A 57671-nucleotide genomic window follows, 5' to 3' on the forward strand; every position below is an offset into this window, starting at 1 on the left:
TCTCTTGGAATTGTTGCGTTTGCATTGTTGAAGTTCCAGCAGAGGAACCCGCTGTAGGAGTTCCAACAGGCGCATTAAGGGAAGATCCTGCAACGCCAGGGGCTGCTGTTTTTGGAGATTGTGCTCCTTGCCCTTCTTGTTGATTGATCACCGCGGGATCTGTGATCAAAGTGATCGCATCGATCTCCACCGTTCTACCGTTCACTCTTACGAAAGATTTACCTTCTCCATCGAAAAATAATGCACCTGCGGTCCCTACTACGTTCTCACCTGTCACAAAATCAGGACCGGAAACGATCTTACCCACAAGGGAGAAACTTTGACGATTGGTCATCTTTCCGATCCCTTGTGAGATATTATTCATCTGCTCTAAGGAAGAGAATTGCGCCATCTGTGCGATAAAGTCCTGATCCTTAACCGGATTGGTAGGATCTTGGGAAGAAAGCTGAGTGATGAGAAGTTTTAGAAAATCATCTTTTCCTAATGCTTTCGCGGTGGAACGTATCTCGATCCCTTGGAGACCGCTTTTTTCTTCCTTCTCCAATTTATCAAAATGCTTCCTTAAATCGTAACTTCTGTCTCCTTCGAGATAACGGCTACGTGTAGCTTCGTTAGAAACCGCGTTTGCTTCAGGCATGATCCTCTCCTTAAACCAGAATGTTTAAGCGTTTATCAGTATTCTTTTCGGCAAATTCTAGATTTTCGATAGAGTCCATTTCGGAAACTTCTTCCAAATCGGAAGAATTCGAAAAACCGGAAGACTCGAATCCAAACCCCTCTTGGTCGAAAAATCTGGAAGAATCTTGTCCATCCCAACTCATGCGTAAAGAATCCTCTGATTCCACGATCAAAGACTGAAGATCCAATCCTTGCTCTTTAAAATCTTTTCGAAGTTGTTCCAGATCGCCTGCGAATAATTTTCTCACCTGATCAGACTCTACCAAAATTTTGCCTTGGACCTTATCGTCTTCTACAGTGATACGTAAGGAAACTCTTCCTAGTTCTCTCGGGTTCAATCTAAGAGTCGCTTCCGATCTTCCATTCTCTACAATATTCAATTTTGCTGATTGGACCAATCTTTGGAAATTTTCCTTCATCTGAGTACGATCCATTGAAGATCCGGGATTCGCCTTAGAAGTCTTGTTCTGTCCGGAAACTTCTTGGTTCTTTTCTACAACTCCAAGACCAGCCTTTAACAGGGTAAATGTTGTTTCGTTCCCGTTTCTTTGGGAGAATTCTTGGTTCTGGGAACCTTTACCGGAAGTATCCGACTTAGAAGCTTCTTCCACTTGAGCCGCCTTTGCTGCTTGGTTTTTGGAATCCATAGAAAGAGTTTCTTGTCTTTTCTCCCTGGTGATCTTCCAGTTCTCCGACTCCGGAATGAAATTTTCTTTATGAGAATCTTTTAATACAGTTAGAATTTTTTCTTCGTTTGCAGGTTTGGAGAATTTGCGTGCCTCCTCCAAACTTTTCATACCTTCATCCAGACTTTCTTTTTCCGGAGTTTTTTTGGCTTCTTTGATAGAACGTTTTTCTTCCGGCTGATTCGATTTTAGAACGGAGACATTTCCAGATTCTTCTTTTTGTTCGGCCTTAGTAGTAGATTCTTCTTTGGAATGTTTTTGGATCTTTTTGGTCGATACGGATTCTTCTTGGTTTGCGGCGCTTGCGATTTCTTTTTCTTTTTTAGCTTCGAGCCCGGCCAAGAACACACTCATCTGAGTGATAAAAGGAGAATCTAATTCTTCCGATCCGAATTCGGGATCGATCTCTTCTTCTAGCTCCGGATCCGTTTCAACCGAATCCGTCTTTTGCATTTTTTTCTCGGAAAGACGAACTAGTTTTTCGCTGTCTTCTTCTTCCGAGTCAGTCTCTTCTACTTTTTCTTCTTCGGATCTTACAAATAATTCAGGTTCTTTGGACTCTTCCGCTTCCGGGGTCTTTTCTTCTTTGATCTCGGACCTTTGTCCTTCTTCCAAAACCTTTTGGGAGCGAAGCTGGATGGACTTCATAAGGTCCATAAAACTTACGGAAGGAGCGGAATTTTTCTCGGGAACGTTAGATACCTTTGGTTCCGTCGATAGTGAATATCCTTCTTCTCTGCCTGGTCCTTCCGTTCTGATCTGCATAGCTCGCCCCTTGCAGTATAAGGATCGAAAGATCTGTAAATTCCTTGATAAATTTATAAGATTATCTTCTTCCTTTATCGGATTATGTCGTATTGGATTGACCTCAGGTAGGAACTACTACCCTCAATTATAACCTGCGAGTTCTTCCATGATCCAGGCATGTGCATCCTGGACGGTCTTATGTAGGTCCTCCAACTTATGAAGATCCATTTTCAAGGAGCCGTTCTCAAAGTGTAGATGCACATGTCCACAATTGGCACATAGATCCACTATAAAGTAATTTCTCTCGGAAATCCGGATTGGGCGGCAGTATTCTTCCATTATTGTTCTCCTTTCCTAGAAGCTTGCTTTTCGGTTGGATATTGTCAATTTGATTTTGAGTCTTATTATCAATAAATATCATAAGCTAGGCTAAAACTATTGAATAAGGAAAGAATTTAAGCGGCCCTTAGCAACATATCTCTGTGTGCTCCGTGATCTCTGTGCGAAACTTTCTTTTTTTGGTTCGCACGGAGGACATAGGGATCGCTAAGCGACAGCGATCGCAGCGGAAATCCGGCGATGCACCATCATAATGTTAAAGTTTGTATATTAAGAAAATATTATGGTGCTTCGCTGATTGAGCGAAGAGCGCGGTTCTCGCAAAGCGAGAAGTCGCCCCCAAAATAAGATTTTATTTGCTACTATGGATCTCTTGCAGAGAACGGATCGTGAATCCTTTGTCAATCATCTCGATCATTCCTTTAATTAGAGCCTTGGCAGCACTTGCAGTAGTCAAACATGGGATCTTATAGCGGATCGCAGCTTGGCGGATCGCAAAACTATCGTCTCTGGTCACTCTACTAAGCGGTGTGTTCAGTATAAGATGGATCTTGTTCTCTCGAATATAATCTAACGCAGTTGGGAACTGATTATCGTATACCTTATTGATCTTAGAAGATAATATCCCATTTTCGGACAAGAATTTATGAGTTCCTTCCGTCGCGATCAGATTGAACCCTAATCCCGAAAGATCTTTGATATATTTTAATAATTCTTTTTTATCCTTATCGTTTACGGAAACAAACACTGTCCCCTGAGAAGGAAGTTCTTCTCCCGCCATATACTGGGATTTTAAGAAAGCTTCTCCCGCTGTGTCGGCAATTCCCATCACCTCACCTGTAGATCTCATTTCAGGTCCGAGGATCGTGTCTACTCCAGGAAATTTATTAAAAGGTAATACTGCTTCCTTCACATTTACGGTCGGGAATACCATTTCTTTTGGAAGAGGAAGTTGTTTTAATGTCTCCCCCATCATGATGCGAGTAGCGTATTTTACGACAGGGTGCCCAAGAGCTTTGGATACGAATGGAACAGTCCTGGAAGCGCGAGGATTTACCTCGATCACGTAAACTACTTCTTCTTTAACAGCGTATTGGATATTGATAAGACCTTTGACTTGTAATTCCAACGCAAGCGCTCTTGTTGCGCTTCTGATATCATCCAATACTTTTTTGGATAAGGATTGAGGAGGAAGAACACATGCGGAGTCTCCGGAGTGGATCCCTGCCTCTTCGATATGCTCCATGATACCTGCAATAAATACGTCCTTGCCGTCGCAAAGTGCATCCACGTCCACTTCTACTGCGTCCTCTAAGAAGGAATCGATGAGAAGGGGCCTGTCTTCCGAAATTTCCTCCGCCTTTTCCATATACTTATCCAGCTCTTTTTCTTCGCTGATGATAAGCATCGCTCTTCCACCCAATACGTAGCTTGGACGAACAAGGACAGGATAAGTGATATGATTTGCGATCTTTCTAGCTTCTTCGGCCGAGGTAGCGATCCCGTTATTAGGAGAGATCAATTTCAGCTTTTCTAATACTTCTGCGAAACGTTTTCTGTCTTCCGCTCTGTCTATGGAATCAGGGCTTGTTCCTAGAATAGGAACCCCTCTACTTTCCAGATCTTTTGCAAGTTTTAAAGGTGTCTGTCCGCCGAATTGGATGATAACTCCGTCCGGTTTTTCCTTTTTGTAGATCTGCATTACATCCTCTAAAGTTAGAGGCTCGAAATACAATCTGTCGGAAGTGTCGTAGTCGGTAGAAACCGTTTCCGGGTTGGAATTCACCATAATGGATTCCACTCCCAGATCCTGTAACGCAAAAGAAGCATGGCAGCAGCAATAGTCGAACTCTATTCCTTGTCCGATCCTATTTGGTCCACCGCCAAGAATGATGACCGACTTTTTAGAGGTTACGTTTGTTTCGTCCTCTTCGTCGTAAGAAGAGTAAAAATAAGGAGTATATGCCTCGAACTCTCCGGCACAAGTATCGATCCTCTTATAGATAGGTTCTATTTTAGAAGATTCTAATACTTCTTCCAGGTTCTTTTCCTGTCTTTTTAGAATAGAACCTATCTCCGCCTTTTTCTTGTCTGGAGTTTGGGAAGTGGAGAGGATTTTTTCTATCTCTCCTTTTTTAGAAAGATACGCCAACTGCCTATTGGAGAATCCCGCTTTTTTGAGTTTTCCTAAGACGGAATTCCCTTTTTGTATAAATTCTTTTTCTAAATTTTGCAGATCTTCGAATTGGTACAAGAACCAAGGATCTATCTTACAGAGTTCGTGGATCTTCTCTACGCTATAGCCCTCTTCCAGCGCCTTTTTAACGTAGAAGATCCTTTTGTCGTTCGGCCTACGCAAGAATGAATCGATCCTTTCCTTTTTCTGTGGAACAGACAGGCTATGGAACTCTACTAACTCGGCGAAATTTCCGTCGGAACCGAAACCGAATCGATCGATTTCTAAGGAGCGCATCGCTTTTTGGAAACTTTCTTTAAAAGTCCTTCCGATAGCCATGGCCTCTCCTACAGCCTTCATCTGGACTCCAAGCGTATCGTCGGTGCCGGGGAACTTCTCGAAAGCGAACCTTGGGATCTTAGTGACCACATAGTCTATTGACGGCTCGAAAGAAGCAGGAGTAACTCTTGTAATATCGTTTTTGATCTCGTCCAAAGAGTATCCAATGGAGAGTAACGCAGCGATCTTTGCGATAGGGAACCCAGTCGCCTTAGAAGCAAGCGCTGAAGATCTGGAAACGCGAGGGTTCATTTCGATCACGATCACATCGCCGTCTTCTGGATTCACTGCAAATTGGATATTGGATCCGCCAGTTTCGACTCCGATCTCTCGGATGATCTTGATGGACATATCCCTTAAATTTTGGTATTCCTTATCGGATAAGGTCTGCTGAGGAGCTACAGTGATGGAGTCTCCTGTATGAACTCCCATAGGATCTATATTTTCTATAGAACAAATGATTACTACGTTGTCGGCGAGGTCTCTCATGACCTCCAACTCGAATTCTTTCCATCCTAAAACGGATTGTTCCAACAATACCTGGCTGATAGGAGACGCCTTTAGGCCTTTTCCAACCACTTCGTCGAAAGTTTCTTCGTCGTAGGCGATCCCTCCTCCGGTCCCACCCAGAGTGAATGCAGGTCTTACGATCAGAGGAAGTCCGATCTGAGCTTTGATCTCTGCAGCTTCCTTTAGATTATTTGCGAGCCCGGAACGAGGGACTTTTACCCCGATCTTCTCCATTGCTCTTTTGAAAAGTTCCCTGTCTTCGGCTTTCTTGATGGCGTCTATTTTGGCGCCGATAAGTTCCACATTATACTTTTCTAATATTCCGGCATTATGACAGGCCAATGCAAGATTTAATGCGGTTTGACCTCCTACAGTAGGTAGGATTGCATCCGGCTTTTCTTTTTCCAAAATTTTTTGGACGACTGAAACGGTCAGAGGTTCCACATAAGTGGCATCAGCCAGATCCGGATCGGTCATGATGGTAGCAGGATTGGAATTGAGAAGAATAACTCGAATTCCTTTTTCTCTAAGAGCTTTGGCGGCCTGGGTGCCGGAATAGTCGAATTCGCAGGCTTGGCCGATAACGATCGGCCCGGATCCCAGGATCAGAACGGAGCGGAGATCTTCCCTTTTGGGCATATTATTTCCAGGATTTTTATTCTGGCCTGTACTTCAAGTCTTTCCGGACAAGAAAGAAAAAAGCATTTGGATCAAAGTTCTGATTTTGGCAGGAAATATTCTCCCGCCTTCTTCCATTTCCCGGAACCAAGCAGTAGGAGCTCCAACTTACGCTGCAAATCTCCGCAATTAGAGGCAGGAAGAGGATTTGTATTCCATGGATCGGAAATCCGATCATAACAGGTATACAAAACTCCATTGGGGCTCGGAACATAGATCAGCTTTTTGGTTCCGGTTTGGAGCATTCTATGTTTAGAAAATAAAACCGTCTCTTTCGCGTAAGGGTCGGAAACAGTCACACTATTTCCGTCATTTGGATCGATCGTATGCAGCTCCAGAATATTCGGATAACGGATCCTATCCTTTTGGAAAAAATGATCTCCTCGATCCGAAAACCAGATCCCAGTCTCAGAATAGACAAAACGATCCTCTGCCCAATGATCTTCTTTTGGAAGTTTGGTCAGATCCTTACCTCTAAGAGAAAGATCCTGGTTTGTAGGAATTCCGACAATCGACAAGATAGTAGGAAATACATCAATAGAACTTGTGATCCCCTTAAAATTGCGGACTTCTTTCCTTTCAAAAGATTTGGGCACCTTGATGATAAGAGGGATCTTGGTAACGCCCTCCCCTCTCAAATGTTCTCCATGACCATGACTATGATCCTCTTCAAACAAGGACTCTCCGTGATCCGAGGTAAGAATAATGAGAGTATCGTCGTATAAGTTCTTTCTTTTCAGTTCCTCTAAAATTTTTCCTACCGCAAAGTCGAAAGCGGTCAACGACGCGGAATAAATAGATCGGATCTGTTCCTGTTCTTTTTTATCAGGCTTCTCAGAATTACTTGGGTCCACAAAACGAAAATATTTAGAAGGCCCATAATAGTCTGGATCCGTATTCTTATAAAAAGGATAAGGAGGACTATAGGGGAAATGAGTTACGGAAGAAAAATACAAAGCAAAAAAAGGACGATCCTTTTTATCGAACACCGAGAATAGATCCGGAAGAATACGCGAATCGTCCCCCAAGCTAGGAAGTGATCGGATAGAAGAAAGATATTCCCCTCCTCCAAAAAAAGTCCCTGTCAAAACGGGAAGAAAGAAAACCTGGGATTCGATCGTTCTTTGTTGGGTCAATGTCTCCGCGCTAAAATTCGGAGCATAAACATTTTGGAAACCCCAGTTCGCTCTCGGAAAAATATCGCCGGCAAAAGATGATACTACGTAGGTTCTATAAGATTTTCCTAAAATACCTGGAAGTGTCGGAATAGAATTCCCCAATTTAGAACGATCTTCTTTATCCGGGAACATATCCTGGATACCATGTTCAAAAGAATATTTTCCGCTCAGGAAATCCGCCCAAGAAGGAAATGTCCTAGGGATCGTAGAATGATGATCCATAAACACTAGAGACTCGGCGGCCAGTTTATCTATATTCGGAGTTTTATCCTTCTCTCCTTTTACAAATCCTAATTGATCCTGGCGTATACTATCCGCTGAAATAATCAGTATATTCGTGCCGGAAGGATTTACTAAGGCCACTTTAGATACTTCATTCTCCCTCCGGGGAGTCGTAAAAAAGGAAAATCCAAAACCTAATAGTGAGATTGCGACAAAGATCAGATCTTTTTTAGAGCGGGAAAATCGAATATCGAAGGAATAAAAAGCGGAAGCGCACAAAACACCCCAGGCAGACCCTGAAAAATGGAAGGAAAAGAATAATATTATAAAAACAGCATATCTAACCAGGTATCCATAAGATCTAGATTTCCAAAAATTATATCCCGTCCGGATTATTTGAGTCGATAAAAATAAAAATAGGACAAATTTAAAGAAAAAGGGAGAAAAATGGTCCGTGATAAAATACAGGAATCCGACGGCCCAAGAATGTCTGTAATAAAAAAACTCTCCGTAAACCTGAGGATATTCGGAAACGGATCCACAAAACAAAAGAAACAGAACGAAAAATAAAATTAAATAAATCTTATATATCTCGATCTTCTTCCCATTCTTCCATTCAGAAAAATCGATACCTAAAAACAGGATCGCGATCCCCACAAAAAAAACATAAGAAGAAGCGAATACTCCGCTCAAGTCTCTTAATAATAAAGGAATAAGCCCGTAAAAAAGAGAAATAAACTCACTGATGTCCACTCCCATAACATGCAAAGATGTATTAGTGAGTAGACAAAGAAGAGTCAGAACGAATACAAAGACCCCGGAATGGACCCAAGGATTTCCGGAGTGAAATTCGGATCGAACGAGGTTTTTAAGCTTAGACCAGAACTCGGACATTTAAAGTATTCCTGCCGAAGGAACGAGGAGTAAAATTTTCCCAATCCAAAGGGACCGGAGACTGAACGATGATCACGGCCACACCCGGTTCGTTTTGAGCAATCTCTTCTACTACCTTTTTCAATTTTTCGGTCTTTTTGTCCCAGAAAGAATATGGAGGATCCATAAAATACACTTTGGTCTTTTCAGGAATATCGAAACCGGAATAAAATCGGAAAGCGTCTTTACGTAAAACTAAATGAGGTTTTCCTAATTTATCCAAAACGCCCTTTAGACTTTCGAATCTATCCCATGCAAGTTCCAAAAACACCGCCCTTGCAAAACCTCTACTCAATGATTCTATCCCCATCTGGCCGGAACCGGCAAATAGATCTATAAATGCGGTATCTTCCAAGTTCAAGCGGCCCTGGAGCTGCAGAGACTCGATGATATCGAATAATGATTTTTTAATGATAGCAGGAGTAAAATTACTCTTACCCTCAGGACTAACTGGAGATGGGATCAATCTACCCTTTAATTCCCCGGTTTGGATCCGAAGACCTTTTGTTTTTTTTCCCGGTTTCATTTTTCCTCTTTTCTCTTTTCCAGACCTATTTCTAAGATCCGGATCCTTTTCCCCAATTTGGAATCAGCAGGAACCGATTTAAGTTTTGCCAAAACTGAACTCGCGGCCTCGTATTCCTGAGAAGAATACAATATACAAGCATATGTGTAAACACCTTCGGAGTACCGAACGGAAGACTCTCCCTTAGCTAGGAAAATTTTTCCCCAACGAGTCCCGGATTCATAGGATTCCAAAACTAATGCACGTTCTAAGAATAAAAAAACAGAATTATAAAAGATGGAGGGTTGTTCCTTGGATCTGGAGTAAATGCTTAGAAGAGTTTTATCTATCTCCTCTAAACTTGATTCGGAAGCAACATACAACAAAAGGATCTTATAATCCAACTCTCCGGATCTAAGTCCGGATCTGGAAACCTTCACTAAAGTATCATAGTTTCCTTTTTTATAATATTCATACACTTGATCGAAATCAACCGAATGAACGGAGCTCGAAAATAAAAAGATTACGGTAATTATTAGCAAAGCGGCCCGAAATGATGCTTTTGAAAAAAAGCCGGACCGCAAAAAGATCAGAGTTCGATTACGTTTGAAGAGCCGCACATGGAGCAGATATGATTTTCTGGGCCGTCAAAAGATCCTTCGGCGTCATCTTCCCAACGATGATCACAATCCTCGCATACAAAAGTTACGGCGTCCTCGTCGAGATAATCCTCGTCGCCCTCTGTTTCGTAATCCTCGTCAAAATCATAATTATAAGGCATATTTACACGGAATCCAGGAGGGGTCCGAGAGTCAAGCTAGAGTAGGAATTCCAACCCCAAAAAATAAGTGAAAGGTCCGGGCTTTTTTTAGAATCTGACTTTATACATGCTCTACCAAGCCAACCACAGAAGTTACAGAAAAAAAGCGAATTACAAACCGTTAGTGTTCTTTTTGATCCTGCTAGGTTTGGCAGGGATCGCATTTTTTTTCAGGCAAGATATCAAGAATCTATTCGCTGGAGATAGACGTTTACTTCTCGAAAAAGAAAGAAAACTACTCCAAGAAGGGATCGTTAAAGGGGAGCCGAAAGAAGGAGAGATTAAAGAATTCAAATCTACTGCTAAGGATTTTGTAACTTCTAACCCAAAAGAAGGGATCTCTTACCATTATGCGGCCCTTTCGGGATATTATGAATTCTTACTATTAGGTTTTAGATTCGATTCGGTCACTCTTTCTAAAATTGCATACACAGGCTTCCAAGAATTTTTAGAACAAGATAGCTCTTATCTTCCTCTTGTTGAGGATTCGTATAGACAAGCGTTGAGGGCTCAAGCGATAGATCCCGAATTTTTAGAATCCACCGACAATCGTTATTTGATCGCGTTCGGCGAATCCATCCGACAAAAACTGAGCCGATCCGCGTTGAACAAACTTCTGATCTCCATTGAGCCTGAAAAATTAAGCCCTGAATTAAAATCGGGTTATGCTTGGACCTGTTTGGTAGGAAGCGCACTTTCCGGAAATACGGAGTTCTTGAAGAAGATACTTTCCAGGCAGGATGTTTCAGGTTCCCTTTTACTTTCTGCAAGAGAATCCGATTTTCTAATCGCATTGTCCGAATTCAGAGCGGGACAATATGTTTCTTCCTTAAATTATTTAAGAAGGGTCAAAAATACAAACGAAGACTTTCTAACCGGAAGTTCTAAAATTTTAGAAGCAAGGATCTTTTATTACCAAAATCTTTCGCCAAAAGCGATCGTATTATTAGAAGAATACTATCCGAATTCGGGGGACAGAAAGGAAGAAGTTTTGGATCTCGCAAGAGAGATACTTTCCAAAAATCAAACCTTGAAAACGAAACTTCCGGTAGAGGATTAAAAAAATGAAATATTCTATCTCCCTATTTCTTTTAGCCTTTTTAGGCTGCGGAGTAAAACCGGTCCCTCCCCCTGCGGGTAAATTCTGCGAGCCGATGCTCAAAAACACACAATGCGTGTATCTGGACTTCAGAAATGCAAAGGCGATCTTGGAAGATAAAGAATATCCGATGAAATCCACAAGCACCTTGAATTTTTCCTACAAAGTAGATGATGTCTATTACGAAGTGGAAGTCCTGAATGAGAATCGAGTCAAGATCACAGGTACCAACGGATTCCAAAAAACATTATTAAAATTGAAAGATAAAGACGAGAGGAAAAAAGAATACGCCAAACTTTGGAAGGCGATCAAGGATCTTTTTTAAATTTATACTCACTTCGCTCGTGAAGCTCACATCGTGATGAGCTATAGTCGCTTCGCTCCTGAAGCCCGCGTAGTGGCTATAGTCGCTTCGCTCCTGAAGTCAAATATCTAATACTTAGAAATTTGACTATAAAGAGATTACCTTTAGGTTTCCCTTTTTACCGTATTTTATAATTTCCTTATCTTTGGTGACTAACTCCGCGTTTAAGACTCTTGCAGTGGCTACAATGATCCGATCCGCCGGATCCCCGTGAAATGAGTCTGGCAAATTCACACTTTCTACAATTACTTCAGGACTTAAATTATAAGGTTGGATGCCGGGAGCATTATACGCATCTTGCAACCATCGATTTAATGTTCCTGAGATCTGTATCCTTTTTTTGGCTACAAGCATCCCAACTTCCCATCCGGATATTTCGGAGATAAAGATCCCTCTATGAGGAATATGCCTGTATAATTTCCTCAGAATGGGTTCTTTTTCCATTCTAGGATCTCCTTCCATTAGCCAGATCCAGGCATGAGTATCTAGAACGATCATTTATTTGGAGTCCGCATCCCAACGTAAGCCTAGGCTCGGAACAATATCTTCGTTCTCTTGGATACGTCCTTTTAGATAACCGAATAAGCGAGCCGCAGTACTATCTTTGATAGTTACGAGTTTGGCCACAGGTTTCCCGTGTTTGGTGATGATCACTTCTTCCTGGGTTTCTTGGACTCTGTCCATTAGGCTCAGGCATTTGGATTTGAATTCGGCGGCAGATAATTGCATACACCTCAAATTATAATATGACCAGTCATCAATGTCCAGTTTTTTTATCTTGAATCCTCGTTCCGAGAAAATTTTCGAGAAACGATCTTAGAAAAGCAATTTGATCGCGACTACTCGAACGAGTGATGTAGGTATCCTCTTATGAAATAATTCGAGAAGAATCGACCGGATCATAAAAAATGCTCGCTGGAACTGGTTTTCTCCACCTTATTGATCTACGCATATGAGTGATCCAGGCAGTACGATTCGTTTTTTTATTTTAGGAATTCTTATTTGTTTTTTATCCTTCTCTTCCTGCTCCGAAGCAAAAGGTAAAGAACGCCCCAAGGCGGAGAATGGAACATTAGATTTAAGCAATTGGGATTTTGAAAAAGACGGAACAGTAGAACTGAACGGAGACTGGAGATATTATTGGAAGGAACTCATTCCTCCAAAAAATTTCCAAGACGATCTTGTTTCAGATCCGAGCGGGTTCATTCCTGTTCCAGGGGTATGGAACGGTCATCTTTTAAAAGGAGAACCTTTACCTGCGATAGGTTACATCACTTATCATTTAAGATTGTATCTTCCGGAACACACTCCTGATCTTGCGGTACGAATCGACGACGGGCAAGGTTCTGCATACTCTTTATATTGGAACGGCAAACTTGTAGCTTATAACGGAAGGCCGGGAGCGTCTCCGGAAGAAGAACGCCCGGAATATTTGGCTCAAACCAGTTCCGTTCCTCATTCCAAACAAGTGGATTTAGTGATGCATATTTCAAATCACTACCACCGGAACGGCGGCTTTCAAATGCCGATCTTACTTGGAGATTCTTCTCAAATTTTTGCGGCAAGGGACCGGAACAGGATGACAAGCGCATTTTTGGGAGGCGCGTTACTCATCATGGGCTTGTATCATATGGGCCTATTCTTATTCAGAAAAAAAGAAATGGAGATCCTTTGGTTCTCCCTTACCTGTCTTGCAATCACTTCCAGGGTATTTTTCAGCGGAGATAGATTTATAGGAGAGGCTCTCAGGGAAGCTCCTTGGAATATCATGGTCCGAATAGAATATCTCTCCTTCTATCTAGGCGTCCCTTTTATGGCGATGTTTATGAGAACTTTGTATCCTGCTCAGTTCGGAAAGACTGCCATGATTGTTATTATGGCAGTCTCTATTCCTCCTTGTCTTTCCATTATAGTGCTTCCTCCCGCGCTCTTCAGTTATACCCTCCCTTATTACCAAGCGCTGATCGTATTCTCAGGAATTTATGGTATGATCATGTTGACTATAGCGATATTCAAAGGTTTACAAGGTGCAAAACTGATGTTACTCGGCTTAGGGATCTTCTTTGCATCCGTATTGAATGATTTTATTTTTTATCAATTCCATATAGGACCGGGATATCTTACTCCCGCAGGTCTATTCCTGTTGACGTTTGCGGACGCGGCTACATTGGGTAGAAGGATCGCAACCGCGTTCAATACAAGCGAAGAGCTATCCGTCAATCTGGAGAAGAAGGTAGTAGAAAGAACAAAAGAACTCGCAGAAGAAAGAGACCGCACGGATTTGCTATTACTGAACATTCTTCCTAAACCAGTCGCAGAAGAATTAAAGTCCAAAGGATCAGTCACTCCAGTATATTACGAGTCCGCGAGTATACTATTTACCGACTTTGTGGGATTCACTAAAATTGCTGCGGAGATGTTGCCCAAAGATCTGGTAGAGGACCTGCATAATTGTTTTTCAGAATTCGATTCAATAGTCTCCCGTTTGGGTTTGGAAAAACTAAAGACGATCGGTGATTCTTATATGTGCGCCGGAGGGATTCCTAATACGAACTTCACTCATGCTGTGGATAATTGTTTGGCCGGCCTGGAATTTCTAAAATTTATGAATAAAATTGCAGAGTCAAAATCGCAATTGGGACTTCCATTCTGGGAATTAAGAGTGGGTGTTCATACTGGACCGGTGACATCCGGAGTAATAGGATCCAACAAATTCGCGTACGATGTTTGGGGAGACGCGGTCAATCTTGCTAGCAGGATGGAATCCTCAGGCAAACCGGGACATCTAAATATCTCAGGCTCCACTTACGAACACGTAAAAGATTTTTTTGTATGCGAATATAGAGGAAAGATCCAAGCAAAAGGAAAGGGAGAAGTGGATATGTATTTTGTAAGTTCCATTCGCCCGGAACTTTCCGTGGATGCAAAAGGAATTTCTCCGAACGAAAAATTCGAAACTTTGAGAAAAGAATTAAATCTGAAACTAAGTGCGGTCTGATTCGAGGTTTCGGGAGAAATATTAAAAATTTCTTATCTTCTATAAATGCGAGGAAAGATAAAAGTGATCCCATAGATCATACCTTGCGCTTTTACATCTTCCGGGACTTTTCCGAAATTTTGTCCCCTAAGAGCATCCACGCAGGATTGGTCTACAAGAGATTGTCCTTGGGAAGAGATAAGTTTGGTATCTATTACTTGGCCGGCATCGTTTAATAAAAATTGGACTTTCGCTTCTCCGGGTTCGATCGCTTCTCGGATAACAGTTCCTGCACCGTCACGATATCCGAAATTCCCTCCACCGGGAGGAGAAAAACTTTGTTCGATCTGGCGGAGCATTCTTTTAAAATATTCGTAACCTACTAACTTCTTAGTAGGAACGCTCATAGAAGAACTTCCGTCCCAACGAAATAACATATCTTGTTGAAAACGATAATTGAACGGAATCTTTGTGAGTCTTCCAGTGGCTGGAGTTTGCTCCGGAGTTTGTTCATTCGGATTGGTAAATTCCACAGGATCCTGTTTTAGGATAGCGACTTCGTATACTTTTTCTTCTTCTGTTTTCTTTTGGGAGTTTTGAGGAGTTGCCTTGGAAGGATTTCTGAAAATATTTCCCATTACGAATTCACGGAACGGAGAAAGTGTATGAAATCCTTTCTCTTTGGTGATCCCACCGGAACCTGCGGACTCTACGTTAGATAACGCTTTGTATTCGTCCTTGATCCTTTTGTCTACGAACTCCTGTTCCAGTAATACTTCGTAAATTTTTTCTCGTTCGGCTCTTTCTTTTACCTGAACGATCGGGTCTTCTCCCAAGATCTTAAATAGAATATTACGCGTGAATAAGTGGGCTACTAAGAAAGATGCGAATGCAAATACGAAAAAAGCGGCGAATAGTAGACGACGATCGTCTTCTCCTAAATCTCCTGTATTATCTATTTCGCTTTTAAAAAAGGCCGGGAGCCGCATCTTCTTCTATTCTTTTGCCGAAAGCCGGAGGGATCTTGTCCATCAGCTTGTAAGCCTTCTCCGTGGCTACTCTACCGGAAGAGGTTCTATTGATCAAGCCAACTCTTACCATATAGGATTCATAATGGTCTTCCAGAGTCCTTTCTTCCTCTCCGATTACTGCGGCAATCGGCTTTAGACCGACTGGGCCTCCTTTGTACCGATCGATCATACATTCCAGGATCTGCCGGTCCATTCTATCCAAACCCAGTTCGTCTATTCCCAGGCGAGAAAATGCCTCTTCACAAGCGGGAATACGGATTTTTTTTTCTCCTTTGACTTCTGCAAAGTCCCTTACTCTTTTGAGAAGATGGTTCGCGATCCTTGGGGTTTTTCTGGACCTTCTTCCTATCTCGAAGGCAGCGTTCTCTTCTATCTCATAACCCAGGATCTTGGAAGATCTAAGAACGATATCTTTCATTTCGGCATCGTCATAATATTCCAAACGGAAATGGATACCGAATCTACTCTTGAGCGGGTCCGAGATGAGTCCGCTTCGAGTTGTTGCTCCGATCAAAGTGAACGGTTTTAATTTGATCTGGATTGTCTGAGCTGTGATCCCTTCTCCTACGAGAAGATCGATCATGAAATTTTCCATCGCAGGATAAAGGATCTCCTCTACCTTGCGGCCTAAAGAATGGATTTCATCTATAAATAATATATCTCTCTCTTCTAGATCAGTGAGTAATTTTGCAAGGTCCGCTCCCCGTGTCAAAACGGGAGCGGAAGTAACAACAATACGAGTGCCAAGCTCTTGGGAAATGATACCAGCAAGTGTGGTCTTACCCAGACCGGGAGGTCCGGATAACAGCACATGGTCCAAGGCCTGGCCTCTTTTTTTGGCGGCTCCTACGAAAACGCCTAGATTGGACAGGATCTCCTTTTGCCCAATAAACTCGGAGAATAAGGAGGGGCGAAGAGTGATCTCATCGTCGAATTTATCCTCCGGATTTAAGGTATGTCCCGCCAAAAGTTTTTTTCACTCCGCCAGCTTAACCGAAATTTTTAAGATCTGGCCTTTTCTGAATACTACGATGGAAACACGTTGTCCCACTTTAGAAGCCCTGATCTTAGAGACCACGTCATTCGCGTTCTTGATTTTTGTGCCGTCTATTTCCAGGATCACGTCTTCTACGTCGATACCTGCTTCTGCGGCGGCGCTACCGTTCTGCACTTGACGAACAAATGCACCTTCCGGTCCGGAAAGTTTAAGTTCTTTTGCGGTCTCTTCGGTCAGATCGTCTAACGCGACTCCCAATCGAGCACGTTTGACTTTTCCACCTGATTTTAATTCTTCTACGATTGCTTTAGCTTCGTTGATAGGGATTGCAAAACCTAAACCGATAGACCCACCGCTTGGGGAAACGATCATACGATTGATCCCCACCACCCTTCCGTTGATGTCTAGAAGTGGGCCACCTGAGTTTCCTTGGTTGATCGCGGCGTCCGTTTGGATATAATGAACTCCGGAATTATCGATCCCGCCTCTTCCCACTTTGGAGATGACTCCCACTGTCATGGATTGTTCCAAACCGAATGGAGCGCCTATCGCAATAGCCCAATCTCCCACTTTCACTGCGGAAGAATCCCCTATTTCGATAGGTTGTAGATCCTGGTTTGCATCCACTTTTAAAAGTGCAACGTCTATCATAGGATCCGTTCCGATCAGCTTAGCGGAAACAGGTTCTTTTACATTCTTAAAAACTACTTTAAATTTATCGAAATTACGAACCACATGATCGTTGGTGAGAATGTATCCTTCTTTATTTAAAATAAAGCCGGAACCTAATCCGCTCACTTTTCTTTTCTGGTTCCTTACTCTGCCTTGCGGTCCGTAAAAAAATTCCTGAAACGGATCGTTGTATTGGGGAACGTTGACTGTTCCTTCGGTAGCAATTAGAACAACGCTTGGAGAAACGTTTTCATATACTTCTTCAAATGCTTTCTGGATAGAGACTGCGGCTTTCGCGGACGCGCTCGGTTCTCTATCCGATTTCGCGTTTAAAAATAAAGCGCTGTCGTTTCCTGTTCCGCAATACAAGATCGGAGAAAGGATCACTCCGGCCATAACGGATATGCCTATCACCAGGAAATTTTTGAATCTGTCGTTTTTTTTCATGGATTCCTGCCCTCGGGAATGGGATTCCGGTAGATGAGCTTTCAGCATTCGAAGCAAAACCACTCATGTCAAGTGGCTTTCCTATCCGAACACATGGCACAAATACCTGGATTTTACGTTTTTGAAGGTTTAGACGGAAGTGGCAAAAGTACCCTTTCTGTCCGAGTCTTAGACCTTCTTGCCTCCAAACATGTTCCAGCAATTTGTTTTGCAGAACCTACTCGCTACGAATCCGGGCTTTACTTACGAAAATTTTTAAGCGGAGAAATTGAACTTTCTCCGGAAAAACAGATCGAAGCATTTTTAGAAGACAGGGAAGTTTCTCTTAATCGGAATATTTTGCCTTCCCTTTCCCAAAAAAAGATCGTGTTACTAGATCGGTACATGTATTCCACGGCAGCCTATCAGTCGGGGGATTTTTTTTCGGCAAAAGAGATCCTGAAAAAGAATTTAGACAGGGGATTTCCGGAACCCGAAAAAGTTTTTTATCTGGAAATTGAACCGGAAGAAGCTTTGGCGAGATTGAAAGGAAGAGATACTACCAAGGATAGATTCGAAACGATCAGCGCTTTGACTAAGATCAAAAAAGCGTATGAAGAAATTCTTCCGGAGAATACCGTCCGTCTGGATGCAAAACTCCCAACGGAAGAATTATTAAAACTAGTAACCGAAAAAATCCGCTATTGAACCAAGGATTGTCTTAAAGTTTTTAAGGTTTCTTCATGGATAGAAGCTTCCTTATCTAACTGAGCTGCTAATTCCACTAACTTCTTCTTGCGAGCTTGGGAAGAATGATGTTTCGGTTCTGAGGAAGCAAGCTCTCTCAGATGGATGGCCTCATTTCTTTTCTTCTTAGAAAGATTGGTCAGGTATTTTTGGAGCGCTTCTTTTTGTTCCTGGGTGGATAAGGTTTCCACCAATGCTTTTTCGATAAGTTTCGTTTCCTCTTCCGCTGAGAAGGAAGAAAGCGCAAAAGGAAACAGGGACAGAATTGAAATTAATCCGACAAACGATTTGATCTTCATCTTGACTCTCTTTGATTGTTCTAAAGCCGATCTATATTTTTGGTCCGGCTGAACTCAAGTGTTTACGGGATACCGATCTTGAACAGCAAATTTCTAAATGCGAAATTTTTAGAAAATCTGGCCTATGTCTATGAATAATTGAGAATCTTCTCTAGACTTTGCATAATCGATAAGTATGACAGTGGCTTGGTTCCAGATAATTCTTAAACCTGTTCCATAAGAAAATTTATATCCTTGGGTACTAATATCATGATACCCGTTCCAAACCCTGCCGAAATCATAAAATGGGACAAGACTCAAGGTAACCAATTGGTCCCAAAATTTGAATGTCCCAAATCTCCAACGGATCTCAAAATTTCCGAAACCGATCATAGGAGCGATAAACCTTTCCTGCCTATAACCTCTCAGAGTTTGTAGGCCGCCCAATCCGTTGATCGGTCCATCGATCGACCACATATAACGATATTCTGAAAAGGGAACTTCTCCTTTAGAATAATGAAGTCCCGCTCTTCCCGCTACCACAAGTTCCTCGAATAATTTCGGGAAAGGCATATAGAAAAATTTACCTTGAGTAAAAAACTTCTCAAATTCGAAATCGGACCCGGCACGTTTGGAAGAAGAAGAGTAATTCATCTCCAATAGGACACCTGAGTCAGGATCCGGTTCGAAGTCCCGAGTATCGTAAGCAAGACCGATATGGATATAATTTACATTTCCACCATGATAACCGTTGATAAGTCCCGCTTGGTAGTCTTTGGTTAACTTAGAAGTTCCGTTAGGATAGGAAGAACCCCAGCCTGTAGCAGGATCTCTTGCTACGGAATAATAATCTCCGTTAGTCGCAATTCTACCATTCGGATAGTCGTAAGTTCGGATCACATTTTGGGAAAACTCAGGAGCAACAATCCAACGAAAAGCTCCCCAGAAAGTTTTATCCACTGAGAATGTTGCAGTCGTGGAGCGAAATTCGTAAGTATTATATAAACGATTGCTTTCATACGGATAAATCGATCCGGGAGAAGAAGGTCTGCGATAGGAGAGTGCATCCTCAAGATCCGAGAAGCTGCCGCCATTCTTCAGTTCGCCTGTAGGTTGGTTCCGATCTCTATATTGAATTTCACGTAACGTTCCAGTTCCGATTCCGAAATACTGGGAGTTCTTATTCGTGCTATAAGAAACGCTCGTCTTCAATCTATAAGCGGTGTCGAAAAGAAAAGGACTATCAAAAGTGAATTCATAATAGTCCGCACCTTTAGTCGTTTTATAAGCCTGGGCGCCGAATCTATATTTGTACGGTTGGAATTCGAAATAAGGATCGGAACGATTTCCGTTCTGGTATAAAAATCCTCTGGCGCCGTAACCCTGCCCCCTTACGGGGTCTTCCGAAAAAACGGGAAGCCCGGTTGCATACCAACCACTTCTTTTTTCCGCGAGTTCGTTCTTGGAGAGACGTTTGGATTCGTTTAGGTCGATTGCAACCTTCTCCCCTTCCGAAAAGATCGAAGCGGGGATCAAGATACAGGCTAGAAAAAAATGCCGAAGAGAAAACAAATGCAACCGCCTATGGGCAAGTTGAATAAGAGGATTAAAATGTAAGCTAAAAACCTCTGAAACTTTCCGAACATTCGGGTAAAATCTTAAGAAGAGGAATCAGATTGACTGCTTGGGCAATTCCCAAAAACTCACCTACATAAGTACCTATAGCTCAACGGATAGAGTACAGGCCTCCGGAGCCTGGGGTCCGGGTTCGAGTCCCGGTAGGTACAAAATTCCAAACATACAGATTCATTAGGACTCGAAGCTTTTGCACGTAAGCATTTGCAGCGATCCTTAGAGAGCGTCGCAAATGTGCCGCGAGCCATGGATGGCGAAGCGAGTGCAAAAGACGCCGTGGAGCCCAATCGAGCAGGATGTGAGATTGCGTAACGGCGAGTCCGGGTGATTTTGGGTCTGCTCATTTAATCTTTGCTTTCTATTTAGATCATCTTCCCCGGTCTTAACTTGAGACTGGTTTTGATCCCATTATTCTCGATATTAATTATTATCGACAGGCCTTCATTGACGGGGAGTCGTATAAATAAACTAATTAAGTAAGTATGAAGAACATAAAGAAAAATAGCCTTTTATACTTTATAATCCTATTGTCTTTAGCAGGCTGTGTGCGTTCCGGCACCGTAGATTATTTATATAATGGAAGGATAACCTCATCCGAACCTCGTTGTCGCCTACCATTTCAAACCTACGAGGCAATCTTTTTAAGTAAAAGCTCTGATCCCGATAGTTCTAGCACAGGAAGACTACCGTATCAAGATCCATTTAATAAAATTGAATTAAAAACTTTCGTTGAGTCAATTTTAGTATCCTTTCCGAAAAACGATACTGTTACTTCCAAAGCCACAATTGAATACATTGAAATTTCAGAATTACCGGGATTTCTTTCAACTATAGTCGCTGATTTTACTTTAGGAATTATTCCTTATAGCAAAGATAGGATCTCCACATTGACATTAACCATTGTAAGCAATAATAAAATTTCATTTCAACAAAGTATTCGTGCAGATTGGACAGTATATGTATGGATATTTGGAACCTTGTTAGGTTTTCCGCTTTTTGCAAAGCCTATCGAAGATCGTCAAAAAGAAATAATAGAAAGCACTCTGCCTGCCTTAATCAACCAATCTAGTGAAAAATTGTATCCCGGTTGTATGATGTAATTTTAAATCCTCTTGCAATTTTAACACTTCTCAATTAGTCTAATAATTCTCTGGGCAACCGGAGTCTTATGGCATCTTAAACAAACCCACCCCAATCGATTTTATTAATCTGCGCGTAACCGCGCAAAGGGTTTGTTATGCAATCAAGTATCGTCGCAAATGACGTCTCTTTTGAATTTTCAGACGGGCGTATCTTATTTCAAAATCTAAATTTTTCCCTTGGACAAGAACGTACTGCTCTAGTAGGTCCAAACGGGATCGGAAAGACCTATCTTGCAAAATTGATCGTAGGAGAAATAGAAACTAGCAAAGGCAAAATTTCCAGAAATTCCGCGATCTCTTATGTATCCCAAAGAAAGAATCCGGAAAGAGTTCCTGTAGAAGAATTTCTACAAAATTACTCTTGGTCTCTTTTGGGAGAAAAACTTCTTACAGGAATTGATCGAAAAAGCTTTTGCGATCAATTGAGCGGAGGGGAATGGATGAGAGTCCGACTCGCAGAAAAGTTGGAAGACCAATTTTTAATCTTGGACGAGCCTACAAACGATCTGGACCAAGAAGCAAAGAAAGTTTTGATCCGATTCCTAAAAGAATATGAATACGGGTATTTACTTATTTCTCACGATAGAGAATGTCTAAAGCTCTGCGAAACTATTTTAGAATTATCTAATTTGGGCCTAAACAAATACGGCGGAGGTTGGAATTCCTACGAGGAAACTAAGGAAAGAGAAAGAAAAAATTCTTTGGCCGCTTTAGAAAAAGCAAGAAGAGATAGAGATGCGGCCCAATCAGAAAGATTAGAAAACATGGAAAGACAGGAAAGAAAAAACCGGAAAGGTGCAAAATCGGCCGCTAAAGGAGGAGCACCTAAAATACTATTAGGAGCCAGAAAAAATAACGCTCAAACCACTTCCGGAAAACTGAACTCTTCTAGTTTAGAAAAAGCAAATGAAAAGATCTTAGAAGTATATGAAGCAATGGATCGTTTAAAAATAGATCCGATCATGTATGCAAATATTTCCGGAAAAGCGATACCTTCACAAAAATTAGTGGCAGAGGCAAAGGATTTCAATATTCGGTTCCAGGATTGGATCTATGAGAAAGATTTAAACTTCTCCTGGAAAGGAAATTTGCGAATCGCGATCAAAGGAATTAATGGATCCGGAAAATCCACTTTATTACAAGCTTTACTAGGCAATAATCTTGAAACAAGGGGATCGCTTACATTAGGTAAATTGAATACTCTATACATAGACCAAAGATGTAACCAACTAAATGATTCCAAATCCATCTTTGAAAATGTAAGAGATGTTTCTATCTTAGAAGAAAGTGAGATCCGAAATGGACTGGCAAAATTCCTATTTTTCAAGGACGCAGTCTTTCAAAAGGTGCATACACTCAGCGGAGGAGAAAGACTTAGAGCCGCATTAGCAAGAGGATTATTAAGTACTGAAAAACCGGAACTTCTAATCTTAGATGAACCCACAAATAATTTGGATTTGGGGAACATTGAATTTTTAGAAAACCTGATCAGAGAATTCAAAGCCGCGGTTTTGATTGTTTCTCACGATGAATCGTTTTTAGAGAAAAGTGGGATCCAAGAAGAATTGGCTATAAAACACATTCTAAATGTGACCAATTAGTCATTTTTTCTTGACATTCTTTTCGACTCCTGTATATCACTCCCTCTAAATATAGAATACGGAGAGAAAGATGTTTCTTCCTAAAGCTCCCCCCTATGACGCCTTGGCCTGGGCGAAAATGTCGTTCGCAGACAGAGCCCGTTTGTCCTGCCAAGCCTGGGCAGTCCAAGGTTACGGCTCCCCTCTTGGAGCATATATCGTTTATGTTTTAAAGATAGCGTTATACATCGCTGGTTGGATCTATTTTTGCTCTTTCTCCCCCGGCCTCGGAGCTTGGGGAACCATCTCATGGTGGTTTGTTCCTGTAGCGTTTCAAAAAGCGATCGTATGGAGTTTGTTATTCGAAGTTTTGGGATTTGGTTGCGGAAGCGGCCCTTTGACCGGAAGATATTTCCCTCCTGTTGGCGGGTTCCTATATTTTTTAAGACCTAAGACTACCAAAATGCCTTTATTCGAAGGAGCTCCTATTATCGGGGGAAGAACCAGAGGAATTCTGGAGATAGTATCTTATGCTGCGGTTTTGGTTTATTCCGTTCTGTGTTTGATTCATCCCGCTCCAGGCTTCGAACAATTTTTGCCGATCATCATCAGCTTGGTTGTCGCAGGCATATTAGATAAAACTGTTTTTCTCGCAGCAAGAGCGGAACATTACTGGGTCACTATCGTAGTATTTGCATTTGCACAGAATTGGATCGCAGGAGCAATGATTGTCCAACTTTCCATCTGGTTATTTGCAGGATTTTCAAAACTAAACGCACATTTTCCAAGTGTGGTTTGTGTGATGGCCAGTAATAGTCCTTTCACTCCTTTCTCCTGGTTCAGAAAGGCGATGTATAAAAATTATCCGGATGATCTTCGCCCTTCTTCCACTGCGATTGCAAAAGCGAATATGGGGATCGTTTTAGAGTTAGGAACTCCTATCGTTCTATTTACCGCGATCATGACAGGTTCTCAAACAGTTCTGTTCTTAGGGCTCGGGATGATGGTCTTCCTACATAGTTATATCACCAGTAATTTTCCAATGGGAGTTCCAATTGAATGGAACTTCTTGGTAGTCTACTCCGGCTTTTTTCTATTCGGAGCAAATCCGACCATCACACCTTTCCAATTGGAATCCGCTCCGGTTGCCGCTTTCTTATTCGTGTTCTCTTTCGCTCTTCCTTTGATCGGAAACATCAGACCGGATTGGATCTCCTTCTTACTAGCAATGCGTTATTATGCTGGTAACTGGGCGGTAAGCGTATGGATGTTCAAAGAAGATAGTTATAAAAAATTAGAGAAGCTCACTAAAACCTCAGGATGGTTGTATGACCAGTTGGATATGTTCTACGAAAGAAAAGTATCCGTAGGCTTAGTAAGCAAAGTGATGGCGTTCAGGTTAATGCACTTACACGGAAAGGCTTTCCAAAAACTAGTCCCAAAGGCGGTTAAAAATTTCGAAAAGTACGAATGGGTAGAAGGAGAACTGATTGCAGGAATGATTGTTGGCTGGAACTTCGGAGAAGGTCACTTGCATAGCGAACAACTTCTTAGATCCGTGCAGGCACAATGCGGGTTCAAGGACGAAGAACTGCGTTGTATCTTTATAGAAGGTCAACCATTAGGAAAATCTACTATTCACTACAGGATACACGATGCAGAAAAAGGTTTGATAGAAGACGGAAAGATAGAAGTTGCCGATTTAAAGGAACTTCAACCTTGGCCGACTAAGTAATGGATTTTACTTCCGAAGAATATGATATTTGTATCATAGGATCCGGCCCGAACGGACTGGCTGCGGCCTCCGTTCTGGCGGGTTCGGGACTTTCGGTTTTAATACTGGAAGCATCGGATACGATAGGCGGCGGTTTACGGACCAAAGAGCTAACCCTACCAGGTTTTCATCATGACGTTTGTTCCGCCGCTCATCCTATGGGAATTTTGTCCCCGTATTTAAAAACCCTTCCTTTGGAAAAACACGGACTCAAATGGATTGAACCGGAAGCTTCCGTAGCCCATCCTCTGGACGGAGAACCTGCAGTACTTTTAAAATTATCTTTGGAAGAGACTGCGGAAAATTTAGGAGCGGATAAAAAATCCTATATAAAATTGATCTCTCCATTTCTAAAAAATCCGGAAGGACTTTTATCGGACGCGTTAGCTCCCCTTGGCATCCCAAATCATCCTTTTTTATTGGCCAGATTCGGTTTATTAGGGATCCGATCCGCAAAATCGATCGTAAATTCTTGGTTTAAAGAAGAAAGAGCGAAAGCATTATTCGCCGGTTGCGCCGGGCACTCCATCTTTCCGCTGGATAAATTATTAAGCGGTGCGCTTGGACTTCTATTCTCTTTGACCGGACATGTTCGTTCTTGGCCAGTAGCGCAAGGCGGATCCGAAATGATCGCAAAATCTATGGAGTCTTATCTAAAAGATCTCGGCGTAAAGATCAAAACGAACTATAAGGTCTCCAATCTATCACAACTTCCGAAAACAAGAGCGATCCTTTTCGACACAAGTCCGGACCAGTTGGGAAATGTTGCCGGAAATACATTATCTTCTTCTTATATTCAAAGGATTTCATCCTATAATTTCGGACCAGGAGTATTCAAAATGGATTGGGCCTTGGATGGACCCATTCCCTGGAATGATCCAAACTGTTTGCAGGCATCTACAGTCCATGTGGGTGGAAAGTTCTCCGAAATCGCAAGTGCTGAATCGGAAGTCTGGTCGGGTAAACATCCCGATCGTCCTTATATGTTGGTAGTCCAACAAAGCCAATTCGATCCGACCAGAGCTCCTAAAGGAAAACATACAGGATATGCGTATTGTCATGTTCCCTCCGGCTCCACAAAAGATATGACTGAAATTTTAGAAAACCAGATCGAAAGATCCGCACCCGGATTCAAGGACAGGATATTAGCCAGACATTCAATGAACACAAAGGATTTTTATTCTTATAATCTAAACTATGTAGGTGGAGCGATCACAGGTGGAGCGGCAAATCTTCCTCAGGCATTCTTTAGGCCTATAGCAAAAATGAACCCATACACCACTCCTGATCCTCATATTTATATATGTTCAGCATCCACACCTCCCGGTGGAGGAGTTCACGGAATGTGTGGATACTACGCGGCCAAAGCAGTATTAAAAAAAATTCATAAACTAAAATCTATTCGTTATACCAAATGAAACTAGCAATATCAGGGTCCAGAAGACAGGACAACAAAACAAAAAATAGGAACGCGATCTTAAATGCGGCCCGCAGAGTTTTTGCGAGCGTAGGATTCGAGGCATGTTCTACCAGGGAAATTATCCGTGAAAGCGGTCTCGCCCAAGGCACATTCTATAATTATTACAAAGATAAGGAATCCGTAATGCAGGACATCGCGGATGAATTAGCGGAAGGTATCCGAAAAGGTATCAGAGAAGCCAGAGCTAAAGCGGATAGCCCTTTGACTTTTTTGAGCGATGCGTACTTTGCAGTCTTCCATGTGATGATGCAGGATAGGATCCATTTGGATCTATTGACCAGGAATAGGGATATCATCCGAGGTTATCTTTTCCAAGGAGGTTCCATGACTTATATCTTGGAAGAACTGGACAGCGACTTGGAAAGAATGGTAGAGTTAGGCGGCTTTCCCGCACATCCGATCCGGATCACTTCAGTCATGATGGTAGCCGCCGGCTTCGAAGCGATGGTGCTTTTGGCAAAGGAAGACGGATATAATCTCAGAAAATTGTCCGACTATTTAGGTCTTCTTTTCCAAGGAGGAATACATAACGTTTCAAAAGTGATCCGGGAAGATAAGGAGTTATTGGGAGGTTAGCGCGTCCACTTGCTATGCTCGAGCCAGGCTCTCGCAGAGCAGCGGAAACGCAAAGTAGACAAGATAACTTTTTTTAATTTCCGCTATTCGAACTTTTACCTATATTCTTATCAAAGAACATATCGTTCGGACTTAAACGACAAGTTCGATTAGTCAGGTAAGTAGTAAAAGAATCATAATCCAATGCGACTCCTAAAAATTGGATCACTTGAGCGCAATTGTCCACATCCTTCTTTTTATAATATTTAGATCCATCTAAATTGAAGACCGCCTCGTCTATAAAGGATGCTAATATTACCTGAGAAAGTACATGAGATTCCAGCTCAGATCCTGTTTCACCTTGGTCTGTAAAGTAGGCATTCGCAGTCAAATAATCCCCTATTTTTGCCGCGGCTAATAACTTTTTCTTTGCTTCGTCTCCTTTATATGTATCAGTGAATCCTAATGTATCCACTGCAACACAGTCTGCAATAGAAAAGATGATCAGCATTGTTATGTAGATTCGTTTCATTGTTTTTCGTTTACCTTTTATAATTAATTGCTTTTAGATGATTAAGGTTCGATCCCTAGATCACAGACAGGCTCTTGCTCTCCGGGACGGTTCTTTTCGATTGTGAATTCGACCTCAAAGCCTTTCCGAATAAGTTCCGGATTTTTAGAACGTTCTCCTATTGGCATGTGAATAGGATCGGATGCCAAAGTGCGCATTAAAGGAACTATTTTCATCCGAACTGAATTCCCTTCCGGAAGATCGAATTCGAGTTCGGCACCCTCTCTCCTGCCGTCTATCTCATCATTTATAAAAATTTTATATTGATTTTTTCCAGGCAAAAGCGGCATCCAATACTCGCAGTCGTAAGCAAAGTAATCCCTACGATCTCCATGCAAAAATTGATTGATTTGGTTACGGGAAAGACCATCATTTTTCCCTCTATAGTAATTCTCGGGGGGATTGATAGAGCGGGGAATTCGATCCTTTTCGGTGTATGGAAAATAAACATCCGGATCTAACCATTTTATAACAAAATAATATTGATTTACCTTGTAGAAAAAACGGTTTGGTTCGTAATTTTTTCTCTCTTTATAATTCTGAATTTTGAATTTCAGAAAATTTTGATGGAACTCTTTTGGAACCCAACCTCCTCTATATTCATTTAAGCCGGATAAATTAATGCATCCGGCCAAAAAACATAGACTCAAAATTGGCGGAAACTTATTCACAAAGTCCCTCCGCATGTCTGGTGAGCGGCATTTCCAGCTTTTAAAACTAATCCGAAGGGAACGCTCTTCTTCACATACAAATATAGACCATACTGTAAAACATCCGGGCCTGCGGATGCCCAATCCTGCTCAATGACACTCTTTGCTGTGGAGGCATAGCCAGCTACGTCGACAATGTCACCAATTACAGGAATTTGTCCTACAACTGCCGTATAACCCGAGAACCCAAAGAATGCACCTACCGCTGCCACCTGTCCTGCAACAGCGTAACATGCTGCAGTTCTCGCATTCTTCTCATCCCAATGTATATTATTGAAACTTGATTTAGAATATCCGCCTGCAACGTAAGCCTGAAGAGTAAAAGGAGAAAGTGTGGTTCCTACAAGCGCCAATCCAACGCCTAATCCGGTGAAGGCGAGAATAGGTATGAGAGCGCTCACAAGTAGAGCGGTTCCCACCGCCACTGCAAGAGCTGTAGTTACTATAGCTGATACCACAGCTAATGCTCCCATACCGACAAGAAGCGCCGCTCCTGCCGCAGATGCGGCCAAGCCTGCGGCGATAGATGCAGCCGCAACACCTGTGGCTGCCGCCACAACTGCGACAGTTGCCCCTATCGTAAACGCAGCAGCGCTCGCTAACGTTGCCGCTCCTAATGCGAGCATCCCAGCTCCGATCGCAAGTCCAAGTCCGGTTGTAATGGTAGCAACCGCCGCCATAGAAGCAACCGCACCTATTCCCAAAGCGGTCCCGATCATTGCAACAGGATTGAGGGCCATGGCAATTCCTGCCCCTGCGTCACTCCAACGTTGAGAACTTACATAAAATGCGTTCCTAAAAAAGGTACTTAAAGAAAGATTAAAGTTTAAAAATCCGAGACCGTTCCTTTCCAGAAAACTACTCAAAATACTGTTCCCACTTGGGTCCGTATATCTGACTGGATTTCCCTCGGTATACATATATAGGTCCATTCCCATCGGCCTTGATGTATCCATGACAGAATCAGCTTGTAAAAATCGCCCAATGAGCGGATCATAATATCTTGCTTTGAAGTAATAAAGACCTGTTTCCCTATCTTCTTCCTGTCCGTTGTATTTGTAACGGAACACATCAGGACCGGAGGAATCATTTCTTTGTATCTCTCCATACGGTTTATAAGAAATATGTGATGCTCCTCCCTGATCTCCGCCCGCAATCCTATTTCCGTTTCCATCCGTTGCCATCGTGATTGAACCTAAATGGTCGGGATGAAGGAATAAGAATCCGCCAACGGGAAGACCTGCTCCGGAACCTGGCCCTCCAGGTTCATAAGGACTACTCACATTCGGAGTATTGGGATCGAATTGAGGCGGAACTAACCAAGGAGGATTTCCGTCACCACCCGGTATCAAAACGGAACAGTTAGAAAAAGAAACGATCAGTATCGGAGAGGTAAACTTTAAGATGGATCTCCAAACTCCTTCTCTAAAGGAAAGTAGCCCGAATCCAAAACCCAATAGGATCGTTATATACAAAAATCCTAAATTAATTCCGGGAACTAAGAATAGATATTTAATCCCTCGGATCGAGTTATCTTTTGCTGCCCATGCTAAATTCTTCCAAGTAGTTTCCATTCCGGAAGTCGCGGAAGAAATACTATCTCCCTGGTAATTTACAAGCACGGCATCAGTTCTGGTCCATTGCGCCACAAGATCTCCTGAGTTTCCTCGGAAATACAAAGTATGCTGTGGAGATTTCCCCGGAGAGATAGAGACTTCATACAATCCACCTAAACTAATTGTCTTACTGGAATCGCTGGATTTTGTTTTTAATATCCTAGTTCCGGAAAAATCGTAATCGAATCTGATACTATCCTGATCTTCCGTTCGGATCTCTTTTAACTTTTGGAAAGGATCGTAACGGAAATTTTCCCCATTCCTGGAGATGATATTTCCGGATCCGTCATAGGAATATTGGTAGGATTGATTTTGTCCTGCTACCTTTGTGACCGCATTCTTATGAGAAGGATTTTCATAAGAATAGGACAAACTACCTTTTTGGAGTAATTTTCCGGAATCGGAATATGTATATTCTTCCGTTCCATATACTCCGGAAGCTGCCACCAACCTGTTGGCAGAATCATACTGAAAGTTTTGGGTCCTAACCGGATTCTTTTTGTCTAAAATTGAGAGGTAATTCCCGAATTGATCGTAATTATACTCTATACTTTGGTAAATTTCAGTATCTTTAATGGAAACGAATCTAATAGGTCTTCGTTTTATTAAATCATAATATATATCCGTTCGAACACCGTTCCCCAATTGTCTCTGGATCTTAAGTTCCCCATCTTCTATGATTGGTCCGCGGTATTGAACGATCGGAAAATCTGAACCACTCCCATCTCCCGGAGTTAAAGTGATCGCTGAAAGAAATCCAGCTTCTGAATATAAATTTTTTGCAATACTTCCGTCCGGATAAACGGTCTCCTCTATCTGATTTTGAAGATTGTATTTTTTGCGTATTACGAATTCTAGATCTTCTCCCGTTAGCTTTTTTACTACCAGGTTCTGATTTCCTCTGAGATCATATCCGAACTCTGTCGTTCCAAGCGGATCCGTAACCTTGGTTAGTCTTCCGATCCCATTCTCTTTTTCTGGATCATCATATTCGTATGTATAATATACCGTCCCGGTTTCAGGAGAATCTCCTCTGACTTGAGACACTCTACCTAAGCCATCGTAAGAATATTGGATGCTCGAACCGTTCTGGTATTTTTGTTTGGATAACTTTCCAGAGTTTGGATCGTATTCATATTCTATCTTGCCTGAATCCGGATTTACAACCTTAGTCTTTCTTCCTGCGAAGTCAGTCTCTATATAAGTGGTCCCGTTTTCCGGATCGACAATCTCCGAAATCCTGCCGGCAGAGTCATAAGAATAATGTGTGGCCCTTCCCTGTTGTGTAGAGGAGATCAACTGACCTAATTCATTTTTCTCCTCAACGGTTTCTTTAATTAGATTTCCATTAAGAAGTTCCCTTGTTTTAAAGATCAAACCGGCAGTTTCGGATTCGATTACTGTTCCATCGTTCCTTTCGCTCCGGATTTGATTGCCCTCTGCATCGTAAATATAATCCGTCCAGGAGAAAGGATTGGATCCTTCCAAATACGGATCAATTTTCCGGGTAACCTGCCCCTCCAGATTCCGGTGGGTCTCCTCCACTAGAACGTATCCGTTTACCAGGCTACTCCTTCTTTTAGAGATATTAGTAATATTATTACTCAAATCTTCCTGCCAAGTCTCACCATTACTACGTCGGAAGATTTTTCGGACAAGCTGATTCTCTAGATCCCTGGTGTTTTCATATTCGATTTTTTCAGACCACTCACTTTCCCCAGGGAGATAACTTTTTAACGGCCTTCCCTGAGAATCGTATTCCGTTCTGGAAATTCCCCCGTTTTCGTCCGTGTCGGATAATTCCAAACCGGTAGCAAGATCATAGGCTTTTAAGGTAACCTGACCGAATCCATTGGTCGTTTTAAGCGGGAATTTATGTAGTATATTATCGTATTCTATACTGATCAAATTGCCGTTAGACTCTTTTACAAGGCTCGGATTTCCGTAAGAGTCGTAAGCTTGGATGGCTTCCGTCTTCCAAACACCCGGACTCATCTCCTCTTTTACCGCGGATATTTGAAAATTAGAATATTCGATTATTCTATGAGAAACCAATTCTCCGTTCTTTAACACCTGGATATCCGTAGGCTTTCCTAATACACCCTCGTTCCAGTCGTTCAGGTAGATCACTTTTTCGCTGGCAGTGACCCCGTTGATACTCGTATCTTTTCGAGCGATATTCCCGTAAGGATCATAAGTTTTGGTTACTGTAGAAGATTGGAATATTTGTCCTCCACGATACACATTTTCCAAACTATCCGTTTCTAAGATCTGAATCCCTCCGCTTGGGGAAAAAGATTTTTGCAAATTTTTATAAGATTCCGAAACTTTGAGCCCGTTTTTAAATTTGGATTGCGCTGTGGGAATTCCAACGGCCTCTAAAAATGGCGAATCGTATTTAGTTTCCGTAAGGTTATTTGAGATTGTATTCTTCTCTTCTATCTTTTGGAATCCTAAATATCCTGAATTTCTAAATCCACCTCTATAAAATCTAGAAAAGAAATACTTATACGAGTTTTCTCCAAGGATCGAAGAACCTGCCTTTTGAGAAAGTTTGACAGTCAGAAAATCCGGAAATACTAAAGGAAGAATTTCAGGATGGCTAGAATCGTATAAACCAAGCCCATTTGCTGTCGGATGATTTTTGGAAAGAGAATACTCTAACTGAACGCTTACATTTCCATCCGATACGTAGGAACCGTTTTCTATCTTAGTCAAAAGTCCTGCAGGGACTTCGGGACGAAATCTCAGTAGATGTAATTCTAAATTTGACTCATAAGGGAACTGTCTATATCCTACAGTGTTTACAAATGGAATACTGGAAGCTACAGAATACTGCAGAGGTTTTTTATCTCCATTCAAACCAAGAAGTTCGGGTTTACCGTCCCCATTAATATCCAAAGGAAGTAAGTATCCTCCGGTCACCCAAGACTCATCTCCGTCGGCAGAATAAAACAGGTTCCCGTTCGAATCCGTTTTGGAATAAGAAACAACCAATTTAGATTCCGCAGAATCATATCGGACGAAATCCGCTCTTCCGTCTCCGTTTAGGTCTATGAATTCTTTTCTGTTTCTCCAATTGAAGTAGGCATTATCGGAGGAAGTTCCGGAGATGTTCGTAGAAGGAAGATAATCTTTCAGATCGATAGAAGTTTCATAATATGTAATATTCGTAATATTGACTGAAAAATTCCGAACAGTTACCGTTTGAGGAAGAGCATCCGCATCCTCATTATCGGGCTCCTCCGTTGTGCTGACATTTGCGCGCAGAATATCCGGGACCCCGTCCCCGTTTAAGTCCTGAGTAAAATCCTGATTCCAATAAACAGAAAAACCGGGAAGATAATCGGATAAAGAAGAGTCATACACTTCTATCGTAAAATATGGATTTGTAAGATCGGAATAATGATAAGTAACCTTATCCTTGATCCCGTCCCCGGTAAGATCAATTTCAACATAGGCTTGGCTGGAACTAGAAGAACTTTGTTTTTGTTTGGAAGCGTAAGCTCCGTTTACACCAACCGTTTGGTAAGCGCCGGCTCCGTTCGTCCTAAACTTTCTGCCATCGAAAGGATAATAGTGAATGGTCCCTTGGCCGGTAGCTCCCGAAAAAAATGCAAAATCCGGATAGCCATCTCCATTTAGATCCGAAACAAATTGGTCTCCATCATTCCCGAACGAAGATCTGGAAATTTCAGTTTCTTCCAATTCTACCAAATTACCATTTTTAAAATCGTAGAATGTTAAGATTAGTCTTGGATCCGAAGAACCGCTTATCCTAAGCAGATCCGGGATCCCATTCTTATCCATATCCACAAAACCTTGGAAAGAATTTCCAGGATCTGTAATATTCAATAATTGTGATTTTTGGAAACCTGAACCTGTAGAAATATAGATCTGGATATTGGTAGAGGTTTTTGCCTGTAAAAAATCGGTCCTACCGTCTCCATTTACGTCTGCCAAAAAATGGTAGGGCTTACTTTGCTGGAGATTCTCAGCGATCAGCTCTGAGTATTCTTCTGAATTTAGATCGGGGCCGTAATATACGATCCCCTTGGAGCCGTTTGATCTTAGCACCAAAAAATCAGTTTTACCGTCCCCATTAAAATCTCCCGGAAAAATTTTACCTTCGGTAGTAACACCGATCGGATTTCCCCTGGATTCCCCGCCGACAGATATCGGATCTAAGTTTTCAGTATCCCAGGAGGAAAGTTTAGAGACCGAAAATTTTTGGTTATCCATATTTCCCAAGACGCGAACCATCTCAGGACTTCCATCCCCATCCACATCAGCCGGGACAGCAAAAGACATTTCTACTCCGTTCGTACAAATATCCTGGTAATTCTGGATCCCGATTTGGCAAAGAGAAGGAGCACTGTATTTACTTGCAACAATACAGCCCCAATCCGCAGTACAAGCACAGAATGCCGCAGTAGTCTCGCAAGCGGACTTTACACTCGGGTCAAAAGCTCTATAAGAATTTTGGAATGTCTTTCCGGATGAACTTACATACTGGGCCTGATTAGATCGGCCCGAATAGGAAAATACGATCGGTTTATAGTTCTTACGATGAAAGGAAGAAAGAAAAATCTCACCGTCTACTGTATCATAATCGAATTCATAAAGTTCGCTTAAGTTCTCGGAACCGGAAGTATCCTTCGCATAAACTTCAATTTTCTCTAATATTTTCGTATGAGATAAAGGTTTGGTCAGAGAGAAAACTTTTTCCCCGAATCTCTCGGAGCGATCCTCATAAAAGAAGAGTATTCGCGCATTTCCTCTCGCGTACAATACCTCTTTCGGCAAAACATCGGCCGATTGTAAATTCTCCGCATCGTATCGAATATCATAACCGTTCCCGAATCTATCCCTAACCTTATCCAAGTAAAAAGCGATAGGCACTCCATCTGAATCCAATCTGGAATTGGAACCTCCGGAGAAATTTTTGCCGTATTCGTAAATGATCCCGCTTTTATCTCTGACCTTCCAAACGGAACCATCGAACTCCGCTTTAGAAAAACTTTCGTATTTGAATCTATAATTTCCACTCGTATCCGAGATCATCTCACCAAATTGAGAAGAAGTATAGCCGTCAGACGAAACAAAATGAACTCCCAAATTCGGATTTTTTGAGATCTGAGAAAATCCGCCCAAGGACCAACCCTTCCCCAAGATCCCAGAACTGGAGCCCGAATATTGAATATTGATCGAAGGAACAACATCTCCTGTTCCAGGCGGAACCTGGATAGAAAGCGAAAACCCAGGCTTACCATAGGAATTTACACTAACGTCCGGAAACGGAAGAGGTATTTCAGTCTCTAATCCTAAGATTGTAGAGAAAAAGGAATAGATCGGGCGTAAAGGATTCCAAGCTAAAAGTAGAATCGCACTACAAAATATAAGAATTACATAATATCTTCCGGTTCTAAACATTAGCTTGCCAATCCTTCTGTAAATTCCCGGAATTTTGTTCCGGTTAGGAATTAGCCGAGCTGTGAGCGGGTCACCTAAAGGCGATTTTTTATTTCTAAGAGCACTAAGATGTTTAAAATTTCCGATGTCAAACACAAATATCCCATTTTAGGATATTTAAGTCACAATCCCTACATTCTTTTTTCAAATATCCGGAATTGGAATTCACCGTTATCTCTTATTTCTGAATCTGGAATCTGAATTCCGAGGGGATCTGTCTATTTTACGTAAAATTAAAAGATCACTAAAGGAACATACAATATTTAAAATATACTAAATTGGGATATTTTATAAGAATTCAAAATAATTTTCTTTCTTTTTACTCGAAGAAGTCACATCCCATCCAAATAAGGAAGATACGAATTTTTCTTTGGCCCTCTTCCTCCGAAATACGTTTTTATGTCAAAAAATTTTGCCTTCATTTTCTACGGGATCCTACTCTTTCCTTTTCATCTTTTTGCTTCCGAAATATTATTCAAGAATGGAGACGCTTTCATTGCTGGCGAAATTTCGGAAGAGCCGGAGTATATTCTCCTTTCTTGGAAAGAAAAAAAGTATAAGATCCCAAGGTCGGAACTCCAACGTATAGATCCCAGGAAGAAGGGACCGGATTCATCTTATCGTTATTCTGAATTCAAGCTAACGGACGGAACCCAACTCAAAGGGATCTTGATCGAAAAGAAAGAGAATAAGCTCGTCTTAAAAACCGAACTTGGCTTTGCTGAATTGGACAAAAGCAAAATTCTCTCTCAAAATTTTGAAGAACTCAGCTCCGAACCGCCAATTCTTCCAGAACAATATCTATTAGAAACTTCTAAACAAAGAGAATGGAGATTAGGGATTTTCGGATCAGGATATTATTCCTGGGGCGCTTGGGACCAAGCATTTCCGATTACTTATGGAGGAGGTGCGTTTTTAGAAAGGGATACAAACTCCAAGTTTTGGTTCTACGGAATTTCTTCCGAAGTTTCTTTTGGAAAGGGAAAGAACGGAAACTTGGATGTATGGAGCCAATCCGCCTATATAGGAAAATATTATGGATATTCTTCTCCCTATTGGTTATTAGGCGCCGGTTTCAGTAATCTTATCCGAAGTGGTGACGAAAAGAACTCTGCCGTTAATCCTGATTTGATTTTTGAATTCGGGTGGAATTGGCAAACAGAATCCAGGTCTTCCATCCGGATAGGAATTCGTTCTCAATGTAGCATAGAAGAAGGTTCCAATTTTTGCAGATCCGGCCTGCGATTTTCATGGGGGTTTGCAATATGAAAAGAATACTTTTCGTTTTTATATTTTTCTATTTATTCTTTCAGCTTTGTTTCTGCGCGGCTTCCGGTCTTTCTGAAATTTTGGGAGAAGAATCAGCCAGAGCGGAATTTGCATTTGTAGCCAAACTAGGTCCCAACTCTGCAGTTCTCTCTTGGAATTGCTCGAAAACCGCAAAAGGTATAATGTATACGAGTGATGGGATGTTTCCGAGCGCAAACTCTTCTAAAACTCATTTTTCGGAATGGAAAAACTTAAACGCAAATACTTCCTACAGAGCAATCTTAACCTGTGGATCTCAAAAGATAGAAGAAGGAAGCATCTTAGAATTTACCACTTGGATCTCGAACGATCCACCCAAAACCAGAGGGATTTGGATCTTAGGAGGGATCGGGAACGACGGCCTTCCGGTCAAAGAGGTAGATCTATTCGATCCTGTAACTGACATTTGGTATTCTTCTGTTACGAATATCCCAAGCCCGAGGATATTCGCTTCGATTATTCATCATAAAAATAAAATATATGTGATCGGTGGAATGGAAAATATTTCCGGAATTTATGTTTCTTCCTCCAAAGTAGAAGTGTACGATCCTTACGCGGACCTATGGGAGACCAAAACTTCTTTGCCGTCCGGCTCGATCGGAGCAGTGGCAGGTTCCATAGGAGACGAGATCTATATTCTTTCCGGTTCGAACTCCAGCGATATGACAAACGGACCAGTATTTAACACAATTCTAAAGTTCTATCCGGAACTCGGAACAAACGGCCAATGGATCTCTTTTTCTTCCGCCTCTACGATCTTTAGCAGAGTGGACATGTCAGGCTGTTCAATCAACGGAGTTATTTTTTATACAGGAGGTAGGACATACAATAGCGGAAGTGCAAACTCAAGCACGGATGGATTTGCTGCTTCTGCAAATACTACTACTTCTTTTAGCGAACCTAGTTTAGGAGAATCCAAACACGGAGCTGGAGGAGTTTGTATTTTACCTTCTTCGTCGGATCCTTTTCCGGCAGACGGAGTTTACTTCGCGGTGGTAGGAGGTTCTACAGGTTCCGGAAATGTGTTCCAACCAGCTACTTCGATTGTTCCTACGAATAGAACCGAGTTTTATCAATTGGGTGCATCGTCTTTTTCTTTGGGTCCGAGCTTACCGGCTTCTTTATATTTTCCTGCAGTCCAAATCTCTTACGAGACCAGAAAGATTTTTTCTTTTGGTGGAGCCTCCTCCATTAATATTCCGGAAAGTACGGTGTATTCATTGGATTCAGGAAGTCCGCTAGGTTCTGCATGGACGACTCATTCATTGTCTATACCAAGAAGGAGATACTCTCATAAAGCGATTCGGATCGACAGATGAGATCAATTTTTCGAAAATCCGCAATTTTTGGAATATCGACTCTCTCTATTCTGATCGTCTTTCCATTATTCCTACTTTCGGAAGAAGTTCGTTTAGAGGATAAATGGATGCAAGAAGGAAACATTCTATTAGGGTCCGAACAATTTGAAGAAGCGGAATTATTAGCAAATTCCATTTTAGAATCCGATCCTTCTAACTCCAAGGCGGAATTTATGTTAACCCAATCTTGGATCGGACTTGGCAGAGAAGAAAGGAAAAGAGGGAATTTTTCAAAAGCAAAGGAATACTTACAAAAAGCCTATGAGAAATGGCCTTTAAATGAAAGTATCCGCAAGGAACTTGCAGAATTAGAAAAACCTATACTTTCCTACAAAAGGTCATCCTCGCAATTTAGGAACAATTCCATAACAACTAACGCATCCTACAAAGGTATCGAGGACTTAACTCTTAGCATGAATCTTCTTCGCATAGAAATTGAAAAACTAAAAATCGAGCTGGAAACGGAAAGAAAAGAGCGCTCGAAAGAGAATTTAAATGAGAATAACTTTTACTGGGTCTATTTATTTTTAGGAGTACAAATTGCTGTCTTATTCCGGATCTTCAGAAAAATTAGATAAGTATAAGATTTTTTCTATAATCTTTAAGAACTCAAAAACGAATATAATAGTTTCAACCCCGAAAAAATCTAAGCGCTAAACGGAACTCCTCTCTCCGCTGCAATATCTCTGGCAGTTTTTCCATCTTCCGTTTTTAGATCAGGATCCGCTCCCTTCTTTATTAATAAGGAAACAATCTGTTCATTTCCATGCCTCGAAGCTGCGATATGAAGCGGAGAAAATCCTCCCTCTTGCGTAAAATTAGGGTCTGCGCCGTTCTCTAACAGCAAGGCAACAGCGTCGGCTCTCCAAGAAGCAACAGCGGAATGTAATGCAGTATTACCGATAGATAATTTACTTTTGGATTTAGCGTGTATGTCCGCTCCTTTATCCAACAAATATTGGATGATGGAAAGTCTTCCGAAATGGGAGGCCAAATGTAACGGAGTCCAACCGTCGGGACTATAGGAATGAACGATATTTGGATTAGAATCTACGAGTTCTTTGACACGTGCCTCATCTCCCAAAGCGGCCGCTTCAAATAAATTGAGCGGAATTCCTAAGGCAATATAAGAATTTACTATATCTTCTTTGCCATAGTAGAGAGCGAATAATACGGGAGTGATCCCTTCCGGGTTTTGTTTGGAGGCTAGACCCGGATTTTCCCTCAATGAATAGATAACTTGGGCTTTATGACCTGTAGCGATCATTTGGAACATATCGGAATTCAAGGAAAGGCCTCCGAAAAACAACGAAGGATCATCCATTCTTTCATGGCTTTGTCAATCCGGTTTCGACTCGATGCCAAAGAATTCTATTGGAATTATTCTTTGAGCTGTATCAGGTCGAAAGGTTGGAGATCCACAGAAACAGGAGTGGGGGTCAAGAGCCGATTGTCCCTGGTATCGAACATGCTTACTCCGGGTTGAGTGAACTCCGTATTGGAAACATACAATATTTCGTCATCCGCAAGCAAGATCGTTGTCAGGCTCGCGTCATAAGAAGAAGGGATAAAAAGTAAACTTGCCAGTTTCTGACCTGTGCTTGGATTAAATACTTGTAATGTTTTATTAAAGGAAGCATCGAGAACGCTCGCGTAACCTAGTTGTTCGTCTTTGATCTGCACTCCAAGAATATCCCCACCGGCGGCGGTTTCCGGAAACAAAAAGCCGGAGCGAAAAGTCCGGGAAGAAAGCCTAAATGCGATTACTCCACCGTCGATCTGGCTTAAAAAACCCATTCTATTTGCTGCTGCGAAAACCAAGTGCGTCTCTCCGAAAAGTTCCAACATCTGAGGTTTGCCTACCGGATTCGGGACGGGAAACGTATAAGTAGAAATAATAGAATCGGTTACAGTATCTATTTCCAGTAAAAGAGATCCCCAAGGCCCGGGAGGAAAATATCCGCTCGGATCATTTCGATCCAATCTTTGTAATACTACAAAAAGACTGGTTCCGACGATCTGCATTCCTGACATTTCAGGAAGATTATCGGGGATAGCGCTCGGTTCGGAGTATCCTCCCAGATCGATCTGTCCGAGATTAGCCCCGGTTAAAGGATGAATAATCGTTAATATTCTAGATCCATAAAGCGATACATAGGCCTTATTTTGACCTACGATCGCAATGTCCGTAGGATTGGTTCCGGAGCCCATCGACCATTCCGAAATAGTTTGGAACCCGAAATCCGGATCTAAAACTTGGACGCTGTCCCTATTTAAACGATTTAGAATATATACTTTACCGTTCCCGAATCTTGCAACCGCATCCGAATGGATAGGCGTCAACCCAGGATAAGAGAGTAAAAGTTCCGGATTTAATACCTTAAACCTTCCTCCGCTCGCGAAATCGGTGGTAACAACTCCGATGTTATTCGGAAGATTCGGAGTTAAAAATAAAGTATATAAAGGCGGCCTTTCTATATCTCCGCAGAAAGAAAAAAAGATAATTAAGCAGGGAAGAACGATACGTGATATAGATCTCATCTTAAAACCTACCGCTCAATGTGATAAACCAATTTCTTCCCGGCAGAGGATATCCTACAATATCCTCCACTCTTTTATCTCCCATATTCCTAAGATCTATGCTTAGGAGCAGTTCTTTAGGAGTCTTTTCCCCTTTTTTGGTAGGATCTTCTTCTTCCGGAGAAGTATATAGTACTAGAGTAAGGTATGCGTTCCAGATCTGACGGGCCGGTTGGTAATTTACATACTCGTTGGTCCTATCCTTAAAAACGGCTCCTACATATACACCTTCAAACCCAAGTTCCCATGTTTTTCCTCTATACGCAATCGTCCCAGAGATCTCATGTTTAGGTCGGAGAGGAAGATATTTACCGTTCAGATAAGGTGCAGGAGAAGTATTAATCGCTTCTTGGTACGTATATTCCAATAGAAACTTCCAACCTTTATATTCGGTCTTATGAGAAACCTCGGCTCCGTCGATCCGCGCGGAGTCCACATTTTCAGGTCTCAAGGTGAACTGAGAATTCGGAATGAATAAGATCATGTCCTTGATCCTCTTTCTAAAATAAGAAACCGTAATATTGGATTTGAGTTCTCCGTTTTTGTACCTTCCGGTTATCCCCGCGTCCCCGTTCTCGCTTCTCTCCGGTTTAAGAGAATCGTTAGCGATGATTGTACCAACTTCTCCGAATAGTTCCAAAAAACTCGGAATTCGATATTGTCTTGCGATATTGGATTTGAATTCCAAAGAATAATTTTCCTTTTCCCAAAACCTCCAGAGAAGCCCCGCCTTAGGATTCGAAAACTCGGTTGTCTTTACCGCGGAAGCAAACGGATCCTGTTTTCTATACCATGGTTCGTCCGATTGGAATTTATCCCTATAAGAATCCCAAGAAACCCCAGGAGTCAAAACTAACTTTCCATCCAAAAACCGGAACTCGTCCTCTACTTGAAATGTAGTATATGTCCTTGTTTTTCCAGGCTCATATTTTAGATCTATATTTTGAGGAGTACTTCTGGATCTTTCGAAAGTTTCCCTTTCTATCCCTGCATGAAATTTTAAAATTTGATAATATTCTAATAAATAAAGAGTAGGAGTAACCTGGAACCCCGACTGACCCATATAAGCACTAGAGTTAGGAGTTCCTTTGGAAAATTCAGATTTAGGATCGAATAGATCGTCGTTCGTAAACGAAGTGAAGGTCCGAGTTTCCAATCTCAACAAACCGTCGAACAAACCTTTAGTATCCGTTCCGAGTGAAGAAGTATTTCTAAGATATCTGCGATGAACTTGCTGGGTCTGGTTACTTGCAGGTCCTGGAATTCCATGAAACCTGTAATTCAAATCGTTCCAAAATTTGATCTTGGTCGCTCCGATATCTCCGCTTAGACCGATCATCCCGGAAGTTCTCTCGTATTCCGCGTTCCTTCTTCTGTCTATCGTATCATCAAAAGGATTTACGAGTACAGTCCCGTGATTATTAAGAAAAGAAAAGTTTTGGTCCGATTTTTCCCCAAGTAAGAATACACTTGCTCCAATCCCGCCGTAAGTCCCCGTATGCGTTATGCTACCCTTTCCAGTATTAAAACTTCCCGCTCCTATATTCACTCGAGTTTTAGGAGGCCCCGATCCTGTCCTTGTAACCAAATTCACACTTCCACCGATCGCTGATCCGGAAAATCCGACAGGAGCTCCACTTCGATATACTTCTATACTTTGCAAATTATCGAAAGGAAGATCTGCAAGGTTTACTTCTCCCCCTTGTGCATTATTAAAAGGGACACCGTCTATAAAGATCCTAGTTTGATTCGGATTTGTCCCTCTAAGAGAAAGAGTGGAATAAGAACCAAGACCTCCGTATCTTCTGATCCTGACTCCGACTTCTCTTTCCAAAACATCCGGAAGATTCGTATAACGTGCATTGTATTGATCCAAATCGATGGAAGTCTGAAAACCTGTCGGATTTTTTCTGAAATTTTCCGGCTGAGAATTAGAACTAGTCTTTCCGACCACTTTTACTGTGGAGCTTTCCGACTTCTGAGTCTCTTGGGAAAAAATTTGGACTGAAAATAAGAAGAGCCCTAGATGAAGAATTTTGCCGAATCGTTTGGGTCTTTTGTACATTGAGGCCTTAACTCCCGAAAGCCAGAGAATTGAAAGCAGCTCCGATAGGTTTTCTGACTTACGCGAAGGTTCGGACCCTTCCCGTCTTTCGACAGTGGTTTTGTCCGACCGTTTAGGCGATTACAGCTGCGGGTACAGCTCCGGATTTTCACCGGATTCCCTTTTCGGATCTACTTGCAAGACCAGGTTCCCAACCCGATCAGGCGGAGCAATCTGAAAAAGGTTTGGCCGCCTCTTGCTAACGCAAGACCGGGCTGCTCCGGGCTAGTCCCTCCGGGACGCTTCGCGCCCTACGCATCCCTGGCGGGTCTCGTAAATTATAACTCTGTGTGCTCCCTAAGCTCTGTGCGAAACTTGTTTGTGCATTTTTGGTATCACAAAGAACGCTGAGATCACGGAGGGATTTATCGATGTAGCAGGCTGATTTTTCAAATTCAGAAAGAAATATTTTCTTGATGTAAGATAAAAACCGGAAAGGATTCACGAATTCGTAGCCCAAAAGGATTTTCTTGCGGGGCTACTTACATAACAGGGAGCACCGAACTCGAATGAAACGAATTCCATCCTTAAGATTTCTTTTATTAGGGATCTTTCTTTTAACTACCTCATCCTTGTCCGCAGCCGGAACATATTCCGAGGGCTGGACGGTTGCAAAATTGATCCAATTCGAAAGCAGAGGGATCGTTTTCGAATCCTATGAAGGTCTTTTAGAAGTTTATACTATAAACGATTCAGAAGCTTGCGACGAAATGAAGGACGAATGTTTTGTTCCGGCAAAACAAAAAATCGAATTCAGCGTACGTCCCGAGAACGCTGACGTGGTTAACTTCTTAAGCAAAAATTTAAATCAGGAAATTTTAGTCCAATATAGGATCCACAGATTCGAACCTATTGCATTGTCTTCCGATTACGAAATAGTAGGAGCTCAACTCCAAGAAAGATCACTTCCAAAAGGTTTGCCTGATAAGATCGTAAGTAAAACTAAAACAGGAGGAAAACGAAATTTTTCCGTTACCGGTCGTATTCTAAGTTTAGAATATAAAGGAACTATGATTGGAACCTGGGAAGGTTTATACCTGGATGAGACCAGAAATAAAGTGCATCCATTCTCTATCACCGACGAAGAGATCGCGACTTTTGCCACCAACGCCCTTAAGTTCGGACTTAGATATTTCTTAGGAGTTTCCGTAGCATACGTAACAGGATGGAGAGATTCTCATTACGATATTTATGAGATCAACTTCAAAGCTCCAGCAGGAGCTCTGGAACCCGCAGGCAAAACCCAGTAATCAACATTAAGGTTTTATTAAGTAAAAAAGCCGATGCAGGAGTTCCTGAGTCGGCTTTTTTATTTTTGGATGTGACCCCTATGTGGGAATTCCCACATTGTTGGGGGAAACGGCCCCACCCTTGTTTTGGGTGGTGGAGGCGGGTTCGTGGGAGAAGCTGTTTTCCCTATATCAGAAAATCGTAAAATTTACAATTAAAAATAAGGGCCAAATTTGTAGGAATTCCTACATGGCTGCCCTCATCTTTTTATGGATAAAAACTTCCATCTAATTGGATTTTCGGTCCTTTGCCTGGAAAATCGGATTTAGTCAAAGACTGGATCAGTTCCGTAGTTTTTGCCTCCGGATCGGGAGCAGGAATACCGTTTTGACTTAACTGCAATGGATGGATCTTACCCTTTATAAAATTCCCTTGTTTGTCTAAGTCTGCTTCCAAGACCAAAGAATAACCGCCGTATCCTTTCGTGGAGAATACTCTATATCCTAAAAAGTTTCCTAAAGAATAAGCGATCAATTTTCCTTTATATAATTCAAATGCTCTAGGCAAATGAGGACCGTGTCCTATGAATAAGTCTGCGCCTGCGTCAATCAGAGCGTGAGAAAGCGCGACTAGGTTTCCTCTATATTCTCCGTAAAATCTTTCTTGTTCGTTCTTTACGTGTAAAGCGGGTCCGCCTTCGGCTCCACCATGAACGGAAATGAATACCAATTGTGCTTTTTTCTTAGCTTCTTTTACGAGAGCGACACCTTCTTCAATATGATTCACATGGTTATGAGCGCTCTCCATATGGCTGAATCCGATCCAGGCGACAGAAATTCCTTTTACGTTCATATAAGTGATCGCGCCTTTTTTTCCGGTGTATCTAACTCCAGCTTCGGAAAGATTTTTACCTGTATCTTCGAAACCTTGTTGGTGAAAATCCAAACTATGGTTATTCGCAATGGAAACTATATCGAATCCTACATCCTTTAGGATTTTTGCATATGATGGAGGAGTCCTGAATGCGAATATAAGAGGGCGATTGATATTTTTAGCACAATGAGGATAATCAGTCAGAGTACTTTCAAAATTCGCAAATAGTATATCTGCCCCTCTCAAACTTGGTTCCACCTGAGAGAACAAAGTGTTTCTGGGATCGGAAGGAAGTTTATTCTCCGGATAATTGGTTCCCATGACCAAATCTCCCACCGCTTTGATCTTCAAAGTTTCAGGTTCTACTGATTCGATCGGTTGGCATTGGGAAAATAAAAGAGAGAGTCCTAAAAGAGAGGACAATACAAGGATTCTATACATAGGGGAAGGATTTTAGAAACCCTGTCCCTGGCAAAGCGGTTTTTACCTTAGATTAATCCGGAACGGAGGCTGTGATCACTGCATTAGGATTTACGATCACCGGAAGAATTCCTATAGTCTCACCTTCAGCAAAATCCATATCGGAACTATAGCTTGCTGCAAAAAATTCAATCACGCAGCTACCCGGCTCTAAAAATCTGGCAAAACTTTGCTGAGCAGAATAATTTGATGAACCGGAAAATACCACCGAAGAAGGATTATCATCGCTCTGAGGAGGACAATTTATATAGTTCAATCCGGCTTGTAGAACTGATTCCCCGTTTCCACTCCATTCAGAAGGGATAGGAGCTTTGATAGAAACGGTATAAGAACCGGATATACTTTCCGCTAAGGTCAAAACAGGAGGGTTAAATTGTAAAAGATAAGGACTCGAAACTACTCCGAGCACTGATAATATAACTGCGGCTTGCTTCTCAGGATCCTTTTTATCTTCTTCTGACAGACCTAAGAACTCTTTACCCACATCGGTCCCTGTAAGTACAAGTCCACAACTTACGTTATGGATGATGAGCATAAGGAATATAAAACTCGTTATAAATTTATTTCTAAGGCAAAGAGAAGTTCGCATACTCTCTGTTTAATTATAAATTGATCGAAAAGCAAGCTTTAAAAAGAACAAGTAGCCGGAAAGTGCGCTCTAACGGTTCCTAAATACTGACCCTGGCTTAATAACTGAGGAATGGGATTATGTACACTATGGGTGATATCGCAATATCCTGAGGACTCACAATCCGCATCCGCAGTATTACCGTTTATCTGCATTTGTATACCGGAATAGTCAGGAGAAGAAAAGGTTTGTGCAGCACTTGAAGTCCCTTGAATCTCATTGATCGAAGTTACCACGACATTATTACAAGTGACTTGGACAAAAACATTAAACTGAAAGTTTTGCGCCGGCCAAGAAGAAGGTACGCTACCTATAGAAATCGAATAACTAGCGGGTCCCCAAGTGGGAGTGGTAAACTCATTGGAAGAAAATACGATCGGGACCGAATTGTTATTAGCCTGAAGAAGTCCTAAGATCCCCATCTTGTCAAAATGGTCCTTTTTTTCCTCGGCAAAATAACCGTTCTCATCATCAAACAGAAGATAAACCCCGCAAGAAGGTAGAGAGAAGACAAAGAGCAGGAACAATAGAATAAACCGAAACCGAATTTTGAATGTGCAAAATTTCGTTTTCATAGGAGCGATTTACAAATTGGTTCGATTAAAATAGGAAGCAAGAAAATTTTTATACAATAAGATCCTCATTTTATGTCCTAAATCAGGAAAACCACCGATCCTTATAACATGCAATCTGTCCCTTGTAATACTTGCTCTAATTTTGAATTCACTCCTCTCTTCTCTAAGGCCAGTCCTAAAGGAGAAATTTTCCAAATAGTAGAATGCAAAAAATGTAAATTAGTTCAGGTCAATCCTCAACCCAGCTTGGAAGAAGTTTCCAAATATTATGAAGATTCTTACTTCACTCAAAGGACAGACAGAGGTTATGACAATTATTATTCCGAAGAGACTAAAAAGGAGATCGCAAGAGTATTCAATTTAAATCTAAAGGACCTAGGCTTCTTTGATTGGGAAAGGATGTTAGGCTCCGAAAGATCCGCATTAGATGTGGGTTGTGCCGCAGGCTATTTTTTAGATTATTTAAAAAGCAGAAATTGGAAAACTAAAGGTTTGGATATTGCAAGCGGCCCTGTCCGCTTTGCAAAAGAAACTTTGGGTTTGGATGTGGAGCAAAAAGATTTCCTGACCTGGGACCTAGACGGAAAAGAAAAATTCGATCTGATCACTCTTTGGGCAAGCATAGAACATCTTCATCAGCCAAAGGAAACACTTCAGAAAATCCTAAAACACTTAAAACCCGGCGGAAGAATGATCCTTTCCACATGTAGATACGGAGTTCTTGCAAAATATCTAGGACCCAAGTGGAGGTATTTAAACGTTCCGGAACATCTTTATTATTATAGCTTACCTGGCATTATTTCTTTAGGGAACGAATTGGGTTATATTCCACTCGGCCATATTTCTTACGGGAGCGGTCTCACTGCCAAAAAAGGATCCGGGATCTTCTATAAAACTTCTAAAAAGTTTGCGGATTGGGCGGTCAAAAAATTTGACCAAGGAGATATGATGGCAGTTTGTTTCGGAGTGGCGAGATAATTCTCTCGGAACCCGGATTATGGGGTTACGGTTACACTTAAATTTCCGAGGTTAGTTCCTACACTCGGAAGTCCGGATCCGATGGCCGTATCCACATAATGCGATACTTCCCCCGTTCCGGTAATAAAACAGTTAAAAGAAACATCTGCAAAAGTCAAAGGGTACTGGTCGTAATCATATACAGCGAAAACTCCTTCTTGCGGAGCGCAAGACATTATCCCATTCCAGACCAGATCGAGACGTAACTCCCCCGTGCCTGAACCAGGCCAGTAATGAACAGTAATATCATACGCTGCTTTTCCAGTTGAGGCGGAAAACGTCAATGGAGAAGGAGAAAAACTAAGTAAATCGCCCGAATTCCCGCTTAACAAACCTAAGGTAGCCAACATCGAATTGTTATTATTATCTTCAGAGGCCCGAGCAGCTTCCTCTTCGGCTTGGTATCCTAGAGCCAATCCACAATTCAGGATCTGCACAAAGAGTAAAAACATTATAAATTTATAAAATATAGATCCGAATAGAGGACGATAGAATGACATAGGAGAATTCTCTTAGCAAGTATGATAAGCGAATATCGAGCTTATAGACAAGTAGGATTTTTGAGCTAATCAAATTTATTGACTAAAATGAGAATACGTATCCCTAGAAGAAGGGATACGTTAGCAGAATTAATGTTTTTCTTTGCCTGTCTCTTTACCGGATTCTTTTACTGGAGGAGTATCTTTTACCTTGATAATCTTAGTGGCAAAGATCACCTTATATACTTCCTTTTTCAAAAGAGTAAACTCGTGCTTTTGCCCGTTTGCATCTTCCGTTTCCAGTTTAATAGTATCCACGTCCTGGCCCACCACTCTAGCTTCGGTGGTTTTACCAGTCCTCAAAATGATCATGCTATAGTTTTTACCGGCATGTTCCGCAGGGTTTGTCTTATCCAAATACTTACGTAGAGCATCTTCTAATTCTCTTTCCGTTTTGGAAAAGAATTCTGAATGAGCCTTCGTTCTTTCTTCTTCGAAAAATTTCTCATATTGATCTCGATGGACAAATCTGGTTCCAAGATCACATTCGTTAACTTTTACATTATAGAACACTATGGTAGTGAAAAAACCGGTGAGCACGTTCAAACTTGCCTGCCACCAATTTACGGAATGTTCCGCGAAGTAGACCTTACCTTCTTTTTTTTCTATTTCAGTATCCCTAGAACCGGGGATACGCCAAAGACCGTAAATAGCGAACCAACGATTGTAATGCGTTAATTCCTCGCAAGGTTTACTTCCGGTTTCTAAGCCTAACTTATCTTCTGCCGCAAATTCTATTCTTTTATCTAAAGTACAGTTCTGCAGAAGTAATGCGGTTATACCGATTAGGGTAATAATTTTACAAAAATTCGAATATCGTATACTTGGAAGCATACGACATGTTCAATACTCCATAATATCGTAATCAAATCTATTTTAATTCTGTCCGATTTTTTTTGGGTGAAGTGTAGAAGTTTTTCTTACCTTAGGGCCTGCAGTTACAGCCACCGGCCATAGTGCCTTCTTCTTGGGTTTGTCTTTGAACAACCTTACAAAAAAGTAAAATGGTACAGCGACCGCCAGAAAGAGAAAAAGATATCTTGGAAGAGTGGATTCTAAAATGGATTCGCGTATTAAACCTAAGGCACGTCCCTCATTTTCGGGGATCTTATTGCGATAATCTGAACCGTATTCATAGGCATATACTTTCAATCTTAGCCCTCTCCAGGCTTTTTCGATCGGATTCAATCTATTCTCAAATGCGGACTCCGAACTAACTCGATCTAATTTTAATATGCTACCGAACATCGCACTAATCAGGAATAAACAGAACGGGATCCCTACTAAAAGTAGGAATAAAGGAGAAGAAGATCTGTTATGGGAAGGAACCTTCTTCGCCTGCTTTTTATTCTTTGATTTTACTGACTTCATCACTTAAAACTTTGACTGTGCTAACACAAGCTTCCTCTATTAGTATCGAACGAAAGTCCTTGCTTTTCCACGGAGTTTTTCTAAGGTTCTAAAGAATTGCAAACATGCGACATATTCGTTTCCTTCTTCTATTCTTATTAGCCTCTTGTACGACTGTAGGATTTCATCGAACTTCGGTGAGAGATACCTATGAATACGGAAAAATGAAATTCATACGAGTATGCGTGTGGAAAGACGAAAACGTTTCCACAGAAAGAATGGACTATCTATTCAATTCTTGGAATGAAGAATTGATACTCTATAATCTACAGGCAAAAGTCGCTCAAGTAAAAGATTGGAAAAGGCCCGGTTGGACAGGCAAAGCGATCATGGAAGAACTCTATAAGGCGGAATTGCCGGATGGTTGTGATCGTATACTAGCCTTAGCGGGAGTCAGACTTTCGGATATCGCGTACGAATTCGCCTCCTATATATTGGTATTATTCTTCATCCCCACATTCGAAGTTTTAGGAGCAGTGGACGGTCCGACCGGAAGCAGAGGATTTGTTTTAGCACATACTGCTTCTCTTGGACATTTACTCGTGGGCGGAGCTTCCAATACAATGGTTCACGAAGGATACCATCTATTAGGATGTGGACATGCATTCTATCTTTCGGAATGTTACGGACAGATTAAAGATCTAAAAGCGACCTCAGATATCGCAGGAGATTCTTTTTTCCCTGCCACTTACCCAGGAGGAGGATTTATCACTTCCAGAAAACAGTTAAATTATTTCTTTTTAGGACGTTAAACATACAATCCACTCCACTTATTAGATTCCTACTTTAATCAAATCAGGCTTATAGAAACTTGGAAGAATGAGCCAAACTTCCGAGAAGGCCAAAGAACATTTTTTATTAGGATTCAGCGAAGAAACCTTGGGTTATCTATACGCTTTGGGTGGCACAGTTTTATTCTCCTCCAAAGGAGTACTCGTAAAACTAGTTTATAAATTTGGAATAGACTCGGTCACAGTTTTGGCGCTCAGAATGATATTTGCAATTCCATTCTTTGCATTCGTTCTATACCGAGAATCTACTAAAAACTCAAGTAAGCCGATCTCGCAAAAAGATTATGGGATAGTAGTTTTGTTAGCTTTTATCGGTTATTATATGGCCAGTTTTTTCGATTTTTGGGGATTGGAATACTTATCCGCCTCTATGGAGAGACTCGTATTATTCACATTCCCTGCGCTCGTACTTCTTTTGGGTTTTTTATTTTTAAAAAAGAAGGTTCACAAGATCGAGATCTACTCCGTGGCTCTCACATACTCAGGTATACTATTGGCATTTTTACCGGATGCAGAGACACAAGGAAAATCCGCATGGATCGGTGCGACCTTAGTTTTTCTTTCCGCATTGGCCTATGCGATTTATCTCATAGGAAGCGGGCAGATGATCCCTAAATTGGGATCTCGAAAATTCACCGCACTTTTGATGATCTGGTCGGGAGTTTTCGTACTTATCCATTTTTTCTTCACGAAAAATTATAAAATCCTAATACACCAACCATGGCAGGTTTACGGATACGGATTTGCTTTAGGATTTTTAACCACAGTTGTGCCTGCATTCTTAACTACGGCAGGAATACAAAGAATAGGTTCCAATAAAGCGTCCATAGCGGGAAGTGTCGGCCCAGTATTTACATTGTTTTTGGCCGCAATTCTTTTGGGTGAGATCATCACTTGGGAAAATGTAATCGGAACGATTATCGTTCTTTCAGGAGTATTTTTATTAGGCAGAAAGAAAAAGGTTATAGAATGATAAAAGAAACCTCAAGCGAAAGCAGGAAGTCGCTAAGAACCCAAGGGTCAAGATAGTTTCGGAGCTTAAAGATCCTTTGAATTTTGGTAGTTCCCTCGAATATAGGATCCTCAACCGTTAATATCAATAACTAACATTGCCATATCGTCCCCGAACACTCCTTCCGAAAATTGGAATACTTCCGAGACGACTTGGTCCAAATATTCATCTAAATTCACAAGATCTCTATGCTGGAGAAGAATTTCTTGGAATCCGGGAAGATCCAAGATCCTGCCTTCCGCGTTAAACACTTCGTACATTCCGTCCGAGTAAAATACGATCCTATCATCTTTTTGTAATTTAACAGACTCATTAAAATATTCTATAGAATCGAAGATCAAAAGAGGGAGATTCATACCTTTCAGCTCTATCTTTTCCTCTCCTCTAAACAGAACGATAGGAGGATGGCCCGCATAAGAATAGACTAACTTCTTTTCTAAAGGAAAAAATCTGGCCCATACTGCGGCGATATGATGTTCTACCACCATAGGTTTTAGATCTTTTACAAATTGTTGGATACCTTCTGCAGGAGAAAGACCTGCTTTCGCATGATGCCTAAAGGAAAGTACGGCCATTCCGGAAATCATTGCGGAAGAGATCCCATGACCGGAAACGTCTCCGAATAAAATATCCAGAACGCCGTTCTCATGTTGGATATATGTTATGATATCCCCTCCCACTTTTTCAAAAGGACGGAAATAACTATCCATTTTATAAAAAGGTGAACTAGGAAATTCTCTGGAAACCAAAGATCTTTGGGTGAGTCGTGCCAGTTCCAGATCATGGTTCATTCTTTCGTAAAAATCGTTCAGATCGGATTCTCTTTTTTGTCTATCGAACGCCAGAACGATCAAGTCACCCACTAACCTTAGAATATAAATATCCTCTTCCGTCCAAAGTTTTCGCTCTTTAACGGAATCGAATCCTATAAAACCAAGCTCTTCGTCACGAGAAGAAAGACCGACCACAACTAAGGAACGAGTCCCTCTTCTTTCCAAAAGATTTCTTAAGGAAGCATGTGTAGAAGGAACATTATCCAAAGAATCATAAACGATATGGCCTTTGTTGCTGATTGTATCGTAATCGGATTTAGGAAATGTTTCTATTGGAAGATTTTGTAATAGATGGATCCTATGTTCAATTCCATCCGCACACCATTCATTCGTGTTAGAGATGGTCAGGCCTGCATGAGTGTATAAAAACAAAAATGCTCTATCCGCTCCGCAGAATTTCCCAAGTTCACCCAATGCATGGTTCACTGCTTCGGTCGTGTTCCCGGGTTCTACGCTCAAAAAATATCTGGAAAGCTGAGTGAGCAAACTTTCTAATGCGATTGTTCTCTTGAGCCTGGACTCGGCCGCACGAATGGAGGTTACGTCCTTCTGCACTCCCCAAGCGCGAAGCAAAAATCCATCCTCCACCACGCCCAAGGCAGTGCTTAAAAAATATTTACGTTTTCCTCTTAGATCGACTTCTTCGGATTCGCTGTCGTGTATCTTGTAACCCAAGCGAATGAATTCGTTGATTCCGAACATATTCATCTTGTTAATCGGTCCAACAAGATCCTTTAACAGAATACCTTTGATCTCTTCCGCATTATGATATCCATAGATCCTGGCCATGGTATCGTTGCAATGTGTAAGTCTTGCGTTCTCATAGATCAATCTACACTGTTCCTCAATAGGAAGAGTGGTATCTAAAGGAGAATCCAACTCGTAGGACCAAATACCTTCCGGAGACCTACGAAAATAACCTTCTACCTTCTCGATTTCCTCGAGCCGGGTTTTATAATCCAATTCCATTCGTGCCAGGTGGCCCTTGCCATTTTTCTATTTATCGGTCGAGACAGTCGGGAATTTTCCCGGTTTTGTACTTTTCTGCCCGCCCAATTTGTCCGGGGCCCGCTGTATTTTTATATACGGACCACAAGGAGGCGCCAATGAAAACCGAACATAGAAACTCGATCAACCAAGAAAAAATATCCGCTCTCGCGGAAATGCTCGCAGACAAACTCATCGAAGAAATCCGCAAAAGAGCCTTGGAAAAACACGAAAATTTCCCAAAAGAGGCGGCATAAAACAGAATGTTGTCAGAAAAAACCGATTGCCAAGGGACGTTTTACTTACAAAATTCCGCTGGTCGGAGGTAGGAATGTCCCAAGGCGATTTTTTTCGGATCCGTAAAAGTTTTCTGATCGGTTTTACCGGTCTGATCTTGTTTTTCGTAAACTCATGCGGGTATAACACGATCCAAGTCCAAGACGAACAGGTAAAAGCCGCCTGGTCGGAAGTAATCAATATGTACCAGAGAAGAGCGGATCTTATCCCTAACCTGGTCAACACGGTCAAAGGATACGCCGCTCAAGAAAAAGAAGTGCTGATCGAGGTTACCAAGGCTAGAGCAAGCGTAGGTTCCGTCCAAGCAACACCTGAAATATTAAATAATCCTGAACTATTTGCAAAATTCAATCAGGCACAAGGACAAATGACCTCTGCACTATCCAGATTAATGGTAGTAGTGGAAAAATATCCGGATCTAAAATCGGACAAAAGTTTTATTGGACTACAAGCCCAGTTAGAAGGTACCGAAAATAGGATCGCAGTTGCGAGAAACCGTTACATCACTTCAGTCCAAGAATACAATATCACAGTCAGAACATTTCCAAACGTGATCACGGCTAAAATTTTCGGTTACGATGTAAAACCGAATTTCAGCGTAGAGAACGAAAAGGAAATTTCTAAACCTCCTCAAGTCCAATTCTAAAACTCGGATTTCAGATGAGAAGGTTGTTCTTTCTTCCAATTTTACTATTCTGTACCGGGATTTTCGCGGACCAGATCCCTATCCCCAAATTGGTACATAGAGTCACCGATCTGACTTCCACACTAAGCGAAGAAGAAGTTTCGAGTTTAGAAAATAAACTTAAAACATTCGAAAAACGTAAAGGAAGTCAGGTTGTTCTGGTAATCGTCCCAACTACCGGCGACGAAACCATAGAACAGTATTCTATCCGCCTTGCTGAGGATTGGAAAATAGGAAGAAAGGGTATAGCCGACGGGGTCATTTTCCTGGTAGCTAAAGACGATCGTAAAATGCGTTTCGAGATCGGACGAGGCTTAGAAGGAGCAATACCTGACGTAATTAGCAAAAGAATACAGTTAGAATACATTAGGCCATTATTTAAAGAAGGTAAGTATTACAAAGGGATCGATCAAGGGATCGATAAGATACTCGGGTTAATAGATGGAGAACAACTTCCGGAACCAAGCTCAACAAGTTACGAATCGTCTAGCTCGGAAGCAGAAGACGATCAATTCGGACTTTATATCGGAGCCTTGATCGTAATAGGGGTCGTAATAGGATTCTTATTCAAAAAATTGTTCAGCCTACTCCAGGCTGGACTCGCCACATATATTGGATATTGGGTGGGAGGTTTATTAGGTTTTTCCCTAGAAGTAATGCTTCCACTTTTGGTGATCTTCTTTATACTACTTTGTATCATCTATATCGCTGCAAAAAATCCCGGTTCCGGAGGCGGAGGATGGTCCGGAGGTTCCTGGAGTTCCTATGGTTCCGGCGATTCTGGTTGGAGTTCCTCTTCTTCAAGCGATTCTTTTAGCGGAGGTGGAGGAGATTTCAGCGGTGGAGGATCCTCTTCGGATTGGTAATTCTTATGAGCAAAAATCCTTCTTTAACCGAAAGACTGATACGCAATCTTTTTGCAGGATTCCTAGATCTATTTAGGATTGGGAACGGACCTCTATCAGGTTTTACTTTATTAAGAAAATATTTTAGTCCTAAAGATCTGCGAGAGATCACAGCTGCGGTTGCGGATTCCGAAAAAACTCACAGAGGGGAATTAAAAGTCGCAGTCGAAACAAAGATCCCACTTTTCCAAATATTCTCCGGAAAGACCGCGAGGGACAGAGCATTAGAGATGTTCTCTTTTTTGAAAGTGTGGGACACGGAAGAAAATACCGGAATACTGATCTATATACTTCTTTCCGAAAAGAAAATCGTAACTTTGGCGGATCGTGGTATTTACAAAAAGATAGGACAGGAAAGATTAAATCTGATCTCTTCTAAAATAGGAGAAGGTTTTAAGTCAGGGGCTCCTAAGGATGCTATCCTCACAGGTATCAAAGAGCTAACCCAAGAATTAAGCAAATATTTCCCGGCCGGTAAGAAAAACCCGAACGAGATCCCGAACGAACCTTATATAAGCTGATAGATATTAGAAACTTCTAATTTTATTTACCATGGAATAGAGACCGTTTCTACGGCTCATGGAAAGATGTTTGTCCAGACCGATCTCTTTTAGGAACTCCAAAGATGCGGACTTGATCTCTTCTTTTGTTCTTCCGGAAAAAACCCTTAAGAGTAAAGCGATCATTCCTTTTGTGATCGCTGAATCACTATCCGCCTGGATAAACAATTTACCTTCTTTTTCTTCCGGGACAACCCAAACCCTAGACTGGCAGCCTGGGACCAATCTATCTTCCGTTTTCAATTCGGGAGCTAAAACTGGAAGCTCGTCCCCTATCTCGATCAGCATTTGGTATCTTTCTTCCCAGTCAGCTGCTTCCGAGAACTCGGCGATAATTTCTTTTTGAACTTCTTCCAGAGTCGGCATTTTTTTCCCCAGGCTATTTTTTCTAGGCTAAAAACCGTGGTTTCCTCGGAAACAAAATAATTTGGATGCGAACATTCTCTTATTTTAAACGATTCTTCACATATTTGATCAGGTAGAAAATCCCCGCGGCAATCAAAGCTAAAGGAATAATATAGATCAAAGAAAGTATCAGTTTTAGCCCAATACTTGCCAGATCGATAAACGCATCCCCAAAACTAGGAACTTCTATCGCTTTCGGCTTTTTAGGACCGTACATATGAATGCTGATCTTTGCCCAATTGACACGATCCATAATTTTCCACTTTTCGAATTCAGCCGAGTCGGCAGAGTCCTCGGATTGCCCCAATAGTTCTTCGATCTCCGCTGCATTTTTTGGCGTGGATCTGTTGCCAAGTTCCGTTCTTCTTGCTATCCTGATCTTCTCTCTTTTGGCATGGATCTGTTCTAATGTATAATTTTCGGTATGATCTTCTACTTGGATATTTTCGGAAGTGAGGGTACCTATCTTCTCCAATTCCATTAAAACTTGATATAGGTCGGAAGACTTTACATGAATGACCGCAGTCATACTTGGCTCTGTATCTCCTCCCCAATTCTGAAGACTTTCACTTTGAACGAATCCATACTTGCCTGAAAGTTCCAACAGGAATTTCCGAGCTGAGATAAAATCCTTGGTTTCGAAATTTAGATCTACTTTATACTCTAGAAGTCGACCTATCTTCAGGTTTCCGATCTTAGGAGTGGCAAAGGTTTTTATCTGGTCCTCGGGTGTTTCTTCCCTTTCTCCCGCTTTGCCGGTAAGTTTTTTCTCGGCTTCTTGCATCGGTTGTTCATCTGCAGAAGGCATAGGTGCCGCCGCGGATCTAGAACGTAAGTCCGAAAGTTCTTCTGATTGTTTTTTCGAATTTTCGGCCTTGCAGACGAAAAGTAAGGATACGATTAAGATTGATGTTAAAAAGCGAAACATTCATTTCTCCTAAAAATCCTATACGTCCCGAATCGAACCTCGGACATATTTAGGGAACTTTCTATTAGAAACAAATGGATCGCTTTTTATTCCTTCGATTTTTATCGAATGTTTGGCCGAAATACTTTTAGGTTCATTTATAGGATCGGCGCAAAGATCACACCCAATTTATCAACTTCGTCTCCACTTCTTCCATGAAATCCGACAATCCCCCAACCGTTAGGCGCTGCGTATGTAGTGCAGGAAGATGTAGTGGATCCGCCTGTAAGGGATCTTGCTAAGTTGGTATGGAATTGTGCGTAAAATATACGGGTGTGACCGTTTTTTTGACCGCTACAAAGTTTTACCTGGTCTAAGTATTCCCCGGACCCGAGTGTCAAAGTTTGTAAACTTCCTCCTGTTCCGCCGTGGTTTAAAACCGTTCCATTCGTTAATTGTAAAGAAACCGCATCTACTCTGGACCCGGATCTCAGACTTAACTTGGATACACTGGGAGAAGATGGTAGAGAATTGACATCGTTGAATGCAGTTCCGTGCGGCCCACCGAATGTATCGCTAAATACAAGGTTTCGTAAAAGTGAATAATTGAACGTAGAAGAAACTGCGTAATGATCTGAAAGCATAGCTCCCGTAACAGGATGTACGAATCTTTGCTCTTCAATCAAATAAGAACTAGGAGATAAGGAAATATAGGAATTCCCACGATAGAAAATTTTATCCACAACTTCACAACTAGCGCTAGTTCGATGACCATCACAATCAGTCAAAGCATCCGCTCCTTGTGTTGGATAAGATCCCCCTCTTATCAATTGGATCCAAACGTCGGTGAATCCATGATTGATAAATTCTCTGATATTGTCTCCTGATCTGGTGTATCTTGTATTTGTATCTCCCATCACAATTACCGCATTACCTGCGGAATTAGATTCTATAAAATTCAAAATTTGTAATACATTCGATCTTCTTGCAGCTAGATCCGGTTCTTCCGTGCTTGCGTTTGTATGTAAATTATATACGTCCAAAAACACTCCCGGGGTTATCGTATGCCTTGCCAATGTAAAACCTTTAGGCGTAAGACAATCGGTTCCGTTACAAGCGTCCCAATCCACTCTTTCAAAATCTGAAAATGGAAAATATGAGAGAGTATTCAAACCGTCACCTATCCCCATTCCTCCGCTTGTGGCGGATCTATAAGGATGCACATCGTTTGCATAGAGACTTGCGTGATA

At 41.6% G+C, this 57671-nt stretch carries 51 protein-coding genes, 1 tRNA gene and 1 riboswitch (2 of these 53 running past the window's edge); of the genes, 21 read left to right on the forward strand and 31 right to left on the reverse strand.

Annotated features, from left to right (window positions below; all coding sequences use genetic code 11):
• The 8 genes from LEP1GSC185_RS13715 to LEP1GSC185_RS13750 all read right to left on the reverse strand — a co-directional run.
• Nucleotides 1-637: the 5' portion of a flagellar hook capping FlgD N-terminal domain-containing protein gene (locus LEP1GSC185_RS13715; protein ID WP_008595566.1), read on the reverse strand. It extends 110 nt beyond the left edge of the window; the window shows 637 of its 747 coding nt (coding positions 1-637); its start codon is at nucleotides 635-637; its stop codon lies off the left edge, out of view.
• 10 nt (nucleotides 638-647) lie between these two features.
• A complete protein-coding gene (locus tag LEP1GSC185_RS13720; RefSeq protein WP_008593508.1) occupies nucleotides 648-2129 on the reverse strand; it encodes a flagellar hook-length control protein FliK in 1482 nt (493 codons plus the stop codon).
• Between the two features lie 123 nt (nucleotides 2130-2252).
• Nucleotides 2253-2450: a hypothetical protein gene (locus tag LEP1GSC185_RS13725; RefSeq protein ID WP_008595311.1), complete on the reverse strand. Its 198-nt coding sequence runs from the start codon at nucleotides 2448-2450 to the stop codon at nucleotides 2253-2255.
• A 352-nt stretch (nucleotides 2451-2802) separates the two neighbouring features.
• Nucleotides 2803-6114, reverse strand: coding sequence for a carbamoyl-phosphate synthase large subunit (gene carB / locus LEP1GSC185_RS13730; RefSeq protein ID WP_008593663.1), 3312 nt, complete (start codon nucleotides 6112-6114; stop codon nucleotides 2803-2805).
• A gap of 71 nt (nucleotides 6115-6185) precedes the next feature.
• A complete protein-coding gene (locus LEP1GSC185_RS13735) occupies nucleotides 6186-8447 on the reverse strand; it encodes a sulfatase family protein (RefSeq protein WP_008595353.1) in 2262 nt (753 codons plus the stop codon).
• Nucleotides 8428-9012 carry an RsmD family RNA methyltransferase gene (locus LEP1GSC185_RS13740; protein WP_008594241.1) on the reverse strand — a complete coding sequence of 195 codons (585 nt, stop codon included), beginning with the start codon at nucleotides 9010-9012 and terminating at the stop codon, nucleotides 8428-8430. The genes LEP1GSC185_RS13735 and LEP1GSC185_RS13740 overlap by 20 nt, the downstream gene beginning before the upstream one ends.
• On the reverse strand, nucleotides 9009-9533 hold the full coding sequence (locus LEP1GSC185_RS13745; RefSeq protein WP_232298508.1) for a hypothetical protein: 525 nt from the start codon (nucleotides 9531-9533) through the stop codon (nucleotides 9009-9011). Before LEP1GSC185_RS13745 ends, LEP1GSC185_RS13740 begins: the two co-directional genes overlap by 4 nt.
• Nucleotides 9534-9580: 47 nt before the next feature.
• A complete protein-coding gene (locus LEP1GSC185_RS13750; protein WP_008594064.1) occupies nucleotides 9581-9772 on the reverse strand; it encodes a hypothetical protein in 192 nt (63 codons plus the stop codon).
• Nucleotides 9773-9878: 106 nt separating this feature from the next.
• Here LEP1GSC185_RS13750 and LEP1GSC185_RS13755 point away from each other — a divergent pair, with 106 nt between their 5' ends.
• Together LEP1GSC185_RS13755 and LEP1GSC185_RS13760 are read left to right on the forward strand one after the other, a co-directional pair.
• Nucleotides 9879-10871: a hypothetical protein gene (locus tag LEP1GSC185_RS13755; protein WP_008593513.1), complete on the forward strand. Its 993-nt coding sequence runs from the start codon at nucleotides 9879-9881 to the stop codon at nucleotides 10869-10871.
• A 4-nt stretch (nucleotides 10872-10875) separates the two neighbouring features.
• Nucleotides 10876-11235 (forward strand): LIC12806 family lipoprotein, encoded by a 360-nt coding sequence (locus LEP1GSC185_RS13760; protein WP_008594961.1) that lies wholly within the window; start codon nucleotides 10876-10878, stop codon nucleotides 11233-11235.
• A gap of 126 nt (nucleotides 11236-11361) precedes the next feature.
• On the opposite strand, the gene LEP1GSC185_RS13765 is transcribed toward LEP1GSC185_RS13760, so the two are convergent.
• Both LEP1GSC185_RS13765 and LEP1GSC185_RS13770 read right to left on the reverse strand, forming a co-directional pair.
• Nucleotides 11362-11772: a type II toxin-antitoxin system VapC family toxin gene (locus LEP1GSC185_RS13765; RefSeq protein ID WP_008595647.1), complete on the reverse strand. Its 411-nt coding sequence runs from the start codon at nucleotides 11770-11772 to the stop codon at nucleotides 11362-11364.
• Nucleotides 11773-12003: a type II toxin-antitoxin system Phd/YefM family antitoxin gene (locus LEP1GSC185_RS13770; RefSeq protein WP_008594595.1), complete on the reverse strand. Its 231-nt coding sequence runs from the start codon at nucleotides 12001-12003 to the stop codon at nucleotides 11773-11775.
• Nucleotides 12004-12226: 223 nt separating this feature from the next.
• Here LEP1GSC185_RS13770 and LEP1GSC185_RS13775 point away from each other — a divergent pair, with 223 nt between their 5' ends.
• Nucleotides 12227-14272 carry an adenylate/guanylate cyclase domain-containing protein gene (locus tag LEP1GSC185_RS13775; RefSeq protein ID WP_008594066.1) on the forward strand — a complete coding sequence of 682 codons (2046 nt, stop codon included), beginning with the start codon at nucleotides 12227-12229 and terminating at the stop codon, nucleotides 14270-14272.
• A gap of 32 nt (nucleotides 14273-14304) precedes the next feature.
• Here LEP1GSC185_RS13775 and LEP1GSC185_RS13780 read toward each other — a convergent pair whose 3' ends face one another.
• The 3 genes from LEP1GSC185_RS13780 to LEP1GSC185_RS13790 are packed head-to-tail and all read right to left on the reverse strand — an operon-like array spanning nucleotide 14305 to nucleotide 17398.
• The gene (locus tag LEP1GSC185_RS13780; protein ID WP_008594203.1) at nucleotides 14305-15240 is read right to left on the reverse strand and encodes an energy transducer TonB; all 936 of its coding nucleotides are present in this window, start codon (nucleotides 15238-15240) and stop codon (nucleotides 14305-14307) included.
• Nucleotides 15218-16249 (reverse strand): Holliday junction branch migration DNA helicase RuvB, encoded by a 1032-nt coding sequence (ruvB, locus tag LEP1GSC185_RS13785; protein WP_008593741.1) that lies wholly within the window; start codon nucleotides 16247-16249, stop codon nucleotides 15218-15220. Before ruvB ends, LEP1GSC185_RS13780 begins: the two co-directional genes overlap by 23 nt.
• 9 nt (nucleotides 16250-16258) lie before the next feature.
• The gene (locus LEP1GSC185_RS13790; RefSeq protein ID WP_024864024.1) at nucleotides 16259-17398 is read right to left on the reverse strand and encodes a S1C family serine protease; all 1140 of its coding nucleotides are present in this window, start codon (nucleotides 17396-17398) and stop codon (nucleotides 16259-16261) included.
• 93 nt (nucleotides 17399-17491) lie between these two features.
• Between LEP1GSC185_RS13790 and tmk the strand changes: the two genes are divergently transcribed.
• Nucleotides 17492-18085 (forward strand): dTMP kinase, encoded by a 594-nt coding sequence (gene tmk / locus LEP1GSC185_RS13795; protein ID WP_008595763.1) that lies wholly within the window; start codon nucleotides 17492-17494, stop codon nucleotides 18083-18085.
• Here tmk and LEP1GSC185_RS13800 read toward each other — a convergent pair.
• Complete coding sequence (locus LEP1GSC185_RS13800) at nucleotides 18079-18423, reverse strand: LIC10421/LIC12816 family protein (RefSeq protein WP_008594649.1); 345 nt, start codon at nucleotides 18421-18423, stop codon at nucleotides 18079-18081. The two genes, tmk and LEP1GSC185_RS13800, sit on opposite strands and share 7 nt — an antisense overlap.
• 108 nt (nucleotides 18424-18531) lie before the next feature.
• Entirely contained in the window at nucleotides 18532-19974 is a 1443-nt protein-coding gene (gene omp85, locus LEP1GSC185_RS13805) for an Omp85 family outer membrane protein (RefSeq protein WP_008594230.1), read from the reverse strand.
• Between the two features lie 143 nt (nucleotides 19975-20117).
• On the opposite strand from omp85, the gene LEP1GSC185_RS13810 reads away from it, so the two are divergent.
• The 6 genes from LEP1GSC185_RS13810 to LEP1GSC185_RS13835 all read left to right on the forward strand — a co-directional run bounded on the left by LEP1GSC185_RS13810 (nucleotide 20118) and on the right by LEP1GSC185_RS13835 (nucleotide 26589).
• Nucleotides 20118-20189 (forward strand) — tRNA-Arg (locus tag LEP1GSC185_RS13810).
• Between the two features lie 330 nt (nucleotides 20190-20519).
• Nucleotides 20520-21137 carry a hypothetical protein gene (locus LEP1GSC185_RS13815; protein WP_008595390.1) on the forward strand — a complete coding sequence of 206 codons (618 nt, stop codon included), beginning with the start codon at nucleotides 20520-20522 and terminating at the stop codon, nucleotides 21135-21137.
• Between the two features lie 137 nt (nucleotides 21138-21274).
• Nucleotides 21275-22780 carry an ATP-binding cassette domain-containing protein gene (locus LEP1GSC185_RS13820; RefSeq protein WP_008594342.1) on the forward strand — a complete coding sequence of 502 codons (1506 nt, stop codon included), beginning with the start codon at nucleotides 21275-21277 and terminating at the stop codon, nucleotides 22778-22780.
• 70 nt (nucleotides 22781-22850) lie between these two features.
• Nucleotides 22851-24494 carry a DUF3556 domain-containing protein gene (locus tag LEP1GSC185_RS13825; RefSeq protein ID WP_008594231.1) on the forward strand — a complete coding sequence of 548 codons (1644 nt, stop codon included), beginning with the start codon at nucleotides 22851-22853 and terminating at the stop codon, nucleotides 24492-24494.
• Nucleotides 24494-25951, forward strand: a complete 1458-nt coding sequence (locus LEP1GSC185_RS13830) for a phytoene desaturase family protein (RefSeq protein WP_008595427.1) — start codon at nucleotides 24494-24496, stop codon at nucleotides 25949-25951. The genes LEP1GSC185_RS13825 and LEP1GSC185_RS13830 overlap by 1 nt, the downstream gene beginning before the upstream one ends.
• Entirely contained in the window at nucleotides 25948-26589 is a 642-nt protein-coding gene (locus LEP1GSC185_RS13835) for a TetR/AcrR family transcriptional regulator (protein WP_008594567.1), read from the forward strand. The genes LEP1GSC185_RS13830 and LEP1GSC185_RS13835 overlap by 4 nt, the downstream gene beginning before the upstream one ends.
• Nucleotides 26590-26662: 73 nt before the next feature.
• Here the strand turns inward: LEP1GSC185_RS13835 and LEP1GSC185_RS13840 are convergent, their stop codons facing one another.
• Genes LEP1GSC185_RS13840 through LEP1GSC185_RS13850 form a run of 3 tightly spaced genes read right to left on the reverse strand, consistent with a single transcriptional unit; the run spans nucleotide 26663 to nucleotide 34898 of the window.
• Nucleotides 26663-27100 carry a TIGR04452 family lipoprotein gene (locus LEP1GSC185_RS13840; protein ID WP_024864023.1) on the reverse strand — a complete coding sequence of 146 codons (438 nt, stop codon included), beginning with the start codon at nucleotides 27098-27100 and terminating at the stop codon, nucleotides 26663-26665.
• A gap of 41 nt (nucleotides 27101-27141) precedes the next feature.
• Nucleotides 27142-27810: a hypothetical protein gene (locus LEP1GSC185_RS13845; RefSeq protein WP_008593620.1), complete on the reverse strand. Its 669-nt coding sequence runs from the start codon at nucleotides 27808-27810 to the stop codon at nucleotides 27142-27144.
• Nucleotides 27807-34898: an RHS repeat-associated core domain-containing protein gene (locus LEP1GSC185_RS13850; protein WP_008595027.1), complete on the reverse strand. Its 7092-nt coding sequence runs from the start codon at nucleotides 34896-34898 to the stop codon at nucleotides 27807-27809. The genes LEP1GSC185_RS13845 and LEP1GSC185_RS13850 overlap by 4 nt, the downstream gene beginning before the upstream one ends.
• A gap of 438 nt (nucleotides 34899-35336) precedes the next feature.
• Here LEP1GSC185_RS13850 and LEP1GSC185_RS13855 point away from each other — a divergent pair, with 438 nt between their 5' ends.
• The 3 genes from LEP1GSC185_RS13855 to LEP1GSC185_RS13865 are packed head-to-tail and all read left to right on the forward strand — an operon-like array spanning nucleotide 35337 to nucleotide 38181.
• On the forward strand, nucleotides 35337-36206 hold the full coding sequence (locus tag LEP1GSC185_RS13855; RefSeq protein ID WP_008593901.1) for an LA_3334 family protein: 870 nt from the start codon (nucleotides 35337-35339) through the stop codon (nucleotides 36204-36206).
• Entirely contained in the window at nucleotides 36203-37564 is a 1362-nt protein-coding gene (locus tag LEP1GSC185_RS13860; protein WP_008595274.1) for a Kelch repeat-containing protein, read from the forward strand. Before LEP1GSC185_RS13855 ends, LEP1GSC185_RS13860 begins: the two co-directional genes overlap by 4 nt.
• The gene (locus LEP1GSC185_RS13865; protein WP_008594155.1) at nucleotides 37561-38181 is read left to right on the forward strand and encodes a tetratricopeptide repeat protein; all 621 of its coding nucleotides are present in this window, start codon (nucleotides 37561-37563) and stop codon (nucleotides 38179-38181) included. The genes LEP1GSC185_RS13860 and LEP1GSC185_RS13865 overlap by 4 nt, the downstream gene beginning before the upstream one ends.
• Nucleotides 38182-38249: 68 nt before the next feature.
• Here the strand turns inward: LEP1GSC185_RS13865 and LEP1GSC185_RS13870 are convergent, their stop codons facing one another.
• From LEP1GSC185_RS13870 to LEP1GSC185_RS13880, 3 genes are read right to left on the reverse strand one after another with little or no spacing between them, the layout of a single operon-like run.
• Nucleotides 38250-38927, reverse strand: coding sequence for an ankyrin repeat domain-containing protein (locus LEP1GSC185_RS13870; protein ID WP_008597006.1), 678 nt, complete (start codon nucleotides 38925-38927; stop codon nucleotides 38250-38252).
• A gap of 56 nt (nucleotides 38928-38983) precedes the next feature.
• The gene (locus LEP1GSC185_RS13875) at nucleotides 38984-40144 is read right to left on the reverse strand and encodes a YncE family protein (RefSeq protein WP_008594202.1); all 1161 of its coding nucleotides are present in this window, start codon (nucleotides 40142-40144) and stop codon (nucleotides 38984-38986) included.
• A 1-nt stretch (nucleotide 40145) separates the two neighbouring features.
• Entirely contained in the window at nucleotides 40146-42248 is a 2103-nt protein-coding gene (locus LEP1GSC185_RS13880) for a TonB-dependent receptor (RefSeq protein ID WP_008594530.1), read from the reverse strand.
• A 26-nt stretch (nucleotides 42249-42274) separates the two neighbouring features.
• Nucleotides 42275-42462, reverse strand: a riboswitch (cobalamin riboswitch).
• Between the two features lie 334 nt (nucleotides 42463-42796).
• Here LEP1GSC185_RS13880 and lsa26 point away from each other — a divergent pair.
• The gene (lsa26, locus tag LEP1GSC185_RS13890) at nucleotides 42797-43537 is read left to right on the forward strand and encodes a surface adhesion protein Lsa26 (protein ID WP_008595622.1); all 741 of its coding nucleotides are present in this window, start codon (nucleotides 42797-42799) and stop codon (nucleotides 43535-43537) included.
• A 247-nt stretch (nucleotides 43538-43784) separates the two neighbouring features.
• On the opposite strand, the gene LEP1GSC185_RS13895 is transcribed toward lsa26, so the two are convergent.
• The 3 genes from LEP1GSC185_RS13895 to LEP1GSC185_RS13905 all read right to left on the reverse strand — a co-directional run bounded on the left by LEP1GSC185_RS13895 (nucleotide 43785) and on the right by LEP1GSC185_RS13905 (nucleotide 46073).
• Nucleotides 43785-44831 (reverse strand): CapA family protein, encoded by a 1047-nt coding sequence (locus LEP1GSC185_RS13895; protein WP_024864021.1) that lies wholly within the window; start codon nucleotides 44829-44831, stop codon nucleotides 43785-43787.
• A 52-nt stretch (nucleotides 44832-44883) separates the two neighbouring features.
• Nucleotides 44884-45405, reverse strand: coding sequence for a hypothetical protein (locus LEP1GSC185_RS13900; RefSeq protein ID WP_008595268.1), 522 nt, complete (start codon nucleotides 45403-45405; stop codon nucleotides 44884-44886).
• Between the two features lie 92 nt (nucleotides 45406-45497).
• On the reverse strand, nucleotides 45498-46073 hold the full coding sequence (locus tag LEP1GSC185_RS13905) for a hypothetical protein (RefSeq protein ID WP_008595151.1): 576 nt from the start codon (nucleotides 46071-46073) through the stop codon (nucleotides 45498-45500).
• A gap of 108 nt (nucleotides 46074-46181) precedes the next feature.
• Between LEP1GSC185_RS13905 and LEP1GSC185_RS13910 the strand changes: the two genes are divergently transcribed.
• Complete coding sequence (locus tag LEP1GSC185_RS13910) at nucleotides 46182-47051, forward strand: class I SAM-dependent methyltransferase (RefSeq protein WP_008594086.1); 870 nt, start codon at nucleotides 46182-46184, stop codon at nucleotides 47049-47051.
• Between the two features lie 17 nt (nucleotides 47052-47068).
• Here LEP1GSC185_RS13910 and LEP1GSC185_RS13915 read toward each other — a convergent pair whose 3' ends face one another.
• From LEP1GSC185_RS13915 to LEP1GSC185_RS13925, 3 genes are all read right to left on the reverse strand, one after another.
• Nucleotides 47069-47590 (reverse strand): hypothetical protein, encoded by a 522-nt coding sequence (locus tag LEP1GSC185_RS13915; RefSeq protein ID WP_008594748.1) that lies wholly within the window; start codon nucleotides 47588-47590, stop codon nucleotides 47069-47071.
• A gap of 129 nt (nucleotides 47591-47719) precedes the next feature.
• A complete protein-coding gene (locus LEP1GSC185_RS13920) occupies nucleotides 47720-48463 on the reverse strand; it encodes an LIC_13076 family protein (protein WP_008593685.1) in 744 nt (247 codons plus the stop codon).
• Nucleotides 48464-48505: 42 nt separating this feature from the next.
• Nucleotides 48506-49000 carry a hypothetical protein gene (locus tag LEP1GSC185_RS13925; RefSeq protein WP_008593874.1) on the reverse strand — a complete coding sequence of 165 codons (495 nt, stop codon included), beginning with the start codon at nucleotides 48998-49000 and terminating at the stop codon, nucleotides 48506-48508.
• Nucleotides 49001-49104: 104 nt separating this feature from the next.
• Between LEP1GSC185_RS13925 and LEP1GSC185_RS13930 the strand changes: the two genes are divergently transcribed.
• The gene (locus tag LEP1GSC185_RS13930) at nucleotides 49105-49791 is read left to right on the forward strand and encodes a hypothetical protein (protein ID WP_008593865.1); all 687 of its coding nucleotides are present in this window, start codon (nucleotides 49105-49107) and stop codon (nucleotides 49789-49791) included.
• Between the two features lie 67 nt (nucleotides 49792-49858).
• A complete protein-coding gene (locus LEP1GSC185_RS13935; RefSeq protein ID WP_008594411.1) occupies nucleotides 49859-50803 on the forward strand; it encodes a DMT family transporter in 945 nt (314 codons plus the stop codon).
• Between the two features lie 110 nt (nucleotides 50804-50913).
• Here LEP1GSC185_RS13935 and LEP1GSC185_RS13940 read toward each other — a convergent pair whose 3' ends face one another.
• The gene (locus LEP1GSC185_RS13940) at nucleotides 50914-52644 is read right to left on the reverse strand and encodes a GAF domain-containing SpoIIE family protein phosphatase (RefSeq protein WP_008594018.1); all 1731 of its coding nucleotides are present in this window, start codon (nucleotides 52642-52644) and stop codon (nucleotides 50914-50916) included.
• A gap of 137 nt (nucleotides 52645-52781) precedes the next feature.
• Here LEP1GSC185_RS13940 and LEP1GSC185_RS20050 point away from each other — a divergent pair, with 137 nt between their 5' ends.
• The 4 genes from LEP1GSC185_RS20050 to LEP1GSC185_RS13955 all read left to right on the forward strand — a co-directional run bounded on the left by LEP1GSC185_RS20050 (nucleotide 52782) and on the right by LEP1GSC185_RS13955 (nucleotide 55070).
• The gene (locus LEP1GSC185_RS20050; RefSeq protein WP_008594787.1) at nucleotides 52782-52919 is read left to right on the forward strand and encodes a hypothetical protein; all 138 of its coding nucleotides are present in this window, start codon (nucleotides 52782-52784) and stop codon (nucleotides 52917-52919) included.
• Between the two features lie 74 nt (nucleotides 52920-52993).
• Nucleotides 52994-53605 (forward strand): LemA family protein, encoded by a 612-nt coding sequence (locus LEP1GSC185_RS13945; protein ID WP_008595815.1) that lies wholly within the window; start codon nucleotides 52994-52996, stop codon nucleotides 53603-53605.
• A 14-nt stretch (nucleotides 53606-53619) separates the two neighbouring features.
• Nucleotides 53620-54510 carry a TPM domain-containing protein gene (locus LEP1GSC185_RS13950; protein WP_008595147.1) on the forward strand — a complete coding sequence of 297 codons (891 nt, stop codon included), beginning with the start codon at nucleotides 53620-53622 and terminating at the stop codon, nucleotides 54508-54510.
• A 5-nt stretch (nucleotides 54511-54515) separates the two neighbouring features.
• Nucleotides 54516-55070, forward strand: a complete 555-nt coding sequence (locus LEP1GSC185_RS13955; RefSeq protein WP_008595883.1) for a TPM domain-containing protein — start codon at nucleotides 54516-54518, stop codon at nucleotides 55068-55070.
• 6 nt (nucleotides 55071-55076) lie between these two features.
• On the opposite strand, the gene LEP1GSC185_RS13960 is transcribed toward LEP1GSC185_RS13955, so the two are convergent.
• The 3 genes from LEP1GSC185_RS13960 to LEP1GSC185_RS13970 form a co-directional block, all read right to left on the reverse strand.
• Nucleotides 55077-55475, reverse strand: coding sequence for a SufE family protein (locus LEP1GSC185_RS13960; protein WP_008594191.1), 399 nt, complete (start codon nucleotides 55473-55475; stop codon nucleotides 55077-55079).
• 79 nt (nucleotides 55476-55554) lie between these two features.
• Nucleotides 55555-56442 (reverse strand): DUF4349 domain-containing protein, encoded by an 888-nt coding sequence (locus LEP1GSC185_RS13965; protein WP_008595563.1) that lies wholly within the window; start codon nucleotides 56440-56442, stop codon nucleotides 55555-55557.
• 137 nt (nucleotides 56443-56579) lie between these two features.
• Nucleotides 56580-57671, reverse strand: the 3' portion of a protein-coding gene (locus LEP1GSC185_RS13970) for a jacalin-like lectin (RefSeq protein ID WP_008593832.1). It continues 324 nt past the right edge of the window; 1092 of the gene's 1416 nt are visible here — the last part of the coding sequence; its start codon lies beyond the right edge, outside the window — the gene reads right to left on this strand; the stop codon is at nucleotides 56580-56582.

The sequence above is a fragment of the Leptospira licerasiae serovar Varillal str. VAR 010 genome (assembly GCF_000244755.1).
Lineage (GTDB): Bacteria > Spirochaetota > Leptospiria > Leptospirales > Leptospiraceae > Leptospira_B > Leptospira_B licerasiae.

Coding starts and splice junctions, on each gene's coding strand:
- LEP1GSC185_RS13910 (WP_008594086.1), top strand. CDS start 46,182: ATGCAATCTGTCCCTTGTAATACTTGCTCTAATTTTGAATTCACTCCT.
- LEP1GSC185_RS13755 (WP_008593513.1), top strand. CDS start 9,879: ATGCTCTACCAAGCCAACCACAGAAGTTACAGAAAAAAAGCGAATTAC.
- LEP1GSC185_RS13800 (WP_008594649.1), bottom strand. CDS start 18,423: ATGAAGATCAAATCGTTTGTCGGATTAATTTCAATTCTGTCCCTGTTT.
- LEP1GSC185_RS13815 (WP_008595390.1), top strand. CDS start 20,520: ATGAAGAACATAAAGAAAAATAGCCTTTTATACTTTATAATCCTATTG.
- LEP1GSC185_RS13720 (WP_008593508.1), bottom strand. CDS start 2,129: ATGCAGATCAGAACGGAAGGACCAGGCAGAGAAGAAGGATATTCACTA.
- LEP1GSC185_RS13865 (WP_008594155.1), top strand. CDS start 37,561: ATGAGATCAATTTTTCGAAAATCCGCAATTTTTGGAATATCGACTCTC.
- LEP1GSC185_RS13790 (WP_024864024.1), bottom strand. CDS start 17,398: ATGAAAAAAAACGACAGATTCAAAAATTTCCTGGTGATAGGCATATCC.
- LEP1GSC185_RS13765 (WP_008595647.1), bottom strand. CDS start 11,772: ATGATCGTTCTAGATACTCATGCCTGGATCTGGCTAATGGAAGGAGAT.
- LEP1GSC185_RS13930 (WP_008593865.1), top strand. CDS start 49,105: ATGCGACATATTCGTTTCCTTCTTCTATTCTTATTAGCCTCTTGTACG.
- LEP1GSC185_RS13900 (WP_008595268.1), bottom strand. CDS start 45,405: ATGCTCATCATCCATAACGTAAGTTGTGGACTTGTACTTACAGGGACC.
- LEP1GSC185_RS20050 (WP_008594787.1), top strand. CDS start 52,782: ATGAAAACCGAACATAGAAACTCGATCAACCAAGAAAAAATATCCGCT.
- LEP1GSC185_RS13835 (WP_008594567.1), top strand. CDS start 25,948: ATGAAACTAGCAATATCAGGGTCCAGAAGACAGGACAACAAAACAAAA.
- LEP1GSC185_RS13830 (WP_008595427.1), top strand. CDS start 24,494: ATGGATTTTACTTCCGAAGAATATGATATTTGTATCATAGGATCCGGC.
- LEP1GSC185_RS13855 (WP_008593901.1), top strand. CDS start 35,337: ATGTCAAAAAATTTTGCCTTCATTTTCTACGGGATCCTACTCTTTCCT.
- LEP1GSC185_RS13960 (WP_008594191.1), bottom strand. CDS start 55,475: ATGCCGACTCTGGAAGAAGTTCAAAAAGAAATTATCGCCGAGTTCTCG.
- LEP1GSC185_RS13945 (WP_008595815.1), top strand. CDS start 52,994: ATGTCCCAAGGCGATTTTTTTCGGATCCGTAAAAGTTTTCTGATCGGT.
- LEP1GSC185_RS13905 (WP_008595151.1), bottom strand. CDS start 46,073: ATGAAAACGAAATTTTGCACATTCAAAATTCGGTTTCGGTTTATTCTA.
- LEP1GSC185_RS13780 (WP_008594203.1), bottom strand. CDS start 15,240: ATGCGGCTCCCGGCCTTTTTTAAAAGCGAAATAGATAATACAGGAGAT.
- LEP1GSC185_RS13950 (WP_008595147.1), top strand. CDS start 53,620: ATGAGAAGGTTGTTCTTTCTTCCAATTTTACTATTCTGTACCGGGATT.
- LEP1GSC185_RS13935 (WP_008594411.1), top strand. CDS start 49,859: ATGAGCCAAACTTCCGAGAAGGCCAAAGAACATTTTTTATTAGGATTC.
- LEP1GSC185_RS13850 (WP_008595027.1), bottom strand. CDS start 34,898: ATGTTTAGAACCGGAAGATATTATGTAATTCTTATATTTTGTAGTGCG.
- tmk (WP_008595763.1), top strand. CDS start 17,492: ATGGCACAAATACCTGGATTTTACGTTTTTGAAGGTTTAGACGGAAGT.
- LEP1GSC185_RS13870 (WP_008597006.1), bottom strand. CDS start 38,927: ATGGATGATCCTTCGTTGTTTTTCGGAGGCCTTTCCTTGAATTCCGAT.
- LEP1GSC185_RS13955 (WP_008595883.1), top strand. CDS start 54,516: ATGAGCAAAAATCCTTCTTTAACCGAAAGACTGATACGCAATCTTTTT.
- LEP1GSC185_RS13875 (WP_008594202.1), bottom strand. CDS start 40,144: ATGAGATCTATATCACGTATCGTTCTTCCCTGCTTAATTATCTTTTTT.
- carB (WP_008593663.1), bottom strand. CDS start 6,114: ATGCCCAAAAGGGAAGATCTCCGCTCCGTTCTGATCCTGGGATCCGGG.
- LEP1GSC185_RS13880 (WP_008594530.1), bottom strand. CDS start 42,248: ATGTACAAAAGACCCAAACGATTCGGCAAAATTCTTCATCTAGGGCTC.
- LEP1GSC185_RS13725 (WP_008595311.1), bottom strand. CDS start 2,450: ATGGAAGAATACTGCCGCCCAATCCGGATTTCCGAGAGAAATTACTTT.
- LEP1GSC185_RS13895 (WP_024864021.1), bottom strand. CDS start 44,831: ATGTATAGAATCCTTGTATTGTCCTCTCTTTTAGGACTCTCTCTTTTA.
- lsa26 (WP_008595622.1), top strand. CDS start 42,797: ATGAAACGAATTCCATCCTTAAGATTTCTTTTATTAGGGATCTTTCTT.
- LEP1GSC185_RS13915 (WP_008594748.1), bottom strand. CDS start 47,590: ATGTCATTCTATCGTCCTCTATTCGGATCTATATTTTATAAATTTATA.
- LEP1GSC185_RS13820 (WP_008594342.1), top strand. CDS start 21,275: ATGCAATCAAGTATCGTCGCAAATGACGTCTCTTTTGAATTTTCAGAC.
- LEP1GSC185_RS13965 (WP_008595563.1), bottom strand. CDS start 56,442: ATGTTTCGCTTTTTAACATCAATCTTAATCGTATCCTTACTTTTCGTC.
- LEP1GSC185_RS13840 (WP_024864023.1), bottom strand. CDS start 27,100: ATGAAACGAATCTACATAACAATGCTGATCATCTTTTCTATTGCAGAC.
- LEP1GSC185_RS13750 (WP_008594064.1), bottom strand. CDS start 9,772: ATGCCTTATAATTATGATTTTGACGAGGATTACGAAACAGAGGGCGAC.
- LEP1GSC185_RS13735 (WP_008595353.1), bottom strand. CDS start 8,447: ATGTCCGAGTTCTGGTCTAAGCTTAAAAACCTCGTTCGATCCGAATTT.
- LEP1GSC185_RS13940 (WP_008594018.1), bottom strand. CDS start 52,644: ATGGAATTGGATTATAAAACCCGGCTCGAGGAAATCGAGAAGGTAGAA.
- LEP1GSC185_RS13925 (WP_008593874.1), bottom strand. CDS start 49,000: ATGAAGTCAGTAAAATCAAAGAATAAAAAGCAGGCGAAGAAGGTTCCT.
- LEP1GSC185_RS13775 (WP_008594066.1), top strand. CDS start 12,227: ATGAGTGATCCAGGCAGTACGATTCGTTTTTTTATTTTAGGAATTCTT.
- LEP1GSC185_RS13920 (WP_008593685.1), bottom strand. CDS start 48,463: ATGCTTCCAAGTATACGATATTCGAATTTTTGTAAAATTATTACCCTA.
- LEP1GSC185_RS13770 (WP_008594595.1), bottom strand. CDS start 12,003: ATGCAATTATCTGCCGCCGAATTCAAATCCAAATGCCTGAGCCTAATG.
- LEP1GSC185_RS13740 (WP_008594241.1), bottom strand. CDS start 9,012: ATGAAACCGGGAAAAAAAACAAAAGGTCTTCGGATCCAAACCGGGGAA.
- LEP1GSC185_RS13825 (WP_008594231.1), top strand. CDS start 22,851: ATGTTTCTTCCTAAAGCTCCCCCCTATGACGCCTTGGCCTGGGCGAAA.
- LEP1GSC185_RS13760 (WP_008594961.1), top strand. CDS start 10,876: ATGAAATATTCTATCTCCCTATTTCTTTTAGCCTTTTTAGGCTGCGGA.
- LEP1GSC185_RS13860 (WP_008595274.1), top strand. CDS start 36,203: ATGAAAAGAATACTTTTCGTTTTTATATTTTTCTATTTATTCTTTCAG.